Source organism: Dactylosporangium sp. NPDC006015 (genome assembly GCF_040614215.1).
Lineage (GTDB): Bacteria > Actinomycetota > Actinomycetes > Mycobacteriales > Micromonosporaceae > Dactylosporangium > Dactylosporangium maewongense.
Window position 1 is genome coordinate 1 of record NZ_JBEXUD010000064.1, and the last position, 55,348, is coordinate 55,348.

The window sequence follows — 55,348 nt, forward strand, 5'->3', positions numbered from 1 at the left end:
CTCGCTGCGCCAGCTCGCCACCGTGGTGAACCGGATGAACCGGTCGGTCCGGCGCAGCAGCGACTCGAGCTGGCTGAGGTACCGGGTGCCGTACCTCGGCGTGCCGGGCCGCCGCCGGCTGCTGGAGGCGCTCGGCGCCGCCGTCCGCGAGCACCGGCACGAGCTGGCGATGCTCGACGCGCTGGACGGCGGCAACCCGTTCCCGGCGATGCTGTCCGACGTCGAGCGCTGCCTGCACCAGTTCGTCACCTGGCCCGCCGTGGCCGGGATGACCGGCGGCGCCACGATCCCGATCGACCCGCGGGACCTGCACTTCACCGAATACGAGCCGTTCGGCGTGGTGGCCCGCATCGTCGCCTACAACCACCCGGCGTACTTCGCGATCAAGGCGATGCTGCCGCCGCTGGTGATGGGCAACTCCGTGGTGCTCAAGCCGGCCGAGCAGACCCCGCTGTCGGCGTTGCGGCTGGCCGAGATCGCCCAGGAGGTGCTGCCGCCGGGCGTGTTCACCGTCGTCACCGGCGGTGCCGAGGCCGGAGCCGCGCTGGTCGGCCACCCGTTGATCCGGCGGATCGGCTTCACCGGCAGCGTCGCCACGGGGCTGGCGATCCAGCGGGCCGCGGCGGCGAGCGCGGTCAAGCACGTGTCGCTGGAGCTCGGCGGCAAGAACGCGATGATCGTGTTCCCGGACGCGCCGGTGGAGGCCGTCGCCGACGCGGTCGTGGCCGGCATGAACCTCGACAGCTGCGCCGGGCAGTCGTGCGGCTCCACGTCGCGGGTCTTCGTCCATGAGGACGTCCACGACGCCGTGGTCGCCGCCGTGGAGCAGCGCATCGCCCGGTTCGTGCCGGGTGTGGCCTATGTCGACGGTACCGCCATGGGGCCGCTCGTCTCCGCCGCCCACCGCGACCGGGTGGCCGGTTACGTCGCTGCCGGTCGCGGTGAGGGCGCCCGGATCGTCGCCACGGGTGCGGATCCCGGCCTGTCCGGCGGGTTCTTCCAGCCGCCGGTGCTGTTCGACCGGGTCGAGCCGCACATGCGCATCGCCCGTGAGGAGATCTTCGGCCCGGTCGTCTCCGTCCTGCGCTGGTCCTCGGTGGACACCGTGCTGGCCCAGGCCAACGCGGTCGACTACGGGCTCACCGGCGCGGTGTGGACCAACGACCTGCGGCAGGCGATGCGGGTGGTCCGCGGCCTGCACACCGGCTACGTCTGGGTCAACGACGTGAGCCGGCACTACTGGGGGCAGCCGTTCGGCGGTGTCAAGGACAGCGGCCTGGGCCGCGAGGAGACCCTGGACGAGCTGCGCACGTACGCCGAGGTGAAGGCGGTCAACATGAGGACACGCTGGTGATCACACTGCTGCGCGGCCCGGTCGGGACGCTGCCACTGGTCGAACGCTGGATCTCCGTCGACGACCCGGCCGACGGCCTGGCCCTGGTCCCGCACGACCCCGTCGACGGCGGCCCGCTGTGCGAGGTGCGCGCCGACTCCGGTCCGGCGTCCGCCCCCGGTGCCTTCCTGCTGATGGTGAGTTTCGCGGTACCGCCGTCGGGGCTGGCCCAGTTCGACGACTGGTACGACACGGAGCACACCCCGCTGCTGCTGGCCGCTCCGTCGTGGCTGCGCGTCCGCCGCCTGCTCGCACCGGACGTCCCGGCGGGGGAGCGCAACTGTTTCGTGCTGCACGAGCTGGCCGACCTGCAGGTGCTCGACGGTCCTGAGCGCGCCGCCGCCGGCCGCGCCCCCAAGCGGGCGGAGGTGGCGGCGCTGCCCTGGTACGCCAGCTCCCGCCGCTGGACGTTCACCGCGCTGCGCTAACCAGACGCCAGAGAGCAGCGGCGGCACCGGGTGCGTCCCAGTGCCGCCGCCGCCGTTCGGGGTGGCCGCCGTTCGGGGTGGCCGGCGTTTGGGTGGCCGTCAGAAGTCGCGGAGGAGGAAGCCGGCGTCGGCGCGACGGTCGGTGATGCCCGACTCGCGCAGCGCGTGCCAGACCGTGGCGGCGTTCATGGCGACCGTGGGCAGGCCCAGCCAGTGCTCGGCCTCGGCGGCCAGCTTCACCGCGCTCAGGTTGGTGCCGACCACGACCAGCGCGTCGGGGCGGTGCGCCGCCAGGGCGCGCAGTCCGGCGATGACCTGACCGGGGGTGGTCTCGGCGATGTCGGTGGCGGAGGTGCGCCGCAGACCCTCGACATGGACCACGTCGAAGCCGCATTCCCGCATGTACTGGCTGGTCAGCCGGTCCGACTCGGGCTGGTACGGGGTCAGCACGGCGATGCGGGTCGCGCCGATGCGCCGCAGCGCGGCGATGACCGCGGCCGGGCCGGTGGTGACGGGCAGGCCGGCCTTCTGGGCGACGGCGTCGACGAACTCGGCGCCGCCCCGCACGCCGCGCCGCATCACCTCGGCCGACATGGCGATGACGATGCGGTCGGGGGTCAGGGTCAGCACGTCGCGCAGGGCCACGTCGAACGACGCGTCCATCTGGTCGAGCAGGGCCTTGGCGTCGGCGTCGGAAGCCATCGACGGTTTACTGATGTATGCGCGCCCGGCGTGGAAGGTCACGCCGGACGGGCAGAGCATGGCAAGGTCATGCTCGACCATGATGTTCGTCGACGGAATGATGACGCCCCATTTATTGCGGATGGCTGCCGGAGGTACCATGGCCATCAGCATAATGATCCTGGGTACTTATTCCTAGTGTGATACTTGAGGCTCAACCGGGCACGGTGAAGGGGAACGCACGTGAACGAGACCGAGATCGCGCTGGCTGCCTGGGTGCAGAACGGCCAGGACAAGGTCACCGATCAGAAGACGTACGTGCAGGCCGTCGCCACCGCCCGCTACGTGATCCGCAAGGTGATCCGCATCGTCGACGACGCCGCCCGCGACCACGGGTTCGACCCGCTGGCGCACCAGGCGCTGATCCAGATCTTCGGCGTGATGGACGAGCCGCTGACGGTCAGCCAGCTGGCGGAGCGCCTCGACGTGGTCCCGGCGTTCGCCTCGCGCCTGGTCCGCGACCTGGAGCGGCGCGGGCTGGTCGAGCGGCAGCGCACCGACCAGGACAAGCGGATGACCCGCGTGGTCGCCACCGCCGAGGTCGGCCCGGTGCTTGCCGAGATCAACGAGCAGGTCCAGGCGCACGCGGCGCTGTTCCACCGCCAGCTCACCGACGACCAGCGCCAGGCGGCACTGGTGGTGCTCGCGTTCTTCGTGGGGATCAAGGCCGGATCGCCGGTGGGGGAGAGCCTGCGGGCCAGCCTGCAGCTCGCGTCGGCCGACGAGGCCGCGGCGAAGCCCGGCCGCACCGCCAAGGCGGCGACGCCGGCCTGACGCGCCCGCCCGGGTGGCGCTGTGACCGACCCGTCCTGGACGTGCCGTCCCTAAGTAGTTAACCTCGCTTAAGCACTGTAGTTGAGTGTTAGGGGTGGGGCGTGCTCGCATCATCGTTCGCCGACCGCGTGTTGCGCACCTGCGCCGCGCCGGTCGACGCGTCCGCACTGGCCGCCGCGAAGGCGGCCCTCGCAGCGGCCGGCGCACCGCCCGCGCCGGCGCTGCACCGCATCGCCGCACAGACGCCGTACGGCCCGGACGCCACCGACCCGCTCACCACCGCCCTCCTGGCCGGGGCCCTGCCCGAGCACCGGCACCGCCAGGACGGGCCCGCGGGGCCGGCATGGGCGTGGCGCGTGTGCGCGGCTGCGGCCACCGCCGTCCCCGGACCCGCCGCCGACCGTGACCCGGCCCTGGCCGTCCTCATCGGCGCCGAACTGGCCGTGCGGCTCGCCACCGCGCTCGGACCCCGTCACGCGGCCGTCTGGGACCCGGCGGGCAGCGTCGGCGTGCTCGGGGCGGCCGTGACCGCCTGCCTCGCCGGCGGCGCCACGCAGGACCGGCTGACCACGGCCCTGTGCATCGCGGCCAGCCTCACCGGCGGCCACCGGGTGCACGACGGGACGCCGCTGGGCGACCTGACGCCGGGGTTCGCCGCCGCCGCGGGCGTGCTCGCCGCCGCACTGGCCGGCCACGGCGTCACGGCGTCACCGACCGCCCTCGAAGGGCCACGCGGTCTGCTGTTCGCCTACGGCGACCGCACCGCCGCGGCCACCCTCCTGGAGGGCTTCGGCACCGTCTGGACCGTCCTGGAACCCCAGGAGCAGGCGACGCCGGTGCCCGCCCGACCGGTGCCCGCCGGACCGGATCTCGCGGCGCGGCTGGCCGCCTTCTCCAGCGGTCTCGATCTCGACGCCGTGCCCGAGAGCGCCCGCCACGCCGGACGCCGGGCCCTGGCCAACGTCGTCGGCCTCGCCGTCGACGCCGCCGCCCACCCCGCCGTGCTGGGAGTCGCCGAGACCCTCCGCGACCTCGGGCTGCGCGGCGACGTGCCCGTAGCCGGGCGCGGCGGGACCGTGTCCGGATACGCGGCGGCGCTGCTCATGGGGTACGCCATGCACGTCGAGGACTTCGACGACACGCACCTGCGCACCGTGCTGCACCCCGGCGCCCCGGTCGTCGGCGCCGCCCTCGCCGCCGCGGCCCTCGTCGGCGCCGACGGCCGCGACGTGCTCGCCGGCGTGGTGGCCGGGATCGAGGTCGGCAGCCGGGTCGGCATCGCGCTCGGGCCCGGGCACTTCGACCGCGGCTGGCACGTGACCGGGACCGCCGGGCACGTCGGCGCTGCCGCTGCCGCCGCCCGGGTGCTGCGGCTGGACGCCGAGCAGACCCGGCACGCCCTGGCGATCGCCGGCTCGCTCGCCGCCGGCGTCACCGAGCAGCTCGGCTCGATGACGAAGGCGTTGCATGTCGGCCGGTCAGCCGCGGACGGGCTGCAGGCGGCGCTGCTGGCCCGCGCCGGGCTGACCGGCGCCGCCGACCCGTTCGGCGCGCCCACCGGTCTCGCCGCCGCGCTCGCACCCGCCTACGACCCGGACGCCGCGCTGGAGCGCCTCGGCGACGGCTGGGAGGTCGAGGAGAACGCCTTCAAGCCGTACAGCTGCGGCATCGTCTCCCATTCGGTGATCGACGCGGCGATCGCGGCGCGGGACGCCGGGCTGCCGGCCGCGGACATCGAACGGGTCGTGGCGACGGTCCGGCCGGTCGTGCTGGAGGTGATGGGCGTGCGCGAGCCCGTGGACGGGCTGCAGAGCAAGTTCTCGGTGTACCACTGCTTCGCCGTCGGGATGCTCGACGGTGGGGCCGGACCGGCGCAGTACACCGACGCGCGGGCGACGGACCCGCAGGTGGTCGGGCTGCGGCGCAAGGTCGAGGCGGTCACCGACCCGGCGATGCCGAAGGACGCGTGCCGGGTCCAGGTGTGGCTGCCGGGCGGCGTCACCCACACGTTCACCGTCCAGCACGCCACCGGCAGCGTCGCCGCACCGATGACCGACGCCCAGCTGGAGGCCAAGTTCCGGCTGCTGACGGTGCCGGTGCTCGGCGACGACGGCGCCGCGCGCCGCTGGCGGGCCGCGATGAACGTCGACGCCCCCGGCGGCGACCTGCGCGAGCTGGTCCGGGCATGACACCGCAGATCCTCGGCACCCTCGCGCAGAAAGTGCAGCCGGCGCACACCGCCCTCGTCCTCGTCGACATGTGCAACGACTTCCTCGACCCGCGCGGCAAGACCGCCACCCGCGGCGGCCGGTCCCTCGAGCACGGCCGGCGGGTGATCCCGGCGATGCGCCGGCTGCTGACCGCGGCGCGGGCGGCCGGGCTGCTCGTGGTGCACGCGCAGCACACCACGCTGCCCGAGCACGCCAGCGACTCCGGACCGTGGCTCGACGCGCGGTCCCGGGCCACGTTCTCCGTCACCGACCTGTGCGTGCAGGGCAGCTGGGGGCAGCGCATCATCGACGAGCTCACCCCCGAGGGCGACGACGTGGTCGTGCAGAAGTACCGCTACAGCGCCTTCGCCGGCACGAACCTGGACCTGCTGCTGCGCTCCGCCGGGACGCGCACCGTGATCTGCGCCGGCGTCTCCACCAACGTGTGCGTCGAGGCGACCGCCCGCGAGGCGTTCAGCGCCGACTACTACGTCGTGCTGCCCGAGGACGCCTGCGGCTCCTGGTCGGTGCCGCTGCACGAGGCCACGCTGGAAACGGCCCGGCACCGCTACGCCACCGTCTGCACCACCGATGACCTCACCGCGCTCTGGAGGGACGCCTGATGGACCTGCAGCTCGCCGGCCGGCTCGTCGCCGTCACCGGCGCGGGGGCCGGCATCGGCCGGGCCGCCGCCCTGCAACTGGCCGCCGAGGGCGCCCGGCTCCTCCTGGCCTCCCGCGACCCCGGCCGCCTCGAGGCGCTGGCCGCGCAGGCCCGCGAGGCCGGCGCGCCAGAGGTCACCGTCGTCGCCGCCGACCTGACCACGACCGACGGCGTGGCCGCGCTGTCGGCCGCCGCGGCCCGGCACGCGCCGCTGTGGGGGCTGCTCGCCTGCGTCGGATCGACCCCGATCGGCACGTTCGACGAGATCGACGACACCGCCTGGCAGACGGCGTTCACCACCAAGTTCCTGGGGTCGGTACGGGTGATGCGTGCGGCGGCGGCACTGATGCGCGGCGGCGACGGCGGGCGCATCGTGCTCGTCGCCGGCAACGCGGCCCGCGACGCGCCGCCCGGCATGGTCACCTCGACCGCCATCAACGCCGCCCTCGACGGCCTCGTCGCCAGCGCCGGCCGCTTCTTCGCGCCGCACGGCATCGGCGTCGCCGGGCTGCACCCCGGCCCGACCCGCACCGGCCGGTACACGGCGCTGCTGGCCCACCGCGCGGCGACCGCCGGCGTCGACGAGGCCACCGCGGCGGCGACCCTCGACGCGCAGATCCCCGCCGGCCACCCGGCCGAGCCCGCCGACGTCGCCGCGGCCGCCGCCTACCTGCTGTCGCCGCGGGCGGCGCACCTCGTGGCCACCAGCATCACCGTCGACGGCGGCCAGACCCGATAGGAGCACAGTCGCGATGACGTGGATACCGCACCAGCTGCCGGCCCAGCTGCCCCGGCTCACCGGCCCGGACGACGCCGACCTGGTGCTCATGCCGATCCTCAACGTGGAGTCGTGGCCCTTCGACCGGCCGATGCCACGCAAGCTGCTCACCGCCCCGCACGGCCGCGACAACGTGCCCGACGTGCCGAACTACAGCTGGGTGGACTACGGCCTGCGCGCCGGCATCGAGCGGCTCGTGGACGGCTTCGCCGGCCGCGGCCTGCCGGTCGGGCTGAGCGTCAACGCGGCCATCCACACCGACTACCCGGCGGTGTTCGAGCTGCTGCTGGACACCGGCTGGGAGTTCGTCGCCCACGGCGTGCGCCAGGAGGCGGTGACCGGCGCCCCCGACGAACGCGCCGCGATCCGGGAGTCGCTGGAGCTGCTCACCGCGAGCACCGGCCGGCGCCCGCGCGGCTGGATGGGCCCCGGCCTGGCCGAGACCGTCCACACCCCGCAGGTGCTGGCCGAGCTCGGCGTGGACTACGTGCTCGACTGGGCGGTCGCGGACCATCCACTGTGGATGAGCACCACGCCGCCGCTGCTGGCCCTGCCGTACAACCTGGAGCTCAACGACAGCGTGGTCGTCGCGGTCGAGCACCAGCCGATGCCGGAGTACGTGCGACGGGTCCGGGACACCGTCGCGGTCCTCAAGGCCGAGGCCCGGGCCGAGGGCGGCGCCCGGGTCCTGGCGCTGCCGATGCACCCGCACCTGCTGGGCGTGCCGCACCGCGTCGGCGGGTTCTTCGAGGTCGTCGAGGAGCTCGCCGCCGACCCGGCGGTGACCTTCGCCGACCCGGGCACCGTGGCCGACTGGTTCACCGCCCAGGTGCCGGCGGCGTCGCCGTCGCAGCCCGGACGCCGGCCGGTGACCGCATGACCGGTGCCGCCATCGCCGACCGGATCGCCCGAGCCGCGGGCGTGCTGTTCGTGCCCGGCGGCCGCCCTGAGCGCTTCGACCGCGCGGCCGGCACCGGCGCTCCCGTCGTCATCGACCTCGAGGACGCGGTCGCACCCCAGGACAAGGCCACGGCCCGGTCGGCGGCGCTCGCCTGGCTGGCCGCCGGCAACCCGGCCGCGGTGCGGATCAATGCCATCGGCACCGAGTGGCACGCGGACGACGTCGCCGCACTGTCCACCATGGACGCCGCCGTCATGCTGCCGAAGGCCGAGGACCCGTCGGCGATCGAGGATCTCACCGGCCGGCTGGGCAGTACACCCGCCGTGATCGCGCTCGTGGAGACGGCGGCCGGGGTGCTCGACGCGGCCCGCATCGCCCGTGTCCCCGGCGTCGCCCGGCTGGCGTTCGGCCACCTCGACCTCGCCGCCCAGCTCGGCGTCGATCCCGCCGACCGGTCGGCGCTGGCCACCTGCCGGCACACGCTGGTCCTGGCGAGCGCGGCGGCGGGCCTGCCGGGCCCGATCGACGGCGTCACCACCGACCTGTCCGACGACGCGCTGCTCGCCGACGATGTCACCTACGCCCGCGGCCTCGGCTTCACCGGCAAACTGTGCATCCACCCGCGGCAGGTCCCCCTCGTCCGTGCCGCGTTCCGCCCGTCGGCGGACGAGACGGCCTGGGCGACCCGGATCGTCGCCGCGGCGGCCGCCGGAGGGGCGGTCGTGACCGTCGACGGCCGAATGGTCGACCGCCCGGTCGTGGAACGGGCCCGCCGCGTGCTGGAGCGAGGAGAAGCCGGTGACTGAGGTACTGCTGCAGGCCGGCCCGGTGCAGGCGCTGGCCGCGCTGTTCGACACCGGGCTGCCCGCGCCCGGCCCCGGCGACCCGCTGCCGCCGCTGTGGCACTGGGCCGCGCTGCCGACGTGGCCGCCGGCCGGGGAGACCGGACCCGACGGCCACCCGCGCCACGTGACGCCGCCGCACCCGCCCGGGTTCCCGCGCCGCATGTTCGCCGGCGGCACCGTGCGCCTGCTCGCCGACCTCACCGTCGGCTCGACGGTCGACCGCACCGTCGAGGTCCTCTCCACCACCCCGAAGTCCGGCCGGCAGGGCGACTTCGTCCTGTCCACGGTGCAGACCCGCCTCACCCGCGCGGACGGGGTGCTGGCCGTGGTCGAGACCCAGGACATCGTGTACCGCCCGGCCTCACCCCCGACCTCAGCGGCACCCGTACTGCCGGAGGCGTCCTCGGTCGACGCGCTGCTGTCACCGGCCGACCGACCGGGGGAGTGGGTGCTGCGCACGGACCCGGTCCGGCTCATGCGGTTCAGCGCCGCGACCGCCAACGGCCACCGCATCCACTACGACCTGGCCTACGCCATGGGTGTGGAAGGCTACCCGGGCCTCGTCGTGCACGGACCGCTGATGACCCTGGCCCTGCTGGAAACCGTCCGCCTGCGCGACGCCGCCCCGGTGACCGAGGTGACCCACCGCAACATGCGGCCCCTGTTCTGCGGCCAGGAGGCCCGCATCACCGGCACCGACGAACTGTCACTGTCCACGGTGGACGGCGTCCACGTGACCGCCCGCGTCGCCGGCGGATCCCCGGGCGTCAGCGCGTAAGTTTCGCCGCGAGGACACGCCTGGACTGCGGAGCGTGCGTCAGGGGTGACGGTGACGGTAGTGAGCCTGGTACGGTCCTCGGCGAGCCCGATACTGCATGGAGCATCATCGATGCAACTGTGGTGGGTGGTGCTGCCGTCGCGATCCAGGGATGTGGATGCAGATGGGCTTCGACGCGGGGCGTGTGGTCGGGACGAAGCTGCCGCACCTGCTGGTCTGCGTCCTGCTGCTGGGCATTGCCGACTCCATGATCGGGCCGTATCTGGTGTTGTTCGGTGCGGACCGGGCGCGCCTGTCTCCGCTGCAGGTTGGTGTGTTCCTCTCCGTCATCGCCGTCAGCGGACTGTTCGTGACGTCCTGGCTCGGTCGCCGGTTCGACCGCGGTGCCGGCCGGTGGCCGGCGTTGGTCGCCGTGCTGGCGCCGGCCGTCGGGTACCTCGCGCTGAGCACGACCACCAGCTACGCCCTGCTGCTGGTCATCGGGGCGGGCCTGCTCGGCGCCGGCCTGGCGGGCTTCTCGCAGGTGTTCGCGCTGGCGCGTACCCACCTGGACCGGGCGTCCGGTGACGCGTCGGGACGCGGAACGCTGGCGCTGCGGTCGGTGTTCTCGTTGGCCTGGGCCATCGGCCCGATCCTCGGGTCAGCGGCGCTGGCGTGGCGGGGATACAGCGGCCTGCTGCTGCTGACATCCCTGGCGTTCGCGCTGATCGCGGCGCCGCTGCTGCTGCTGGGCCCGGCGCCGGTCACACCCCGGACCGCGCCGCAGTCGCGGGCGCCGTCCCGGTTGCGGCGGCCGGTGCTGCTGGTGGCGGCCAGTTTCATGCTGTTCAACACCGCGATGTGCGCCGGCTCGGTCGCGCTGCCGCTGTACGTCACGCGCACCCTGGGCCGGACCGACCAGGACGTGGGGCTGCTGGCCAGCACGGGCGCGCTGGCGGAGATACCGGCGGCGCTGAGCCTGATCCTGCTGCCGGCCAGGGTACCCCGGCAGCGGGTGATCCTGCTGGGCATGCTGCTGTTCGTCGTGTACTTCGTGCTCGTTTCGGCCGGCTCCAGCCTGCCGCTGCTGATCGTCGCCCAGGTGGTCCGCGGCTTGGCCATCGCCGCGGTCAACGCGCTGGGTATCACGTACATGCAGGACCTGATGCCCGAGGCCACCGGCCGCGCGACCGCGCTGTTCGGCAACGCGTTCATCACCGCTTCGCTGGTCTCCGGCCTCGTCGCGGGTGCGACCGCGCAGGCTCTCGGCTACCGGGCGGCGCTGCTGCTGTGCGGGCTGATCAGCGCCGCGGGCTGCCTGCTGCTCATCAGCGCCCGGCAGCCGCCACGTGACGAACTCTTGGTCGTCCTGCACGATGTAGGGAGCGCCCCGGGGCTCGGGGTCAAGCCAGACCGGGATCGATGAGCGCCCGGAGTGCCGCGCAGTGTGCCGTGTAGGCCTTGCGGCCCGTGCGGGTCATCGAGAATGTCGTGCTCGCGCCGCGGCCGTGGCCGTCCTTGGCGGACTTGACGTACTCGGCGGCTTCCAGTGCCGACATCTGCTTGGACAGGTCGGAGTCGGTGAGTTGCAGCTGTTCCTTGAGGAACCGGAACGACACCGACGGTGCGTTGGCCAGGATCGCCATCGCCGCGAGCCGCTTGGGGACGTGGATGACCGGGTCGAGGTCGCCGATCACGCCAGCCGGTCCCGGACTCTGCCCGCGGCGACGGCGTACTTGCGCTCGTAGATGACGAGGCCGGCGGTGACGAGCACGAAGGCGACCGCCGCGGCCGCCGGCACGCCGACGAACCACCAGGCCGGCGCGACCAGCGCCACGATGACCACGAGGCCGGCGAAGTAGCCGCGCCACACCGCGGCGATCTCCACGGGCGGCTTGCCGTGGCCGGGCATCGGGAGCGCCCCGTGCCGCCGGCGCATCCAGACCAGGAACAACACCTCGGCCGAGAGCAGGATCGCGAGCGAGGCGGCGAACAGTGCGCCGTTGTCCCGCCACCAGGTGAAGCATCCGATGAACGCGGCGGTCCACGCGCCGATGACCGGGGCATACCACCACGGGGTCGGCGGGTACTGGACGTAGGGCGCCGCCGCGGCGCGCTCCGCGAGGAGCAACTGGTCGCGTGCCTCAATACTTTCCATGTTGGAAACTATAGCGAGTACTTTCCAGTTTGGAAAGTTTGATGCCGGCTCCTCGAGTCGCCGCGGCCCGGATGCACCACTGAAGGTGACCTGTGTGTCACGCTGATGGATGGACGTGGCTGCAGAGGGGGTTGGCGGTGTTGCCGGAGTGGGTGCCTGATGGTGTCGACATCACCACGCCGAACGCGGCGCGGGTCTACGACTATGCGCTCGGCGGGTTCCACAACTTCGAGGTCGACCGGCGGTTCGCCGAGGACGCCGAGCGCGCCTGGCCGGGCGTCATCCAGCTGGCGCACGACAACCGCGCGTTTCTGGGCCGGGCGGTGCGGTGGCTGGCCGGCAACGGGATCCGGCAGTTCCTGGACATCGGCTCGGGCATCCCGACGCTGGGCAACGTTCACGAGGTGGCGCAGTACGCGGCCGCGGACGCGAGGATCGTGTATGTCGACATCGACCCGGTCGCTGTCGCGCACAGCCAGCGGATCCTGGCCGGCAACCGGTACGCCACCGCGGTCCAGGGCGATGTACGGCGGCCGCAGGACATCCTCGGGCACCCCACGGTGACCGACCTGCTCGACTTCTCCAGGCCCATCGGCGTGCTGATGGTCGCGGTGCTGCACTTCATCGGCGGCCCGGACGACCCCGCGCGGATCCTGCGGGAGTTCGCCGACGCCACCGTGGCGGGCAGCTACGTCGCCGTCTCGCATTCAGTACCGGCGGAAGACGCCGCCGGGCAGGAGAACGTGCGACGGCTCTACCAGCGCACGCCGACGTCACTGCACGTGCGTACCCCCGCCGAAGTGGTCGGCCTGCTCGCCGGGTGGCAGGTGCTGGACCCCGGCCTGGTCCCGATCAGCGACTGGCACCCGGACCCGGAGGACGCGGACGATCCCGCACAGCGGTCGGCGTTCGGCGGTGTGGCCCGCAAGCTCAGCACCGGTTAGGTCCAGAGGTCGTTCACCCGTTCGGGTGGACGGGGTGGTACGCGACCCCGGCCGCGGTTCACACTGTGCATCCAGAGAACTCCCGTCCGCCACGAATGGCAAGGGCAGGTGCATGCGGCAGCCGAGGGCGGTACCCGCGAAGACCAGGCCCTGCACGAGGCGTTGCCCATCGTCGGCGACGCGCGATGCCGGCGACCCGCGACCGGGGTTACGCCCGCGGTCGGGCGGGAGAAGTCGCGAGCTGTGACCGGCATTCAACCACGCCCTCAAGCCGACCCGCTGCGGGAGCCCGCCGGCGAGGTCACGCAGTTCGCGGCCGTCTGGGAGCGGAGCCTGCCCAGGACGAACTTCGTGCCCGGTGGGCGGGCCCGCCGCCTCCACGTGCTCCAGACCCTGACCCGTCGGATGCTCACCGCGGTGACCGGCCCCGCGGCCGACCCGCAGGCCGGCTTCCGGGTCGGTCGCGACCTCGTCGACAGCGGCATGTCCGACCCGCAGATCATGGCGGCGAGCGTGCGCGTCCTGCGGCTGCGGCTCCTGACCGACCTCCGGATCGCCGGACAGGACGCCGCGGACCGGCTCACCGTGCTGACCGACCAGTTGGCGCTCGGATTCGCCACCACGCTGCAGGACGTGATCCGCCGTGCGGCGGAGGACGTCGGCCGCGACGAACGCGTGGCGTGGCGCACCCACCAGCAGCACCTGCAGCAGCAGGTCCGGCACGCGTTGCTGCACGACCCGCTGACCGGTCTGCCGAACCGGGCGGCGTTCACCGCCTACCTCGAGGTCGTCATCGCCGGGAAACCGACCGCGCGGATCGGTGTGTGCCTGCTCAACATCCAGCGGTTCGGCGCCATCAACGACACGTTCGGCACCACCACGGCGGACCAGCTGCTGCAGCTCACCGGGCACCGGCTGCACGGCCTGGCCACCGGGCGCGACTACTACCTCGCCCACCTCGGCGCCGACACCTTCGCCCTGGCGGTCGAGGACACCACCGGCCCGGACGACGCCATCAAGGCCGCGGACGCCGCACTGCCGCTGCTGCGGCACCCGTGCCGGATCGACGGGCACGACCTGTCCGTCACCGCCATGGCCGGCATCGTGGAGCGCCCCGCCGCCCAGAGCAGCCCCGGCGACCTGCTCCGCGCCGCGGCGATGGCGTTGACCTGGGCGAGGCACGACAACCCGGCGGCGTCATGGACGCTGTTCGCGCCGGCCCGGGAAGCGCTCGACGTCCGGCGCCACCAGCTCACCCACGCACTGCCCGGCGCCGTGGGACGGGGCGAGCTCACCCTCACCTACCAGCCGATCATCCGGCTGCGCGACAACACCATCGTCGGCATGCACGCCACACCACGCTGGACCCATCCCGAGTTCGGGCCGGTGCCCGCGAGCGAGTTCCTCGACCTCGCCGAACGCGTCGGAGTCCTGATCCCGCTCGCCGCCCGGCTGCTGCGCGACGCCTGCGCCCGCGCCGCGACCTGGCAGAGCACCCCGGAGCCGCCGATGCTCAGCGTCGACTGCACCATCACCCAGCTCCGTGACCCCACCATCCTCACCACCGTCACCGCGGCACTGGACGCCAGCGGCCTGCCATCCGGCCGGCTCCAGCTCGCCATCGCCCAGGAGGCGCTGCACGACCTCAGCGACGACATCGCCTTCACGCTCGACGGACTGGCCCGTACCGGCATCCACGTCGCCGTCAACAACACCGGCGGCCCCGCCCACCTCGCCGAGTCCCCGGTCAGCACCGTCATCCTCGACCCGCGTCTCCTCGACGGCATCGACGCCTACCTGCCGACGTACCTGTCGAGCACGACGACGCTCGCCTGGCTCATCGCGATGTTCCACGACCTCGACCGCACCGTCACCGCCATCGACGTCGACCACCGCGACCAGCTCGAGGCCCTCAACGACGTCGGTTGCGACACCGCCCGCGGCGGCTACCTCGCACACCCCATGACGGGTACAGCGGCCGACCAGCTCTTCAACCCCAGCAACCGGCCACCGCCCACACCAAGGTGACGCCACGACACCCACCGACCCCGCCCGCCGCACCTCCGGATCCGCTGAGCGGTGCGGCGTGACACCCCTTGCCGGCGCGTAGCGGTCGCGGTGCCCCTTCATGACCGCCCGCCCCGGTTCATGTGGGTCGGCGGCAGTGGTAGACCAGCGCCGGTGGAAGGTTCGTCCACACCGTTCGGCTGGTGACGACCTCGTCGAACAGCGACTCGAGCGAGCGCAGCAGGTTGCGGGCCGCTCGGGTGTGGCGTGCGTGGACGTAGGCGAACGTGGTGAACGCGCCCTGCGGCGACAACGCCTCGACCACAGCGGACAGCAGGCCGCGCTGCCGGGCTTCGGTGAATGCCGCCCACGGCAGACCGCTGACCACGACGTCGCGCTCAGTTTGCCCCGCGGAGCCACCGTTCGATGCTGCTCAGGAGAACCTTGCCGGCGACCGCGATCACGGTGATCACGATCATCCCGGCGAGGACGCCGGTCGCGTCGAACGTCGCCTCCCCGTAGCGAACCAGCAGTCCCAGCCCCTGCCGGCCGCCGATGAACTCCGCCATGACCGCCCCGATCCAGGCGAGTTCGGCGGCCGAGCGCAGCCCGGCAACGATGCGCGTGGCGACGAGCGGCACGATCACCGTCGTGATCCGGGCGACGGCGCCCACCCCGAACAGCTCGGCTTCCTGGAGCATTCGCGCGTCGACGTCGCGGATGCCACTGAACGTGGCGAAGAACGTCGCGAAGAAGACCATGGCGATGACGGTCGCGACCTTCGAGGACGTGCCGAGCTCGAACCAGATGAACAGCAGGGTGACCAGGACGATGCTGGGAACGACGTTGGCGGCCCTGATCAACGGGCCGAAGAAGTCCGAGAGCGTGCGACTGGCGCCGACCAGGACGCCGCACGAGACCCCGGCGATCGCACCCACGCCGAAGCCGACGGCGGACTCCGACAGGGACGTCAAGATCTGCTTCCAGACGGAGCCGATCGGCGTGCCGACGGTGAACCACTCCACCAGGCGCTGCCAGACCGCAGCAGGTGTGCTGTAGAGGTAGGAGTCGAGCCAGTACATCCCGGCCAGCTGCCAGGCGGCGATCGCCATGGTCAAGGCGGCGAGTTGTGCCGATCGATTCACGACGCGACGACGTCGCGCCTGCCGGACAAGGTTTGCCCTGGCCGCCGCCACGCTTCCGGGTGCGACGGTCTGTCCTCGGCGCGCCGTCCGCATGCTGATGTTCATGAAGGCACTCCCTCAGCGCTCATCCGAGTCCCAGTTCTCGTAGCACCTTCGCGACACGGTCGTTCTCGCTCGCCACGAACGCGGCGAACTCGTCGCCGGCGATGAAGGCATCGGTCCAGCCCTTCGTGGCCAGCGCGACCTTCCACTCCGGCGAGTTGCGCATGTTCGTCACGAGGTCGACCAGCCGTTGCCGCTGCGCGGCGGTCAGACCGGACGTGGCAACGAGTCCTCGCCAGTTCGCGAAGACCAGGTCCACGCCCAGCTCCTTGAGCGTCGGTGCATCAAGGCCGCCGGTCCGCCGCGCCCCGGTCACCGCGAGGATCTTCACCTCACCGACCCTGGCCTGCTCGGCAACCTCACCGATGCCGGTGGCCGCGAAGGCGACCTTGTTGCCGAGCACCGCGGCCAGGAGTTCAGCGCCGCCGCCGAAGCTGACGAACTTGACGCTCTTCGGCGCCACGCCGACCGCCTGCGCCAGCAGCATGGGCATCAAGTGGTCCGGCCCGCCCGACGCCGACGCGCCACCGACGGGAACCCCTGCGGGATCCGCCTTCCAGGCCGTCACGAGATCCTGCAGGGTGTCGTACGGCGAATCCTTCGGCACCACCACCGCTTCCATCTCTTCGATGAGTCGCGCAACAGGCAGGGTGTCCATCAGGGTCACCTGTGACCTGTTGGTGTGGATGGCGCCGACGACGCCGAGCCCCATCTGCATGAGCAGGTTCTCGTCGCTCCCGTCGTCGACGACGCGCCGCAGCCCTGTCGTGCCGCCGGCGCCGGCGACGTTGAAGACCGTGACGTCCCGTGCCAGACCGGCGTCCTGCATGACTTTCGCCGCCGTGCGTGCCGTGGTGTCGTAGCCGCTGCCCGGGCTGTTCGGCACCAGAATCCTCAACCCGTCGACCGGCCGGCGGACAGCGCCGGAGGTGCCGTCGCCGACGCTTGCGTCACACGCCGATGTGATCACAGGGACAAGTGCCAGGACCGTGGCTGCCGCGACCCGGAGCCATCTCCGTTCGCCCAACTGAATTCCTTCCAGGTACAGCAATGGCGCAACGTGCGGTCGGGGTGGAGGCGGATTGCCGGGCACGGGTCGCGCGCGGGGCGTTCCGACGCGCATCGGAGTCTCACTGTGGTCGCGGGTGTGAGGTCATCACCGGCGGCATAATGTTTGGCTATGGGTTGACGTACCGCACCTGCGCACGATCAGACCCCCGACGTGGGGCGCCGGGTCGCCGAAGCCGTCACCGAGGTCGCCCAGTCGGTCGAATTGACCAGGACGGGCGTGGGCGAGGCGAGCCGAGCAGCGCAAGCCTCGCCGAGGGCTCAGACGGGTGCGTCCTACTGCTGCAGGATCGGGTGTGTCTGGGGGTTGGCCTTCCACCAGCGCTCGAAGGCCGGGTTGTTCGGCACGTGATCGAGGAACGCGTGGGTGACCGCGCGGTAGAGCTGTTCGCATTCGGTGTGGCTGAACGCGTCGCGGCGCCAGATGACGAGGAGACGGGCGATCTGCGGTTCGCCGCGCAGGGGTAGGACGGCGGTGCCGGGCGGCTGGGGCCAGGTGGGGTCGACCAGCCGGACGCCGTTGCCGGAGCGGACCAAGGGCTGGCCGGCGCCGCTGGGAGCGTCGTAGCGGATGTCGGGCTCGAACCCGGCCGCGCGGCACGCCCGCCGCAGCGACGTGAGCGAGCCGTCGTCCGGACCCGGCGGCCCGACCCACCGCTCGTCACGCAGATCGGCCAGATCGACGCTGTCCTGCCCGGCGAGACGGTGGGTCGCGGACAACGCGATGAAGATCGGATACCGGGGGATCAGGGTCCGGTTGGCCAACATCCCACCGAGCGGAATGTCGAACCCCTCCATGATCCCGATCAGGGCGGCGTCGAGCTGCCCATGCGTGACAGCGTCCACGAGCAGCCGCGACGACGGCTCGATCCGCAACGCGACCTCGGTGTCCGGAAACGCCTCCTTGACCCGGTCGACCAGGCTCGCGGCACACGCCAGGTGCACCGTGCCGAACCGGACGAACCCCGGCGCCCGGTGCGGCTCACGGAAGTCGTCGACAAACGCGTCGACCTCGTTCAGCACCACCCGGGCCCGACTCAGGACCCGCCGGCCGAGCTCGGTCGGCTCCACGCCCGCACGGCTCCGCACGAACAGCACCCCACCGAGCAACTCCTCGATCCGGTGCAACTGCGCGGTCAACGCCGGTTGGGACAGATTCAGCTGCGCCGCCGCGGCGGTCACACTACCCGCCTCGGCGATGACGCAGATCGCGCGCAGGTGCCGCACGTCAATGCCCATAGCGAAACATTATGCCGCCGACGATGACCCCGCACCGACAACCACTGTGAGACTCCGACACGCACCGCACCGGACACCCCGGCACACAAACCCGCCTCCACCCCCGACTGTAAAGGGCGCCGCGAATGGACCCGATCGTCGTGGCCGCCGAAGGACCGCACCCCGGTCCACCAACCGACCGGCCCAGCACCGCCACCACCGCGGCGGCGGGCCGGTCACCCACCCGGATGGCACTCGGCCGGCTCCGTCGCGACCGGGTCGCGATGGTATGCGTCGGAATCGTCGTGCTGTTCGTGGCCGTCGCCGTCTTCGCGCCGGTGCTGGCGGCGCTGGAAGGCCAGAGTCCCACCGCGCTGCATCAGGACCTCATCGATGACTACGGCTTCCCGACCGTCGGGCCGAGCGCCGAGCACTGGTTCGGCGTCGAACCCCGTCTGGGCCGGGACCTGTTCGCCCGTTGGGTTTACGGCGCCCGGCCCTCGCTGCTGGTCGCCGGGGCGGCAACGCTCGTGGCCACGGTTGTCGGTCTGATCGCGGGCATGCTCGCCGGCTTCGTCGGCGGCTGGCTGGATCGGATCGTGTCCTGGCTCATCGATCTTGTGCTGAGCCTGCCGTACCTTCTCTTCGCCATCGCCACCCCGGCGGTGCTGCTGTCCGTGACCGGTGGCGCGGAGGCGCCGCCACAACAGGTGGCGAGGGTTCGCTTCATCTCCCTGATCGTCGTGTTGTCGTTCTTCGGCTGGGCCGGGCTTGCGCGGCTGGTGCGCGGGCAGGTGCTGTCGATGCGCGAGCTCGACTTCGTCGCCGCCGCGGCGGTCCTCGGCCTGCCGACCCGCACCGTGCTGTTGCGGGAGCTGCTGCCCAATCTCGTGGCGCCGGTCGTGGTGTCGGCGTCGCTCTCGCTGCCCGGCTACATCGTCGCGGAGGCCGGTCTGACCTTTCTCGGGGTCGGGCTCACCGAGCCCACGCCGTCGTGGGGCGTCACCGTCGCGGCGGCCCAGAACTACTACCGCGCCGATCCGCTGTACCTCTGGCTGCCCGTGCTCGGCATCACCACGCTCGTGCTCACCCTGAGCCTGCTCGGCGACGCCGTCCGGGACGCCTTCGACCCGAAGACGCACCGCTGACCGCACGCAGAGCCCGAATGCGCACCGCTGACCGCACGCAGAACCGGCAGGCGCACCGCTGATCGCATACATCCCGCAGAACCCGCAGGCGCACCGCTGGCCGCACACATCCCGCAGAAATCGAGGCATTGCATGAAGCACGTCAGATCGGTCGTGGTGGTGGCCGCCGTGATGGCCGCCGCGGCCACCGGTTGCGGCAGTCCGTCGTCGAAGCGGACCTCCGCGGACGACGGCAGGTCGACCATCGCCACCGACAAGGTCATCATGGACCGCGACGCCAAGGGACCCGCGAAGGATGCCCCGGGGGCTCGCAAGGGCGGCACGATCACCGTGTACTCCCAGCCGACACCCAACACCTTCGACCCGACCGACACGTACTACGTCGACGCCAACGAGATCGACAAGCTGGTCTTCCGTACCCCCACCCAGTTCGACATCCGCCCGAACGGCGACGCGGTGCTCGTCTCCGATCTCACCGATCTCGGCACCGTGTCGGCCGACAAGCTCACCTGGACGTTCCGGTTCCAGCGCGGAATCAAGTACGCCGACGGCAGCGAGGTCAAGGTCGAGGACCTCGCGTACGCCATCAAGCGGTCCTTCGCGCACGACGTGTACCCCAACGGGCCGACGTACCAAATGACCTACTTCAAGGACGGCGACCCGGCGAAGCCCGGTGCGTACAAGGGCCCGTACACCAGCGGCGACACGTACGCCGGCGTCGAGACCCCCGACCCGGGCACGCTCGTCATCCATCTCGCGCAGCCGTTCCCGGACCTGCCGTTCTACATGAGCTACCCGCTGTTCACGCCGATTCCCAAGGCGAAGGACACCCGCCAGGACTACAAGAACAAGCCGATGGCGACCGGGCCGTACGAGTTCGACAGCTACACCCCCGGGGCGCAGCTCAAGCTCAAGCGCAACCCGAACTGGGACGCGAACACCGACCCGGCCCGGCACCAGTACGTCGACGGCTGGGACTTCAAGTTCGGCGAGCAGGACGTCAAGACCCAACAGCAGGTGCTCAACAGCAACGGCGCCGACGCCAACGCGCTGAACTACCAGAACATCGACGCCTCACTGGTGCCGCAGCTGACCGGTGCCAAGGCCGGCCAGCTGCTGCGGGGCGCCAGCCCCTGCCACCAGATGACCCAGCTGGACTCGCGCAAGATCCCGCTCGAGGTCCGCAAGGCGATCGCCGTCGCCTACCCGTACGACCAACTGTGGAAGGCCTCCGGGTTCAACGACTACGGTCAGCAGGCATCCAGCACCATCATGCCGCCGAGCGTCCCCGGCTACCGTGCCTACCAACCGCTGCCGGGCCTGTCCGGCAAGGGCGCCGGCGACCCCGCCGCGGCGAAGAAGATGCTCACCGACGCCGGCAAGCTCAACTTCGAGGTGAGCTGGTACTACGACAACACCAAGCCGCTGACCCAGCAGACCACGCAGATCCTGTCCGACGCGCTGACCGCTGCCGGGTTCACCGCCAAGCCGATCGGCGTCTCCACCGCCGAGCTGCGCGGCAAGGTCGGCGACTACAACGCCCCGACGAACCTCGGCGCCTCGCCGGCCGGCTGGTGCTCCGACTGGCCCTCCGGCAGCAGCTGGTTCCCGGTGCTGTTCCAGACGCACAGCATCGCCGACGGCCAGAGCCTCGGCATGCTCACCGACAAGGACCTCGACGCCCGGATCAACGCGATCGCCGCGCTCCCGCCGGACGAAGCGGTCGGCAAGTGGGCAGACCTGGACCGGGAGATCATGAGCCGCTACGTCCTGCTCCCGCGGTACTACTTCAAGGTCGCCGTCGTGATCGGCACCAACATCGGCGGTGCGCTCGTCGACTCCACCATGGGCATGCCGAACTACAAGAGCATGTTCCTCAAGGGCTGACCGCCACCCGATCCCGGGCCCGGTCAGGCGTTCAACTCGTCGGGCCGGGCCTGGCAGCCACCCAGGCAGGACACCGTGCTGTTGTACATCCTCAAACGGCTCGTCAGCGCCGTCTGTGTCATCGTGGCCACCCTCGTGGTGAGCTTCGCCCTGTTCTTCGTCGCGCCAACCGACCCGGCCGCCGCGATCTGCGGAAACCGCTGCACGCCGCAGCGGGTCGCCGAGATCACGCACAGTCTCAGTCTCGACAGACCGGTCGCGGTGCAGTTCCGTGACTACGTCGCGGGCATCGCCGCCGGCCGGGATTTCATGATCGGCGGTACCGTCGTGCACTGCTCGGCGCCGTGTCTGGGCTATTCGTACACGCTCGGGCAGCCCGTGACGACCCTGCTCGCCCAGGCCGTGCCCGTGACGCTGTCGATCGTCGTCGGTGCGGCCGTCGTGTACCTGAGCGTCGGCGTGCTCGCCGGGACGTATGCCGCGCGCCGGCGCGGCACATTCATCGATCGCGCCACCGTCGGAGTCACCCTCACGGTGAGCTCGGTGCCCTACTTCGTGGTCGCGTTGATCGTCGCCCTGTACGCGACCGCACTGCCGCGCTCGGCCTACCACGCGCTGCTGGACGATCCGCTCGCCTGGGCCGGCGGGCTCAGCGCCGCGTGGCTCACGCTCGGGCTCGCCAACGCCGCCGCGTACACCCGCTACTCCCGCGCCGCGATGGTCGACATTCTCAGCGAGGACTACCTGCGTACCGCCCGGGCCAAGGGCGCCTCGCCGCGCCGGGTCGTCTACCGGCACGGCCTGCGAGCCGCGCTGACACCGGTCGCCACGATCTTCGGCCTGGATCTGGCGCTGCAGCTGACCGGTGCGATCTTCACCGAGAGCATCTTCGGCCTGCCCGGGCTCGGCGTGCTCACGTTGCGCGCCTTCAATCAGTTCGACCTGCCCGTGCTCATGGGCGGTGTCCTGGTCGGCGCCGTGGTGCTGGTCGCCATGAACCTCCTGGTCGACCTGCTGTACACGGTGCTCGACCCGAGGGTGCGGCTGGCATGACTGATCCGTTCGTTCAAGTGCGGGACCTGACCGTGCGGTTCCCGGTTGCCGGCAGCATGGTCCGCGCCGTCCAAGGCCTCAGCTACGACGTGGAGCTCGGCCGCACGCTGGCCATCGTGGGCGAGTCCGGCTCCGGCAAGAGCGCCTCCAGCCTGGCCCTGCTCGGGCTGCATGACCGGCGGCGCAGCATCATCACCGGCTCAGTCAGGATCGGCGGTCGCGAGTTCATCGGCATGCCGGAAGAGCAGCTGCGCCACCACCGCGGCAACACCGCCGCGATGATCTTTCAGGATCCGCGGGCCAGCCTCCATCCGTACCTCACGGTCGGCTACCAGATCGCCGAGGCCTACCGGCTGCACCACCGCACGACCCGGCGGGCCGCCCGCGCGCACGCCGTCGACATGCTCGGCCGGGTCGGGATCGCCAACCCGGCCCGGCGCGCCGGCGACTTTCCTCATGAGTTCTCTGGTGGCATGTGCCAGCGCGTCATGATCGCCATGGCGCTGGTCAACGACCCGAAGCTCCTCATCGCCGATGAACCGACCACGGCGCTGGACGTCACCGTCCAGGCGCAGATCCTCGGGCTCATCGCGGGCCTGCGCGACGAGTTCGGTTCGGCGGTCATCCTCATCACCCACGACCTCGGTGTCGTCACCGATGTGTGTGACGACGTCCTGGTCATGTACGCGGGCCGCAGTGTCGAGCACGGACCTGTGCGCAGCGTCCTGGGCAGCCCGACCCATCCGTACACCTGGGGCCTGCTGGAGAGCCTGCCCTCGCTGTCCGGACCGGCGGGTGGCCGGCTGCACCCGATCCCGGGCGCGCCGCCTGACCCGCTGGAGGCGCTGCCCGGCTGCCCGTTCCATGCGCGGTGCGAGTATCACGCGCGGGTCGCCGGCGACCGTTGCCGCACGGTGCTGCCCGACCTCGCCGTTCGCGCCGGCGACGGCGCCCATCGTTCCCGATGCCATCTCACCGCTCCCGCCGCGGTCTTCGCCGGCGAGATCGCGCCCCGTCTGATCTGAGCGCCCGAAAGGTTGACACCGTGCCCGACGTACCGTTGCTCGAGGTTCGAGACCTCGTCAAACAGTTCAGTGCGCGACCCGGCGGCCGGCGCACGGTCACAGCGGTGGACGGTGTCGCGTTCGACCTGCGTCCCGGCGAGACGCTCGGCCTGGTCGGCGAGTCGGGCAGCGGCAAGTCGACCATCGGCAAGCTCGTGACCCGGCTGCTCCGCCCGGATCGTGGCGAGATCCGGCTCGCCGGGCGCGACATCTCGACGCTGTCCGGGCGGGCCATGCGCCCGTTCCGGCGCGACGTCCAGCTGGTCTTCCAGGATCCGTACTCCTCGCTCAATCCGCGCCACACGGTCGGCGACATCCTCGGCACGGCGCTGCGGGTCCACGACACGGTGCCCAGATCGCAGGTTGCGCATCGGATCCGGGAACTGCTCGGTCAGGTTGGCCTCGACCCGGCCCATGCCGGCCGCTACCCGCACGAGTTCTCCGGCGGGCAACGGCAGCGCATCGGCATCGCCCGCGCGCTCGCGGTCGGGCCGCGGCTCATCGTCGCCGACGAGCCGGTGTCGGCGCTCGACGTGTCGATCCAGGCGCAGGTGATGAACCTGCTGGAGGACCTGCGCGCCGAGCTCGGCCTGGCGTTCCTGTTCATCTCCCACGATCTCGCCGTGGTTCGGCACTTCTGCGACCGGGTCGCCGTGCTGTACATGGGCCGGATCGTGGAGATCGGCGCCCGCGAGCAGATCTACGCCGACCCGCGGCATCCGTACACGCAGACCCTCATGGCCGCGGTCCCGGACATCGCCTGGCTGCGCGGGGGGAGCCCGCGACGCATCCGTGTCCCGTCGGCGTCCCCGGTCGCCGCGGAGGCGGGCGCGCAGCGGTCGGGATGCCGGTTCCGGGCGCGCTGCCCGGTGGCCGCACCGGTGTGCGCCTCGTCGGAACCGGCGCTCACACTTCGTGCCGGCGGGCACCGGGCGGCCTGTCACATCCGGTGATGCTGGACCCCACGGTCGGCGGCGTGCAGTGACACGCCCTTGCCGCGGACCGTGTGCAGGTAGCGCACCGGCGCCGCCGGCTCACCGAGCTTGGCGCGCAGCCGGTGCACCAGCACGTCGATGCCGTTGATCGACGTCGTCCCGCCGCGGCCGAGCCGGGTCCGCAGGACGGTGCGGGACACCACGCGTCCGGGATGCTCGGCGAGGCACGCCAGGAGGTCGAACTCGCTGCGGGTGACGGCGACCGGCACGCCGTGCAGTGACACCCGGCGCTCAGCGACGTCGACCCGCAGGGCGCCGACGACACAGGGCGCCGGTGGCGGCGCGGCCGGCACCCGGCGCAGCAACGCACCGACCTTCGCGTCCACCACCGCCGGCTGAGCCGGCTTGGGCAGGTAGCCGTCCGCGCCACCGCGCAGGGCCTGGAGCACCTGCTCCTCGGGACACTCCGCCGTGTGCAGCATGACCGGCCGGCGGGATCCGAGGCACATCAACCGCAGCAGCAGCAATCCGTCCACCGTCGGCAGGAACGGGTCGATGAGCACCACGTCGGGCCGTTGGTGGGTGTGGCAGGTGAGGTCGGCCAGCACCCGGCCGGCCGCGTGCAGCGACACGTCCGACACGACGTGTCCGTACTGGGCCAGCTCACTGGCCAGGGCCCGCCGGTATGCGGAGTCCTCGTCGATGAGCAGGAGGTTCGCCACGTTAGCCATCCGAGGTCGGGGTCCGAACGTCCGCAGAATTTCACGTCGAAGGCCTCGATCCCCATAGCCGGCACCATAGCGTCCACTGATCGCAGCGGCCCGCCCCGCGGCTCGGCCGGCGCCGTAAAGGTTGCCGAAAGCTGGCGCCCCACCGAACCTGACTGTCCCATGTGGACCGGTTGTCGCCGATCTCCCGCGCTGGTTAGCGTCCAGCGCCGAGCAACACATCGAAGCATGTAATCACGTGACCTGTGGTCCGTGCTTCGGCTCGCCAAACCCCCAAGGAGATCGCATGACCACAAGCCAGCTCCGGCGAAGAATCGCCCGGCTGTCCGGCGCCGCACTGCTGCTCGCTCTCGCGGGCGGACTGACGGCGGTGCCGGCGGCCGCGGGCCCCGCCTCACCTTCCGGTGCGGCGGCCGCCTCGGCGAGCACGACCAAGGCACCGCCCGCCGCGGCCGACCTCGCCACCACCGACCGGCACCTCGACAGGCAGGCGCAGCCGGTGAACCGCCGGGCGCCGCAACCGGCCGCGAACACGGTCACCCGCACCGACTACGACCGGCCGGCCGCCACCGTCCGCCAGTCCCGCCCGTCGGACCGCGCTTCGCTCGCGGCGGCCGCCTGCAACACCTCCGACTTCACCAGCCGGACCGGATCCGCGCTGGTGAGCCAGATCAAGTCGTCGTCGGTGGACTGCATCAACAGCCTGTTCAGCCTCTCCGGCAGCGATGCGTACAACGCCTTCCGCGAGGCGCAGATGGCCAGCGTCGCGTACGCGGTGCGGGACGGCGCATCCAGCTACCCGGGCAACTCCAGCACGGGGATGCCACAGCTGGTGCTCTACCTGCGCGCCGGCTACTACGTGCAGTGGTACGACACCTCTGTCGGCACCTACGGCACATCACTGCAGACGGCGATCCGGTCCGGCCTGGACGCGTTCTTCGCCGGCTCGCGCGCCTGGGACGTCACCGACGCCAACGGCGAGACCCTCGCCGAGGCGGTCACGCTGATCGACAGCGCGCAGGAGAACGCACGGTACCTGTACGTCGTGAACCGGCTCCTGACCGGCTACAACTCGTCGTACAACGCGTCGTGGTACATGCTCAGCGCCGTCAACAACGTCTACACGGTGCTCTTCCGGGGCCACCAGGTGCCCGCGTTCGTCACCGCGGTGCAGTCCGACCGCACCGTGCTGAACAACCTGTACAACTTCGCGTCGGGCCACCTCGACCTGCTCGGCACCGACAACGCCTACCTCACCTCCAACGCGGGCCGGGAGCTCGGCCGGTTCCTGCAGGAGACCGCGCTGCAGCCCACCGTCCGGCCGCTGGCCGGCGGGCTGCTGTCCAGCAGCAGCATGACCGGCCGCACCGCGCCGCTGTGGGTCGGCGTGGCCGAGATGACGCAGTACTACGACGCGGCGAACTGCAGCTACTACAACACCTGCAACCTCTCCGCCCGGCTGTCCAGCTCGGTGCTGCCGATCAACTACACCTGCAGCGCGTCGATCAGGATCGTCGCGCAGAGCATGACCTCGTCCGAGCTCAGCCAGTCGTGCAGCAGCCTGTTGTCGCAGGACGCGTACTTCCACGGCGTGGTCGCCGACAGCGGGCCCGTCGCCGGCGACGTGAACTCGGACATCGAGGTCGTGGTGTTCGACTCCAGCACGGACTACCAGACGTACGCCGGCGCGATCTACGGCATCGACACCAACAACGGCGGCATGTACCTGGAGGGCACCCCGTCCGACCCCAACAACCAGGCGCGGTTCATCGCCTACGAGGCCGAGTGGGTCCGGCCCGTGTTCCAGATCTGGAACCTCAACCACGAGTACACGCACTTCCTCGACGGTCGCTTCGACATGTACGGCGACTTCAACGCCAACGTCACCACGCCGACCATCTGGTGGATCGAGGGCTTCGCCGAGTACATCTCGTACTCGTACCGCAACGTGGCCTACACCTCCGCGCAGACGCAGGCCGGCTACCACACCTACACGTTGCGTACGCTGTTCGACACCACCTACAGCAATGACCAGACCCGCATCTACAACTGGGGTTACCTGGCCGTCCGGTACATGCTCCAGTCGCACCGCGCCGAGATGATGACCCTCCTCGGCTACTACCGGACCGGTGCGTACACCACCGCCCGCAGCTACCTGACCAGCACCATCGGCAGCCGGTACGACGCCGACTTCGACGCGTGGCTGACCCGCTGTGCCGCCGGCGACTGCGGCGGCAGCACCACTCCGCCCACCAACCAGCCGCCCACGGCCTCGTTCACCGTCGCCACCAGCGGACTCACCGCCACCTTCACCGACCGCTCCACCGACAGCGACGGCAGCATCGCGTCGCGCCAGTGGACCTTCGGTGACGGCACCACCTCCACCGCCGCCAACCCGAGCAAGACCTACACCGCGGCCGGCACCTACACGGTCACCCTGAAGGTCACCGACAACCAGGGCGCCACCGCCACGACGACCCAGTCGGTCTCCGTGTCCACCGGCGGCGGCACCACGCTGCCGGAGTGCACCGGATCCGACACGCGCGTCCTCGACCGCAACTGCCAGCGCTCGGCGCGGTCGGCGACCGCCGGCAACTACAACTACCTGTACATGTACCTGCCGTCCGGCGTCACGACCCTCACCATCGCCGCCAGCGGCGGCACCGGCAACTGCGACCTGTACTACAGCCCGACCAGCTGGGCGACGACCACCAACTACTCCCGTTCCTCCACCGGCAGCACCAACGCCGAAACACTGACCATCACCAACCCGCCCGCCGGTTACAACTACATCAGCCTGTACGGCCGGACCGCCTGCTCCGGCGTCACGGTCAGCACCCGCTACTGACCGGCATCCGGTTCACGAGGCTCCCCGCGCCGCACCCGGCGCGGGGAGCCTCCCCGTGTGGCCGGTCAGGAAAGGTAGAGCGCGCACAGATCCGGCTGGCCGAACTGCGGGTGGATGAATCCGTTGCGGACGTTCGCGCCGGCCATCCGCAACGCCTTGATGTAGAACACCGGGATGGTGACGGCCCGGGCCTGGATCGCCTCGTCCAGGGCGCCCCACAACCGGTACTGCCGCTCCAGGTTCGACTCGGCCAGCGCCTCGTCGATCATGGCGTTGATCTGCGGGTCGTTGAAGTTGGCGTAGTCGGTGTTGCCGGCAGAGCCGTCCCTCGGCACGTTCCGGCCGTCGAACTGCGGCGGGATCACCGCCGAGCCGTTCGGCCAGTCCGGCACCCAGCCGGCCCACATCATGTCGTTGCCGTTGGCGGGGTCACCGATGCCGGTCGAGTAGTACGACTGGGACGGGTACGGCCTACGGACCACCTCGACACCGATGCGCTGATACGACTCCACCACCGTGCTGATCGCCCGCGCGACGTCGCTGGAGTTCGGATACGCCAGCCGGATGCGCGCCGGGCACGGCCGGCCGGTCGCCGCCGCCTGCTGGAGCAACCGCAGCGCACGCTCCGGGTCGCCGTCCGGATTCGCCGCTGAACCGTAGAGATCGAACGCCCGGTGCGACTTCAACTGCGGCGCCAGCATGGTCGTCGCGAACTCCCCGACGACGAAGCCGCCCAGCGAGGCCCGCAGCCGCCGCTTGTTCAACGCGTAGGTGAGCGCCTGCCGGCAGGCGAGGCCCGGCAAGGTGCGGGTGTTGAGCGCGAAGTACCGCACCCCGCCGGTGCTGCCGATGACCGCGCGGCCGGCCAGTACCGGATCGTTGATGATCTGCTGGACGAAGTTCGGTGCGGCGTCCCGGTCGATCGCGATCGTGTCCGCCCACGCGCCGTCGCTGTCGATGAGGTTCGCGGTCACCGCCGTGGTGTCGTTGCGCCAGGTGACCACCACGCGATCCAGGTGCGCGCCGCGAACGGTGTCGGTGCCGCGGTGCCAGAACGGATTGCGGGTCAGCACCAGCTCCTGCGCCGTCGCCGACTCGATCTTGTACGGTCCGTTGGAGTAGGGCCGCCGGTCGTAGGCCTCCCCGGTGTCCTTCGTGGCGGGCACCGGCGCGAACACCGACAGCGCGACGGCGTATCCGAAGTCGCCGACGGGCTGCTTGAGGTGGAAGCGGATGCTCTGCGACGTCAGGCATTCGACGGAGCGCAGGCCCGCGCTGTCGGCGCCGGTCGTGAACGGGCCGGTGTACGGCTTCGGATTCGGTTGCAGGTACTGGCCGGGATACTTCGCCCCGTCGTCGAACTGCGGCGCGAAGCTGCGCTGGATGCCGTACTTCACGTCGGCGCACGTCACCGGGGTGCCGTCCTCCCACCGCACGTCGTCCTTGAGCGTGAAGTCCCAGACCTGATTGCGCTCGCTCGGCCGGCCCGCGTCCGTGGCCAGGTCGCCGACGACCTCGCTCGCGGCCGCCCCCGGCACCGACCTGAACGTCGTCAGCGTCCGGGTGAGCAGCCGGCTCACGTTGGCCTCGGTGACGGCGTACACCCGTTGTGGGTCGAGATGCGCCAGCGCCCCACCGATCACCACGTGCAGGGTTCCGCCGTCGTGGGGCACGAGATCCCGCCCGCCGCCGTCGTCCTGGCACGCGCCGAGCGCGAGCGCTGCGACGAGCACGAACCCGATCCCGGGTCGGGTCGTGCCGCCGGTCGGCGGCCGGCCGGCCGGGAACGGCGTGCCCGGCGGCGGGTCGGTTCGTGCTCGGACCGGTGCTGGTAGGACCGGCGGGACGGTTGCCGACGGTTTCGGGTGCGGCAGCTGCATGGCGACCCCTCGATTGGACCGGGCCGATACGGCCCGCGTGGGTGTAGCCCCCGTGCAGCGTGCGATGTTATCTGTAACATATTACAGTGTCCATGCTCGGGGCCCGGCTCGGTGACACGTGGACGCGGCCGGAGGCCGAACCGGTGCGACCGCGCGCTGCCATAGCGAACTTCTATGCCTCGGCTGATGAGTCGCCCGGCACCGGCGGTGCGACTCTGGCTGCACGCCTGCCGCGTCAGCCGCGAGTCGGACCAGCGGAGCGCAGGCCGTCCAGCGCCACCGACCCCGTAGAAGGACCTCGTGACACAGCCGCCGCTGCGTACCGGCAGCCATGACCTAGCCGTCAGCCGAACATTGGCCGAGTTCATGCGAACCGGCTGGGCGGACACCGAGCGGGCCGACCTACCGGCCGACCCGGTCGCGCCGTTCACCCGAGCACGTCGGGAGCGGCTCCACGCCCAGTTCGCCGGCCATCGCCTCCTCGTGCCCGCCGGCGGTGACCTGCGCCGCAGCAACGACACCGACTTCCGGTTCCGCCCGCACTCCAACTACACCTGGCTCACCGGCGATCAGACCTCCGACGGGGTCCTGGTCATCTCGCCGGACGGGTCCGCGACGCTGTTCCTGCGCCCGTGCAGCGACCGTAAGGACGACGAGTTCTACCGCGACCGTCGCTACGGCGAGCTGTGGAACGGCCGGCGTCCCACGCTGCTGGAAACCGCGCGGCGCTGCGACATTCCCACCCGGCACATCACCGAGCTGGAGCACGAGCTGCGGTTGTCCGCGCCGACGCTCGTCCTGCGCGACGTCGATCCGCGCGTCGACCGGCTCGTTCCGGCGGACGGCAGCGGCGCCGACGCCGAGTTCGCCGCGGCGCTGGACGAGCTGCGCCTGATCAAGGACGACTGGGAGATCGCGCAGCTGGAGCACGCGGTCGCCGCGACCACCCGCGGGTTCGAGGACGTGGTCCGGGCCTTGCCGCAGGCACGTGACACGTCGGAGCGATACCTGGAAGGCGTCTTCTGGACGCGGGCGCGCGTGGAGGGCAACGACGTCGGATACCACTCGATCGTCGCGGCCGGCGCCCACGCGACGACGCTGCACTGGACCAGCAACGACGGCCCGGTTCGCGACGGCGACCTGCTGCTGCTCGACGCGGGCGTCGAGACCCGCACGCTGTACACCGCCGACATCACGCGGGTCCTGCCGATCTCGGGACGGTTCACCCCGCTGCAACGCGACCTGTACGAGCTGTGCCGGCGGGCCAACGATGTGGCCTTGTCCTGCCTGCGCCCCGGCGCACCGTTCCGCGCCTTCCACCGGGCGGGCATGGCGGTGCTGGCCCAGGGCCTGGAAGACCTCGGGGTCCTGCCGTGCACGGCCGCCGAGGCGCTCGAGGAGGAGTCCGGCGTCCACCGCCGGTGGACCCTGTGCGGATCCGGACACATGCTCGGCCTGGACGTCCACGACTGTGCGCTGGCACCCGCCGACCGGTACCTCGACGGGGTGCTCGAACCGGGGCACGTCCTGACCGTCGAACCGGGCCTGTACTTCCAGCCTGACGACGAGCTCATCCCGGTTGAACTGCGGGGCATGGGATTCCGCATCGAGGAGGACATCCTCATCACCTCCGACGGCCACCGGGTCCTGTCGGCCGACCTGCCGCGCACCGCGGCGGATGTCGAGTCGTGGATGCACCGCACAGCCGCCTGACGCACGGGCGTCCGCCGAGACCTTTCCGTGGGGTGGGGCCGTTGCCCCCTGTCCGGGATGCCTGGACAGGGGGCAACGGTTTGCGCTGACCGGCTTGCAGGCCCCACGGACGAACCGACCAGCCACCGACGACCCCGAACACCGTCACGACCGGACCAGCGCCGCGGAGGCCACCCGATGCGTTCCAGACACATGTTCCACGCCGTCGACTCGCACACCGAAGGCATGCCGACCCGGGTGATCACCGGGGGAGTCGGACTGATTCCCGGTAACAGCATGGCCGAGCGCCGCCGGTACGTGATCGAACACCTCGACCACGTGCGGACGCTGCTGATGTTCGAGCCACGCGGCCACGCCGCGATGAGCGGTGCGATCCTGCAACCGCCGATCCGCCCGGACGCGGACTGGGGCGTGGTGTACATCGAGGTGTCCGGCTGCCTGCCGATGTGCGGGCACGGCACGATCGGCGTCGCGACCGTCCTGGTCGAGACCGGCATGGTGCCGGTGGTGGAACCGGTCACCACGATCCGCCTCGACACCCCCGCCGGCCTCGTCGTCGTCGACGTGCACGTCCAGGACGGCGCCGCCACCGCCGTCACCCTCACCAACGTGCCGGCGTATCTGGACGCGGCGGACCTGACCGTCACCGTCGGCGGGTTCGGCGACGTCCGCTACGACATGGCGTACGGCGGCAACTTCTACGCGATCCTGCCGCTGGAGCGGTTGGGACTGCCCTTCGAACGCGGCGCCGCCGGCAGCATCATCGAGGCCGGACTGGCGGTCATGGCGGCGGTCAACGAGCAACGCAAACCCGTCCACCCCGAGGATCCGGGCATCGCCGGCTGCCGGCACGTCTACCTCGCCGCGCCGGATTCGGACGCCAAACGGTCGCGGCACGCGATGGTGATCCATCCAGGCTGGTTCGACCGGTCCCCGTGCGGCACCGGCACCAGCGCGCGCATGGCCCAGCTGCATGCCCGCGGCGAGCTGCCGCTGGACGCCGAGTTCCGCAACGAGTCGTTCATCGGCAGCGAGTTCACCGGACGGCTCGTCGCGGCGACGACCGTGGCCGGCCGGCCCGCGGTCGTCCCGGCGATCACCGGCCGCGCCTGGATCACCGCGACCGCGCAGTACCTGCTCGACCCGACCGATCCCTTCCCGAAGGGCTTCCTGCTGTGAGATCCGTGCAGAGCCGATCACCACAACAACCGGACGACATCGTCGTCACCGTTCCCGCCGCCGGAATGGGCGGCGTCGTCGCCGCCGTCGAGCGGGCCCGCCTGGCGCAGCGTGAATGGGGCGGATGCCGGGCCGGCGAACGCGCGGCCGCGCTCACCGAGGCGGCCGGACGGGTGTACGCGGCCCGTGACGAGCTCATCGCGCTCGCCGTCCGGGAGGTCGGCAAGCCGGTCACCGAGGCGACCGCCGAAGTGGACCGGACCGTGGCGATCCTGCGGTACTACGCGCAACAGGTCTACGACCCGGCGGGTGCCGTGCACGAGCCGACCGGGACGGGACTGCTGTACACCCGCCGCCGCCCGCTCGGGGTCGCCGGTCTCATCACGCCGTGGAACTTCCCGTTCGCCATCCCCCTGTGGAAGGCCGCGCCCGCGCTCGCCGCGGGCAACGCGGTGGTGCTGAAACCCGCGCCGCAGGCGACCGCGTGCGCCATGCGGCTGTTCGAACTGCTGGCCGGCCCCCTGCCGGACGGGCTCGTCGAGGTGGTCCCCGGGCATGCGAGCGAGGGCCAGGTGCTGACCTCCACCGCCGATGTGGTGTCGTTCACCGGCTCGGTGCAGGCCGGGACGGTGGTGGCGGCGCGTGCGGTCACCACCGGCGTCCCGGTGCAGGCGGAGATGGGCGGGCACAACCCGGCGATCGTCCTGCCGGACGCCGACCTCGACCGGGCGGCCCGGCACATCGTGGCCGCGGCCTACGGCTATGCGGGACAGAAGTGCACGGCCACGCGCCGGATCATCGGCGTCGGCGCGGCGAGCGAGCCACTGCGTGAGGCGCTGCTCATGGCGATCGACGAGCTGCCGTGCGGGGATCCCGGCGACCCCAAGACCATGTGCGGCCCGGTGATCGACGACGCGGCCCGCGGCCGCATGCTCGCCGCGGCCCGTGAGGCCCGCCAGTCGGGAGGCACCGTGCTGGCGGGAGGCACCGCATCGGACAACCTGGTCGCGCCGATCCTCGTCGGCGGCCTCTCCGAAGGCCATGCGTTGGCGCGGCACGAGACGTTCGGACCGTTCTGCCTGCTGCAGACCGCTGCGGATGTGCCGACCGCGGTGGCGATGGCCAACAGCGGTGCGTACGGGCTCGTGAGCGCGGTCTACACCGCCGACCTGGGACACGCGCTGCGATTCGTGGAGGAGCTGGGGACCGGGTTGGTGAAGGTGAACGCGCCGAGCACCGGCGTCGACTTCCATCTGCCGTTCGGAGGCGTCAAGGCCTCCAGCTACGGTCCGCCGGAACAGGGCAAGGCGGCGATGGACTTCTACACCACGGTGCGGACGGTGACGGTCCAGCCCGGCTGACCCGGTCCGCGTACGGATGTCATCGGTGCGCGCCGGGCAGCAGGGAACGCGTCAGGAGCAGGAGGTTGGCGGGCCGTTCCGCGAGGCGGCGCATGAAGTAGCCGTACCAGTCGTCGCCGTACGGCAGGTACACCCGCATCCGGTTGCCGGCCTGCGCGAGCCGCAGCTGCTCCTGTGAGCGGACGCCGTACAGCATCTGGAACTCGTACCCGTCTGACGGCACGGACAGCTCACCGGTCAGTGCCGAGGCGTGGGCGATCAGCGCCGGATCGTGCGTGGCGACCATCGGATAGGCACCGGCGCGCAGCAGCGTCTCCAGGCACGCACGGTACGCCGCATCGACCTCCCGTGCGTTACGGACGAGCACCGAGGCGGGTTCGGCGTACGCGCCCTTCACCAGGCGCACCCGGCTGCCCGGATACGCGAGATCCTTGCAGTCGGCCGCGGTGCGCCGCAGGTAGGTCTGCACCGCCACGCCGACCCAGGGGAACTGCAGGCGCAGCCGGCCGACCAGCGACAGAGTGGTGTCCACGGTGGTGTGGTCCTCCATGTCGAAGGTGACCGTCGTGCCGGCGGCGGCCGCGGCGGCGCAGACATCATGGGCGTACTCGTCCGCGTACCGGCTACCGTCGCCGGGGACCGCGGCGCCGAGCGCCGACAGCTTCACCGACACCTCCGCCGCCGCGGCGAGACCGGCACCGTGCAGCGCTGCCAGCAGCGCTGTGTAGGCGTCGCGGGTCGCACGTGCCTGCTGCGCCGTGCGGGTGTCCTCCCCGAGGTGGTCGACCGTCACGGTGAGGCCGGCCCGGACCAGGCGATCTGCCACCGGGACGACCTGCTGCTCGCCTTCGCCGGCGACGAACCGGTCGACCAGCCGCCGGGTGAGGCGGAAGCGCGACACCGCCGTGCGGGTGCGCGGGCTGCGGGACGCGGCGAGCAACAGCTGGTTCGGCATGAGCTCACCGTAGGTTCGTCCTGGCACGCGGGCTATCGCCGGCTGTCGAACGGTGCCGGGCAGGCTTTCGACAATTGTCGAACGACGGTCAGGCCATGCCGGCGAGCCGCGCCATGTGCAGGCTCGTGTGGATGGTGAGCCGATCGTCGCCGTCGCGAAGGGACAGCTGCGACAACTGTTCGATCTTGCGAAGCCGGTAGTAGACGGTCCCGCGGTGCACGTGCAGAGCGGCGCAGGTGCGACGGATGTCGCCGGCCTCGACGAGGTAGGTGCGCAGCGTCTCGACGAGGGTGGCGTCGGCGAGGACCGGCAGCAGCCGCGGTTCGATCGCCTGCTGGAGCGCTTGGACGGGCAGCAGTGTGAGCACCCGCAGCGCCCCCAGCCGTGGCCAGTCGGCGATCGGGCGGTGTTCGGACATCGACCGGGCCACCCGCAGCGCGCAGCGCGCCTGCCGGTAGCTGTCCGCCGCACCGGCGAGCGTCGGATGCACGCCGCCGACCCCGGCGACCCAGCCGGCGACGCCGCCCGCGGCGAGGACATCCAGTGCGCGTCCGGCCGTGCGGCGCGGGTCCTCCGCGGCCGCCGCGGGGGAGAGCAGCACGACAGCGTCGTCGTGGACGGCCCGCAGCACCTTCCGGTCCAGCCCCCGCGGCGCGTCCAACGCCTCGGTGACCGCCGTCTGGTCCATCGGCTGCGCCGCCGGATCGACAGCCGCGGCCACCGTCACCGCCACGCGCCGAGCGGACCAGCCCTGGTCCTCGAAGAAGCGGATCGACTCCTGGCGGCTCGGTTCGTGCTCGCCGACGAGGTCGCGCAGGCGGTCTGCGACGAGCTGCTGCCGGTGCGCGTCACGGTTGAGGAGGCGGCCGAGCCGCTCGGCGGCCGCGACGATCCGATCGAGGACGGCCGGGTGCGCGGCGGTGCCGTCGTCGAGGAACCACAGGAAGCCCACCGTGCGCCCGTTGCTGCGGACCGGCACGACCAGCCGGGCCATCGTGTCGCGGGACGGGTCGGCCGGGATGTGCACCGGTCCCATGGCGGTGCGCACGTTGAAGGTGTCCAGATACCGGCGGATCTCGGCCGACGTGGTCCGGGTCAGCAGTGTCTCGCGCCGGATCCAGTCGACTTCGCCGCGGTGCGGGCCGAAGGTGAGGGAGTTGAAGTTGGTGTCGGTGAGCTGCACGGCGAGCCCGGCCGCCGCCGCCAGGTCGTCGACCAGCTCGTCGATCTCGTCGTGCACAGCGCCCCTCGATGTCATCGCGGAGACGCCGCCGCCGAGGCCCGACACCACGGACCTGACGCTGCTACGGGCCCGTGCGAGCGGACCGGCGTCCCCGGCGCCCACTGTATCGGCGACCCGGCGCGGCGCCGCAGGACGGACGCTACATCGCCGCGGTCTGTGACAGCTCGTGACCCGCGTCTGACGCGGCCGCCGCGGCGGCGCTGCGCCGGGAGCGCTTGCGGCTGTACATCCGCTCGTCGGCATGGTGCATCAACGCGGAGGTGGTGGTGCCGTCGTCCGGGGCGATCGCGATGCCGATGCTCGCGCCGACACGTGCCTGCCGCTCGGCGACGACGACCGGTTCGGCGACGCGCCGACAGATGTCGTCGACGATGTCATCGATGGCCGCGGGGGAGACGACGTCACGCAGCAGCACGCAGAACTCGTCGCCGCCGAGCCGGGCGATCGTGTTCGGGGCCTGGACGATCTCGGCAAGGCGGGTGGCGGTCTCCTGCAGTAGGGTGTCGCCCACGTCGTGCCCCAGCGTGTCGTTGACCGCCTTGAACCCGTCCAGGTCCACGAAGAGGATCGCGACCGACTCGCCCTCCCGCCGTCGGGTCAAGGCGTCGTCGGCGCGCTCCAGGAAGAGTGCCCGGTTGGGCAGCTGCGTCAGCGCGTCATGCATGGCCCGCCAGCGCATGGTGGCGATGAGATCGATCGCCCGCAGCGCCGCGGACGAGGTCGCGGCGAGGGCGGCCAGCGCCTGCTCGTCCTCGGCGCGGAACCGTTCGTTGGTGGTGCGTGGTTCGGCGAGCAGCCGCAGCGGTGTGTCGTCCGGCTGGTGGACGACCGCGCAGATCTCGCCCTTGGCGGCCGGCCTGTCGGTGTACACGGTGTGCCTGGAGCGCAGCATGCGTGCCGCGTAGTCGAGCGTGGCGTGCTGGATCGCGGCCGGGTCCGTGCACCGTTGCAGGTGCAGCACGGCGTCTGAGAGCACCGTGCTGCGGATGTTGGCCAGCTGCGAGCGGACCAGCGCACGGGAGATCACCATCAGCATCCCGATCGGCACGATGAGCAGCGGCGTGGCGGCCGGTGCGTCGCGGAAGATCGCGACCGTCAGACACGCCAGCGCGCCCTGCGCGCACCCGACCAGGAACTCGACACCGACGCTCGCGGTGAACAGTGCCACCGCGTTGCGGCCGCGAGCGAAGTAGGCGGTCACGGCGACGACGGCGAGCGTGCCGGTCTCACCGAGCACGCCCAGCACCAGCGTGCTGGCAAGGAGCTGAGGAAAGCCGCTCAGCCACATCTCCACGAGCGGCTTGACCGCGATGACACCTGCCCACACCGCCGTCGCGGCGGTGAGGTGAGCCACCCTGACCATGGTGTTCATGGACAGCGTCCAGCACGCGACGATCATCCCGACGGCGACGCACTGCACGGCGACGCTGAACGGCACGATGTGCGCCACGACGACATACACCGTGGTGTCGAGCAGCATCGTCACCTCGGCGCGCAGGCCGGACATCACCAAGGGCGATCTGGCGAGCACGGCGATCGCGAGCGCGGTCAGTGCGACAGCGGCCGCATCCATCTGCAGCACGTGCGGCCGGCCGACCTTCTCGGCCCATTGCGTCCCGGACAGCGCCAGGACGGCGACACCGATGACGGCTGACACGGCGGTGAAGGCTCGAAACGCTGTTCGTTGCTCCGGGGGCTGCACCGCGCTCATCGGATCACCTCATCCGCTTCGTGGCCTTCCTGCCGCACCGGGAGCTCAGGGCTACACGGCGATCAGCTCATCGGCGGGGTCCGGCCGCACATGAGCGCCCACCTGATCCGATCCCCGGCCGGCGTCGCGTGTCGTGTGGCGACGTCAGCTCGGAGCGCCGGCGGCCGGATGGGTGGTTTCGGAGCGATCCGCCCAGATTCCGCGGACATGCCGCAGGTGGCCGCGGATGTGTTTCACGATCGCACGTTCGTTCTTGCCGCGCAGCAGCTCCACCAGCTGCAGATGTTCGTTCGCCGAGTCGATCAGCGTGCCTTCGTTCAGCAGCGTGCCGAGACCGTAGAGCCGGCTGCGGTTGCGCAGGTCCGCGACCAGCGTGGTGAGCCGCGCGTTGCCGGCGAAGCCGAGCAACGTCAGGTGGAACGCGGTGTCGGCCTCGATGTATCCGACGACGTCTGACCTTTGCGCGGCCGCGACGATGCTGCTTGCCAGCGACTGCAGGTTTCCGAGCTGCTCGTCGGTGAGCCGGCCGGCCAGTCCCGCGACGGTCGGCACCTCGAGCAGTTCGCGGATCTGGGTGATCTCGTCCAGCTCCTCGTCGGAGATGGAGTTGACCCGGAAGCCCTTGTTCTTGGCGATGGAGATCAGGTCTTCCTTCGCCAGGTCGAGGATCGCCTCGCGCACCGGTGTGGGGGACACGCCGAACTCGCTCGCCAGCGTGGGTGCGGAATACAGCACGTCCGGGCGCAGTCGCCCGGCGATGATGGCGGCCCGAAGCGCTTGCGCGATGTCCTCGCGGAGGCTGCGACGGTGACGCATGACCGGTAGGCCGAGGCCGGCGTGTCCGCCCGCCTCTGATGGATCTCCCGGACTCATCTGCTTGCCACCTTCCACCCTCGATGTGCCGGGCGCGGGCGCCCGCTCGGTGTCCTGGCATTTTCGCCTACTCCCGGCACGGCGGACATGCGGGGTGCGGCAGGCGGTCCGGTCCTGGTTTCGCGGGATGTTGTGGTCGTCAGTGGTGTGTGACATATTACTGCCGTGTCGGATGTGGCTCGTGGAGCCGATGTGGTGGTGATCGGTGCCGGGATCGTCGGCGCTGCCTGTGCCTTCGCCGCGGCACGTGCGGGCCTGCGGGTGGCGGTCCTCGATCGGGGCCCGGTCATCGGCGGCACGACGGGCGCGGGGGAGGGCAACATCCTCGTCTCGGACAAAGGCCCAGGAGCGGAGCTCGACCTCGCCGTGCTGTCCAGCACGCTGTGGCGGCAGTTCGGCGCCGAGCACGGCGACGCCATCGAGTACGAGCCGAAGGGTGGCCTGGTGGTCGCGGCCGGCGAGGCCGACATGCGGGCGTTGCGCCGGTTCGCCGCCGAGCAGCGAGCCGGCGGCGTGCAGACGCAGGTCGTCACGGCGGACGACCTGGCCGAACTCGAGCCGCACCTGGCCCCGGGACTCGCCGGCGGGGTCCGATACCCGCAGGACGCCCAGGTGCAGCCGATGCTTGCCGCTGCGTTGCTGCTGCGCCTCGCCCGTGAACGCGGAGCCACCATCCACCCCGACACTCCGGTGATCGCGATGCGTCGTGACGGGCACGGACGGGTGATCGGCGTCAGCACGCCGGGCGGCACGATCCCGGCGGGGTCCGTGGTCAACGCGGCGGGCGTCTGGGCAGGCCAGATGGCCGCGCTCGCCGGTGTACGGATGCCGGTGCTCCCGCGACGCGGATGCATCCTCGTCACGCAGCCGCTACCGACGATCGTCCGGCACAAGGTGTACGGCGCCGGCTACACGACCGACGTCATGAGCGACGCCACCGACCTGCAGGTGTCACCCGTCATCGAGGGCACCCGCGCCGGGACCGTCCTCATCGGTGCCAGCCGGGAGCGGGTGGGGTTCGACCGCGCCATGCCGATACCGGTGCTGGCACGGCTCGCCAGACACGCGACGGAGCTGTTCCCCGTGCTCGCCGACGTCTCGGTCATCAGGGCCTACCTGGGCTTCCGGCCGTACATGCCGGACCACCTGCCGGTGCTGGGAGCAGACCCCCGGGTGCCGGGACTGCTGCACGCGTGCGGCCACGAGGGCGCCGGGATCGGACTCGCCCTTGCCTCCGGCCACCTCATCGGCCAGGTGCTCACCGGCGCCGAGCCGACCCTCGACCTGTATCCGTTCCGGCCCGACCGGTTCAGCGACCCGGCGGACGGCGCGCGCACCGGTGCGCCCACCGAGGAGGCGATGTGAATCCACCACCCGAGCCCTGGCGGCTCGTCCATGCCGATCCTGATCCGCCATTCGAGATCATCGTGGACGACCAGCCGGTGCGCGCCGTCCCAGGGCAGACGATCGGTGCCGCGCTGTGGGCGGCCGGGGTGCGCATCACCCGGCACACGCGCGGCACCGGCCGCAGTCGAGGGATGTTCTGCGGCATCGGGATCTGCTTCGACTGCCTGATGACCGTCAACGACAGTCCGGCGCTTCGCGTATGCCAGATCGAGGCCCGCCCCGGCGACGTCGTGCGCACCGGGACCATGTGATGACGACCTACGACGCGGTCGTCATCGGCGCCGGTCCGGCCGGCATGTCCGGAGCCCACACCATCGGGCAGGCAGGTCTCCAGGTGGCACTCGTCGATGCCGGACCGCGCCTGGGTGGGCAGTACCACCGTCACCCGCCGGCCGCGTTCCACGCCACCCGGCCGCAGGCGCTGCATCACGGCTGGCGGCGCTTCTCCGCCTTACGCGATCGCCTCGCCGATCTCCCCGGAGTCACCCACCTGCCCGATCACCACGTCTGGTCGGTGGAACAGGCAGACGGCCTGATCACTGTGCGTGCCGTAACCGACCTGCGCCGGCCCGTGGGCGTCACGATCCGCGGGCGGGCGCTGCTGATCGCCACCGGTGGCTACGACCGGCAACTGCCGTTCCCCGGCTGGGATCTCCCCGGAGTGCTCACCGCCGGCGCAGCGCAGGCGCTGCTCAAGGGAAGTCTCGTGCTCGCGGGCCAGCGTGTGGTGGTCGCCGGGTCGGGACCGTTCCTGCTGCCGGTCGCCGCCGGGCTGGGCCGGGCCGGCGCCACCGTCGTCGGGGTCTACGAGGCTGCGCGTACCAGCCGGTTCCTGCGCCACGCGACGACCCTCGCGCAGAACGCCGGCAAGCTCGTCGAGGCCGCGAGACACCACGCGACACTGCTGCGCCATCGCATCCCGATGCACAGCGGCTGGGCGGTCGTCGCCGCGCACGGGGACACACATCTGGCCGCGGTGACGGTCGCGCGACTGGACCGTGCCGGCAATCCTGTGCCGGGCACCCGGCGCCGCGTGCCGTGTGACACCCTGGCGATCGGCTACGGGTTCACGCCTCAGACCGAGCTGCTGGTGCAGCTCGGTTGCGCCACGCGGGTCGGCGTCGACGGCAGCGTGGTCGCCGACGTCGACGCCGGGCAGCGCACGAATGTGCCGTCGGTCTACGCCGCCGGCGAGGTGACCGGTATCGGCGGTGCGGCACTGTCCGAGGTGGAAGGCGTCATCGCCGGCCTCGCGATCCGAGCCGGCGTCGGGAAACCTGGCAGGGTGCCCCGCCGGTTGCTGTCCCGCCGGACCGCACTGCGCCGCTTCGCCGCCGCCATGCATGACGTCTACCGGGTCCCTGCTGGTTGGGTCGACTGGCTCACGCCGGAGACGGTCGTCTGCCGCTGCGAGGAGGTCCCCGCCGAACGCGTGCGCGCGGCCGTCGAGCAGGACGGCGCCACCCGACCGCGGACCGGGAAACTGCTCACCCGAGCCGGCATGGGCTGGTGCCAGGGCCGGGTCTGTGCCCACGCGGTATCCACGCTCATCACCCACTTCGGAGGACGGCCGGCGTCGCCGGCCGATCTCGCGACCTGGGCCAACCGGCCCATCGCTCAGCCGGTGCCGCTGCGCCTGCTTGCAGACGCCGCACCAGATCTGTCCGCACCCCAACCCTAGGAGAACCCACCATGGCAACCACACCCTGGCGCGGTGTCGTCGTAGCGACCGCCCTGCCGTTCCGGGATGACCTGTCCGTCGACCTGGACGGCTACGCAGAGCACGTGCGCTGGCTCGCGCAATCTGGCTGCGACGGTGTCGTTCCCAACGGTTCCCTGGGCGAGTACCAGGTGCTCGACGAACGCGAACGCGCCGACGTGGTGCGCGCCGCGGTCGCCGCTGCCCCGGACGGATTCTCCGTCGTGCCTGGCGTCGCCGCCTACGGCGCTCGCGACGCGCGGCGCTGGGCCGAGCAGGCGGCAGAGGCTGGAGCGCATGCGGTGCTGCTGCTACCTCCCAACGCCTATCGCGCTGACGAGCGTGCCGTGCTCGCGCACTACGCCGAGGTGGCCAAGGTGGGCCTGCCGGTCGTGGCGTACAACAACCCTTACGACACCCGCGTCGACCTCACCCCGGAGCTGGTGGCGCGACTGCACGCCGAGGGCTCCATCGTCGCCGTCAAGGAGTTCAGCGGTGACGCGCGTCGCGGCTATCAGCTCGCCGAGCTGGCCCCCGACCTGGACGTGCTGATCGGCACCGACGATCTCGTCGTCGAGATGGCCCTGGCCGGAGCGACCGGCTGGATCGCCGGCTTCCCCAACGCGCTGCCGGAAGCCTGTGTGCGATTGTTCCGAGCCGCCGTCAGCGGTGACCAGCACACGGCACTGCCGCTCTACCGGACGCTGCACCCGCTGCTGCGCTGGGACGCGAAGACCGAGTTCGTCCAGGCGATCAAGCTCACCATGGACCTCACAGGACGCCACGGAGGCGCCTGCCGTCCTCCCCGCATGCCGCTGCTGCCGCAGCACGACGGGGAGGTCCGGACAGCCGTCGAACACGCGCTCGCGGCAGGCATGCGATGACAGCCGCCGAACCGGTCGTGGCTACCCGGCGGGGCGTGCGGAGCTCCACAGGTCGTCCCCGTCGTCGTCGCGCCACGGGTCGTCGTCCGGTGGTGTGGCGGCCGCCGGTTGCTCCGGTTCGGGCACCGTCTGCCGCTCCACCGAGATGAGCACGGCGAGCGCGGTGGTGATCGGCACGGCGGCGACGATGCCGATCGTGGCCACGACGCTGCGGACGACTTCCTGGGCGAGGAACTCGCTGGTGATCGTCTCCGCGAAGGGCTGGTTGCCGGCCGCGATGAGCAGCAGCACCGGCAGCGACGCGCCCGCGTAGGCGAGGACCAGCGTGTTCACCACGGCGGCGATGTGTGCCCGGCCGACGCGGGTCGCGGCGCGGTACACCTGCCGCCGGGTCATACCGGGGTTGGCGGCGGCCAGTTCGCTCACCGCCGCGGCCTGGGTGACGGTGACGTCGTCCAGCACGCCGAGCGAGCCGATGACGATGCCCGCGAGCAGGAGCCCGTGCAGGTCGACGGCCTGGAAGAACATGGCGAGGGTGGTCGCGTTCTCGCCGCCGTTGCCGGTGAGGTGGGTCAGGTCGACCGACCACACGCCCAGCACACCGGTGAGGACGAGGCTGGCGAGCGTGCCCAGGACCGCCACGGAGGTGCGCACCGAGATGCCGTGGGTGAGGTACAGCACGGCCAGCATGATGGCCGCCGAGCCGGCGACCGCGACGGCGAGCGGCGGCTGACCGGCGGCGATGGCGGGCACGACGAACAGCAGCAGCACGGCGAAGCTGACCCCGAGCCCGGCCAGCGCCGCGAGCCCGCGCCATCGGCCGAACACCACGATCACGAGGGCGCCGAGGAGGGCGAGCCAGATCAGGGGCTTGCCGCGCTGGTGGTCGATGATGGTGTACTGCTGGGCTTCCGGCCCTTCCGGCGTGTCGACGAGCAGCATGACGACCTCGTCGCCGACCGAGACGCGCGGCGCCTGCGGCCCGTCGGGCAGCGGGGTCCGGATGGTGCGGCGGGCGTCGGGTCCGTCCTCGACGCGGACCTCCACCGTGCCGCACCGGCTGGTGACGATGCCGGTCGGGGTCTGGACGATCTCGTCCGGGGTGCAGGCGCGCTGCTCGACCCGGGTGACGGTGCCGAGGTGGCGCCGGCCGGTGTCGCCGTCCACGCGGGCCGGCTCGGCGCGGGGCCAGAGCACGGCGATCGCCGCCAGGGTCGCGGCGATCACCGGCAGCATGACGGCGATGATGATGACGCGGATGCGCCGCGACGCCGCCGGTCCGGTGGCGTGGTCGTGCCCGGTTCCCATGCATGTTCTCCTGGGGCAGTTGCGTGATCTTGGTGCTGAGGCGTGTAGTGCCTCTCCGATCAGCGCAGCCACACCTGCAGCAGGGCGCGGTCGACCGCCGAGCGTGGCCCGGCCGATCCCGGCGGCCGTGTGCCGGCGGCCGGTGGCGTGAGTTCGTGGCATCGCGCGGTGCCGGCATCGACGGCCGGCGGCGCCACCGTCCGGGCCGAGGAGTGGTCGGCGATCGGGCGTTCGGAGGCCTGCGCGGCACCCGACGGGTTCGACGATGCGCAGTCGCCGGCGGTGGCGACCAGTTCGGTCACGGTGTGCGCGCGCTCCGGCAGCAGCACGACGGGGTGGACCGTGTAGCCCACGACGCTCAAGGCGAGCAACAGCCACAACAGCGGCTGCCAGCTGCCCTGTCGACGCATCGGATGCCTTCCTCGAGTACGGAGTGGCTGCCACCGTACCTGAAGGCCGCGGGCGCGGTGATCGTTTGCCCACCGCTCGACACCTGCGGATAGTTAGGTTAGCCTCACCAACTATGCCTCTGTTGGATCCCCGGCAGGTGCGCGCCACCTTCCTGGTGTCCGACACTGCCGGCGCGCATCACCCTGCCCTGATCGACCCCGCCGGATGCCTCGGCTACGGGGAGCTCGCCGATCGGGTGGCCGCGCTCGCCGCCGCCCTGCCATCAGCACAGGCCGGCCGGCGGCTCGTGCACGTGCCGCTGGCCCCGGACCGCGACCTGGTGCTCGGATATCTGGCGGTGCTGTCGGCCGGGCACGTCGCCCTGATCACCCCGCCCGAGCACCGGTCGATCACCGCGGTCTACCAGCCCGACCTGTGGCTCCACCCGGACGGCACCTTCGAGGCCGCGACGCCGGCCAGCGACACCGACGCGCCGCGGCACCTCCTGCACCCGGACCTGGCGGTGCTGCTCAGCACGTCGGGCAGCACCGGCTCACCCAAGCTGGTCCGGCTCAGCCACGACAACGTGCTCAGCAACGCCGAGGCGATCGCGTCCGCGCTGTCGATCACCCCGGCCGACCGCGCGGTCACCTCGCTGCCGCTGCACTACTGCTTCGGGCTGTCGGTGCTGCACGCCCAACTCCGCGCCGGCGCCACCACGGTGCTGCGGCCCGGGTCGGTCACCGACCCCGGCTTCGCCGACGACCTGCGCCGCGACCGGGTCACCCTGGTCGCCGCCACCCCGCACGTGGTGGACCTGCTCGACGTCCAAGGCGTGCTGGACCATCAGCCCTCGCTCCGGCTGCTCGCCCAGGCCGGCGGCGCGCTGCCGCCCGAGCGGGTGCGGGAACTCGCCGCCCGGGGCCGCGCGGCCGGCTGGGGCATGGCGGTCATGTACGGCCAGACCGAGGCCACCGCACGCATGGCGGTGCTGCCACCCGAGCTGGCGGAGCGATACCCCGACGCGGTGGGATGGCCGATCGCCGGATCGGCGTTCCGGCTCGACCCGGCCGGCGCCGACGAGCCGGTGGCCGCACCAGCCGCACCCGACGGCCCGGTCGGCGAGCTCGTGTTCACCGGACCGGGCGTCATGCTCGGATACGCCGAGCACCCCGACCACCTGGCCCTGGGGCGGACACACAGCGAGCTGCGGACCGGCGACCTCGCGCGGATCGACGCCGACGGACTGGTCCGGATCGTCGGCCGCCGGTCCGACTTCGTGAAGATCATGGGCATCCGCATCGACCTCGGCCAGGTCGAGCGCTCCCTGCGCGGCCACGGGCTGCGGTCCTGCGTCACCGGCCGCGACGACCAGCTGCAGGTCACCTACCGGCGCGGCGAGCAGTCGCCCGACCAGGTCCGCGACCTGGCCGCGCAGGTCTCCGGTCTCAGCCGGTCGGTGATCTCGGCCCGCGCCGTCGACGAGCTCCCGCTGCTGCCCAACGGCAAACCCGACCGCCGGCACAGCGCCGACCTGCACGTCATCGAGACCTCCGGCCAGCAGGCAGAAACGGCCGCCGCGGTGGTCGCGGTGCTGGAGCCGCTGGTGGGCAGCGACGGCGTCGACCTCGACCGGTCGTTCGTCGAGCTCGGCGGCGACTCCTTCAGCCACGTCGTCGCGTCCGTCGGCCTGACGCGCCTGCTCGGCGACCTCCCGCCCGACTGGCACCACCGGCCGGTCCGCGACCTGGTCGCGCTCGCCGACCGGCGGCCACCGTCGCGCTGGTGGAGTCCGCTGGTGCAGCGGGTCGACACGACCGTCGTGCTGCGCGGCGTGGCCGTGGTGACGATCTGCGGCAGTCACGTCGGCCTGTTCCGGCTGGCCGGCGGGGCGCACATCCTGCTCGCGGTCGCCGGTTTCCTCTTCGCCCGCTACGTGCTCACCTCGCCGGCGACCGAGGAGCGCGTGCGGCGAAGCGCCCGGATCGCCGTCGGGGTCGCCGTCCCGGCGGTGACCGTCGCCGCGGTGATGCTGTTCGGGTTCGGGACGGTCCACTGGTCGAACGTCGCGCTGGTCCACTGGCTCGTCCGACCGCAGGCCTCCAACAACTTCTGGTTCGTCGAGGCCTACCTGGTGATCGTGGCCGTCACCGTCGCGGCGCTGGCGGTGCCGCGGCTGCGGGCCGCATACGCCGCCGACGCCTGGCGCACCACCATGGTCGCCTTCGTGGTGCTGCTGGTGCCCCGCTACGTGGTGATCGCGCTGTACGACGGCCCGCTGCGTGGCCTGCCGGGCACGGTCGCGTGGCTGTTCGTGGCGGGTGTCGCGATGGCGGTGGCCGACAGCCGGAAGCGCCGGCTGGTCACGACCGCGGTCGCGGTGGCCGCCGCCGTCGGCTTCTTCCCCGGACAACCCGCACGCAACCTGGCGATCATGCTCGGGCTCACGCTGCTGGCGCTCGTGCCCGCCCTCCCGGTGCCGCGGCTGCTCGTCCGCCCGCTCGGCGCACTGGCGGCCGCCTCGCTGCACATCTACCTCGTGCAGTTCCAGGTGTTCGCGTTCTTCGGCGCGCCGATCCTCAAGTTCGCGGTCGCGATCGCCGCCGGCCTGGGGTTCTGCGCGGCCGGCAACCACGTCCTGCACCGGCGGCTGCCGCCGCTGCCGCCGGTCGAGGTCATCCGCCGTCGCATGGCGGCGAGGCAACTCGTGAGAGAGGACATGACATGCGTCGACGCACGTTCCTGACCGGCCTTGGGGCAGTCGGGGCGGTGAGCCTGGTGGGGTGCGGTTCGAAGTCCGAGGACGGCTACGTCGCCGACCCCGGTTCGTTGCAGGTCTACTCCGCCCAGCACGAGAACCTCACCAAGGCGTGGGCCGAGGCGTTCACCGCGGCGACCGGCATCAAGGTGCAGATCCGCAAGGGCTCCGACGCCTCGATGGGGCACCAGATCGTGGCCGAGGGCTCCGCGTCGCCCGCCGACGTGTTCCTCACCGAGAACAGCCCGGCGATGACGCTGGTCGAGCGCAACAAGCTGCTCGCCCCGCTCAACGAGGAGACCCGGCGGCAGGTGCCGGCCAACCTGACGCCGTCGTCGCAGGTGTGGACCTCGATCGCCGCCCGGTCCACGGTACTGGTTTACAACACCACCAAGCTCGACAAGGCCGACCTGCCGAAGTCGCTGATGGACCTCGCCGGGTCGCAGTGGAAGGACCGCTGGGCGTGCGCCCCCGGCGGCGCGGACTTCCAGGCCATCGTCGCGGGCATGCTCGCCGGCCAGGGCGAGCAGAAGACCACCGAATGGCTGGCCGGGCTGAAGTCCAACGCCCGGGCGCTGCAGAACAACATCGCCACGATGAAGTCGGTCAACGCCGGCGAGATCGAGTGCGGCGTGATCTACCACTACTACTGGTACCGGGACCAGGCCGGCACCAAGGAAGGCAGCGCCAACACGGCCCTGCACTACTTCCGCAACCAGGACCCCGGAGCGTTCGTGTCGCTGTCCGGCGGCGCCGTGCTCGCCGGGTCGAAGAAGCCGGCCGAGGCCCACAGGTTCCTGGCCTACATCACCAGCGAGGCCGGGCAGCGCGTGCTGGTCGACTCCAAGTCGATGGAGTACGCCGTGGGCAACGGCGTCGCCTCCGCGCCCGCGCTGCCGCCGCTGGACAGCCTGCAGGCGCCGCCGGTCGACCCCTTCACGCTCAACTCCGACAAGGTCAACAGGCTAATGACCGATGCCGGCATCCTCTGACCTGCGCGAGCCGCCCGCCGCGGCGCACGACGTGCCGGCGCCGACCCGGCCGGCCGTCCGCGCCCGCCGGTCCACCCGGATGCCGTGGCTCGTCGTGGCGGCCGCGGTCCTGGTCGCGGCCGTGATGATCCTGCCGGTCCTGGTCGTGATCGGTCAGGCGGCCACCAGCGGCGACGAGGTGTCGCGGCTGCTGCTGCGGCCGAGGACGGCCGAGCTGCTCGGCAACACGATGCTGCTGGTCCTGCTGACCGTCCCGATCACCGTGCTGCTCGGGTGCGGTGCGGCCTGGCTGGTGGAGCGGACCACCCTGCCGGGCGCCGGCGCGTGGCGCACGCTGCTCCTCGCGCCGCTGGCCATCCCGGCGTTCGTCAGCAGCTACGCCTGGACGTCGGTGCTGCCGTCGGTGCAGGGACTGGGCGGCGCGGTGTTCATCACCGTCCTGGCCTACTACCCGTTCGTCTTCCTGCCGGCCGCGGCCCTGCTGCGGGCCCTCGACCAGGGACACCTGGACGCCGCCCGGTCGCTCGGCGCGTCCGGTCCGGCGGCGGTACTGCGGGTGGCGCTGCCGCAGCTGCGTCCGGCCATCACCGGCGGCGCGCTGCTGGTCGCCCTGCACCTGCTCGCCGAGTTCGGCGTCCTGCAGATGATGCGGTTCCCCACCTTCACCACGGCGATCCTGCAGCAGTTCGCGGTCGGGTTCAGCAACGCCGCCGGCAGCATCCTCGCCGCCGCGCTGATCGTGCTCTGCGTCGGGCTGCTGGCCCTCGAGGTGCCGCTGCGCGGCCGCGCACGGATCGCCCGGGTGGGCTCCGGCACCCGGCAGCGTCCGGTCGCGTACCGCCTGGGCGCGTGGACCGTCCCCGCGTCCGCCGCCCTCGTCGGGCTGGTCGGGCTGGCCCTCGTCGTGCCGCTGGTGCTGGTGCTGCGCTGGCTGGTGCGGGCGATGACGTCCGGCGCGGTGGTCGCCGGTCCGCTGCTCGCGGCGACGGGATCGACCGTCGGCCTCGCGGCGCTGGCCGGCCTGGCGGCGGCGGTCATGGCGCTCCCCGCCGCGTGGCTGCTGCACCGGTACCCGTCTCGGCTGGCGACCGCGCTGGAGCGGGGCACGTACATCGCGAGCGCACTCCCCGGGGTGGTCATCGGGCTGGCGCTGGTGACGCTCGCGGTGCAGTGGGCCCGTCCCGTCTACCAGACCACCGCGCTCGCCGTGCTGGCCTACACGGTGCTCTTCCTGCCCCGCGCCATGGTCGCCTGGCGGTCCGGCCTGGCCGCGGCCCCGCCTGAGCTCCTCGAGGCGTCGCGGTCGCTCGGGGTGTCCGGTCTCGGGACCCTCATCCGGGTCGTCCTGCCGCTGGTGCTGCCGTCGGCGCTGACCGGATTCGTGCTGGTCTTCCTCGCGACGTCGACCGAGCTCACCGCGACCCTGCTCCTCGCCCCGACCGGCACCGAGACCCTCGCGACCGCGTTCTGGTCGGCGAGCGACGAGTTGGATTACGTCGCGAGCGCCCCGTACGCTGCGGCGATGATCGCCCTGTCCGCCCCCCTCACCATCCTGCTGCGCCGGCAGATCCTGGACCAGCGGTGAGCGGCGCGGGCATCTCCGTCACCGGGCTCACCGTCGGCTACGGCGGCCCGCCGGTGCTGGACCAGGTCGACCTGCGGGTGCGCGCGGGCGGCATCACCGCCGTGCTCGGCCCTTCCGGCAGCGGCAAGACCACGCTGCTGCGGGCGATCGCCGGGTTCATCCGGCCAGACCGGGGGCGGATCGAGGTACGCGGCGAGGTGCTCACCGACGGACCGGCCCTGGTCGCTCCGGAGCGGCGCGGCATCGGCTACGTCCGCCAGGACGGCGCGCTCTTCCCGCACCTCGACGTCACCGGCAACATCACCTTTGGGCTGCCGCGGGCCGAGCGGCGCCGGGCGGCCCAGGTCGAGCCGCTGCTCGAGCTCGTCGGGCTGTCACCGGACCTGGCCCGCCGCCGGCCGGACGAGCTGTCCGGCGGGCAGCAGCAGCGCGTCGCGCTCGCCCGCGCCCTGGCCCGCGAACCGTCGGTGGTGCTGCTCGACGAGCCGTTCTCCTCGCTCGACACCGCACTGCGCGCCGCGACCCGCGAGGCCACCCGCGCCGCGCTCGCCGAACGGGGCGCGACCACCGTCCTCGTGACCCACGACCAGGGCGAGGCCCTGTCCTTCGCCGACCAGGTGGCCGTCATGTTCGACGGCCGGTTCGCCCAGGTCGACAGCCCGGCCGGCGTGTACGCCGCACCGGCCACGCCCGAGGTCGGCCGGTTCCTCGGCGACGCGATGCTGCTGCGCGGCCAGGCCGACGGCCGGGCTGTCCACTGCTGTCTGGGCCGGCTCGACCTGGCCGAACCGGCCACCGGCGACGTCCTGGTGATGGTGCGACCCGAGCAGCTCGTTCTGCGCGAGCCGTCCGGCACCACGGCGTCGGTCGCGTCGGTGACCTACCACGGCGCCGACGCGATGGTCCGCCTGGACCTGGCCGGCCAGAGCACACACCTGGTCGCGCGTGTCCCCGGCGACCGGACACCTCGCCCGGGCGACGAGGTGGGCATCACGGTGCCCGCACCCGTCCGCTCGTTCCCCCGACGCTGACCCGTTCTAAGGTGGGCCGGTGCGCCTGGACCATCCCGACGACGACGAGCAGCGGGCGATCTTCGAGGAGCTGCTGACGTCGGTCTCCACCGGCGGCGGGATCTACTCCTGCAATGGGCTCGACATGGAGACCGAGGAAGCGCTCTGGGTCATCGCCCGCGCCTACCCGGCCGTCACCGACGACCTGGTCGTCGCGGCCCGGGTGGTGTTCGCCGGTCAGCTGGACGGCTCCAACGCGGCCGCCCGCCGGGCGGCACTGGCGAGGAAGTTCGACGAGCTGGCCCGGCGCCGTGCTGAGGAGGCCCGCGGGAGCCGGGAAGGCAATCCTCCCGGCTCCCTTGCGTCAGGACCGAGCTAGGCCCGGTTCCCGGTGGGGATCGTGATGAGGGTGGTCGTGCCGGAGGCGCCCTTGTTGAGGAAGAGCATCGCCAGCGCCCGGATGAACTGGTCGAACATGTAGAAGCTGGCGGGCGCGATCGGGATCAGCCCCTCCCGGAACGCGATGTAGGTGGGCCAGGCGGTGCGGACGAGGGTCGCCGCCGCGTAGTCGCGCGGCAGGCGCAGCCAGTCGCCGATCTCGTTGCTGAGCACGTACCGGACGAACTCGTTGAGGAAGCCGCGGGTGACGCCCAGGTCGATCTGCGCGGTCAGCCCGAGCAGGTCCTCGGCCAGCTCCTTGCCCTCCTGCGTCGGGGCGAGGATCGGGGTGAGCGCCGACGCCGACTGCGCGTATGCGGCGGCCCACGTCTGCGGGATGAACTCGTCGCGCACGCCGAGCAGGTGCATGGCGACCTGCCACTGGTGCAGGAAGGCGGTCTCCTCCGCGGCCGTCATCCGGACCTTCCACTCCTTCAGCTTCTTGTGCACGAAGGTGCCGAGGCTGTGGAAGGTGACCAGGATGTCGCCGTTGCTGATGGGGATCCCGCCCGGCTCGTTGGCGACCGCCCGCCACTGCGGCGACTGCGGCAGCAGATGCCGCACCGCCGCGTGCACCAGGCGCGTCTTGTTGGCGGTGACCACGAACTGGCCGTTGGGCTCGAACGCGGTCAGCTCGCTGAGGTCGTAGCCGAAGGTGAACGTCTTGGCCGCGCGGTCCTGCATGTTGGCGCCGCCCGCGGACCAGTACACCGACTTGGCCTCACGCGGGATCACCGTGCTCATGATGCCGCTGCCGAGGCCGTACAGCATGAACAGGTAGGTGTCCTTGCGCCGGTTGAAGTCGGCGGCGAGACGCAGCTTGCTGCGGTCGGCCCAGGAGGGCAGCGTGTTGACCTGCTGCAGGTAGGTGCGGAGGTTGGCGGGCAGGCCGCTGGGCAGTGCGTCGCTGTTGTTGACCCAGGACCGCATCGCGGTGTTGACCGCTGGGACCTGGCCGTTGTCGAGCAGCCCGGCGACCAGCTGGTCCACTTCGTCGTCCCAGGCCCACCACGGGTCGGTGCCCGCGGCGGCGGGCGCTGCCGCGGCCGGGACGGCGCCCACCGCGCTCACCAGGCCGAGCGCGACGCCGAGGGAGAGGACGCTCCGTCGGTTGAAGTTGAGATTGCTCATTTACTTACCCCGGTTCCGTGAAGGCATGGGCGCTGCTCATGCAGGGGCTAAGCAGTGGCGGACAGCGACAACCTTACGGAAGTCGATGTGTGATTCTCCGTTAACATACGAAACAATCCGCCGGTCGGCAAGGGCGTCCGCGCAGGGAATCTCCGCCGCGCCGGAGGGCGGCCGTCGCCGCCGGTACCGTGGCCGACGCCCGGTCATGTGTCAGGATCGGCGGCATGCCATGGGACATCGCCGTGCCGCTGCGGTGCGGACCCCTGACCGGCGCGTCCGGCGGGCTCCCGCACACGCCTGGTCGGTCGCCGCTGTGACCACCGAGTCGACCGCGGCCGTCCGGCCCCGCAACCGCAAGCAGCTCGTCATCGAAGCGGCCGGCCGGATGTTCAGCGAACGGGGCTACCACGCGGCGTCCATGGAGGAGATCGCCGCCAGCATGGGCATCACCGCGGCGGCCCTCTACCGGCACTTCCCGAACAAGTACGCGCTGTTCGCCGAGTGCGCGAACGTCATGGCCGACCGGCTCGTCGCCGCGCTCGACGACGTGCCCGCCGAAGCCTCCCTGGCCGACGTCCTCGCCGCCGCCGCCCGGGTCACCGTCGCCCATCGCGCGTCGGGCGGCGTGTACCGATGGGAGGCCAGGTACCTCGATCGCGGCGACCGGCAGGCGCTCAGGGCGAAGTTCGCGCACGTGGTCGCCCGGGTGGCGGACGCGGTACACCGCGAGCATCCGCTCCCGGACGAGCACCTGCGGGCCGTCGCGGCACTCGGCGCGATCGGGTCGATCACGATGCACCACACCGCGATCGCGCAGCGCCGCCTCGAAGAGGTGCTGGTCGGGTCCGCCCTGCGCGTGGCCGCGACCGACCCGGCGGCGGCCACCGGCATCGCGCGCCTCGTCGACCTGCCCGCCCAGCCCGTGGCACGCACCCGGCGCTCGGAGATCCTCGCGGCCGCCATCCCGCTGTTCGAGCGGGACGGCTTCGCCAACGTCACGAACGGCAGGATCGCGGAGGCCGTCGGGCTGGTCCCGTCCGCGATCTACCGGTACTTCCCCGGCAAGGCCGACATCCTGGCGGCGGCCTGCCTGCAGGCGGCGGGGCTGCTGGCCCAGGCGGTGGAGCAGAACCTCCGCGGGACGGCCGACCCGCACGACGCGGTGGTCGCGCTGACCGCGACCTACGTGGCGTACAGCTTCGAGCACACGGCACTCACCAGCGTCGCCAACGCCGAGCTCGCCGGCCTGCCGGCCGACCTGCAACGGCCGCTGGTCGTCGCGCAGCGGGAGCACATCGCCGTGTGGGAGCAGCAGCTGCGGTCGGCGCGTCCGGAGCTCGACTCGCGCCAGGCCCGGGTGCTGATCCACGCCGGCTTCGGCGTGGTGGTCGAGGCCGGACGCAGGCTGCGCTGGCGGGACAGCCCGGAGCACCGGGACGCCGTCGCCGCGCTGCTCATGAGCGCGCTGGGCATCCGATGAGCCGCCGGTCGCGGCGGTGCCGGTGGTGTTCTTGTACCGGCACCGCCACCGCCGCGATCGCCCTACGCTCAGCCCGTACGGAAGCGGCGGCGGGCGCCGACGAGCACTAGGCCCGCACCGGCGGCCAGCAGCAGCCCGCCGGACACGGCGAGCAGGCCGACGTTCGTCCCGGTCTTCGGCAGCGCCGGGACCGGTGAGACGCTCGCGGCCGGGGAGGTCGGGGCCGGCGTCGTCGCGGACGTGGTGCCGACGGTGAGCTTCACCTTGGTGTCCTTGTTGGTGTACCGGTTGGTCGGCGTGAGGACGAGCTCGACCTCCGACCGCTTCGCCGGCACGGACAGGCGGATCGTGAACGTGTCCTGCGCGCCGGCCGCGAACGGGCCGGTGCGGTGGATCTCGCAGCCCTGCTCGGCGGGGATCCGGCCGCTGCCGGTGCAGGCGGGCGACACGGCGCGCACGCCGCCCGCGGTGTAGGCGACGAGGTAGTACTGGCCGAACGTGAAGCTGCCGGCGTTCGTGACGCGGACGGCGACGTCGACGTGCCCGTCGCTGACCGGACCGGCCTGCGCGGACAGGCGAAGCGGCCCCTTGTCCGGCCACGCGACCACGAAGTCGTTGCGCCTCCCGAGCGTGCCGTCCGGCGCCATGCCCTGCAGGTAGCCCAGCGTCGACACCTGGAAGACGGGCTCGCCGGTCGTTGAACGGATCTTGATCCCGACCGTCTTCGGGTTGCCCACGTTCGGGGCGACGGTGCCGGCCGAGCAGATCCAGGTGCCCGCCTTCGTGCCGGTGTCGCACTGGCCGGGCTCGACGGTGACCGAGCCCGTCGGCAGCTCCAGGATGAACCGGCCCTCGAGCGCCGTCGCGCCGCTGTTGATGACGCCGATCTCGGCGACGGCCGACGGGGTGTACGGGTCGCCGGACAGGCCGACCTTGCCGGAGATGGCGTCGATCGGCCCTTCCGCCGGAGCGGCCGCGGCGGGCGAGACGAACAGGGCGGTGGCGGCGAGCGCGACAGCGGCGGTGCCGATGCGAAGCAGCACGGTGATCTCCTCATGACGATGTGTGGATGTCGGACACATCGATCACGCCTGGACTTGAGAGGCCGGTTGTCGAACCGCGTGTCGAGCAGCGGACACAACCAAAACGCCTTGTGGCTTCAACCGGACCGGCGGGAGGCGCCGTGGCGTTGCGCCGGTTTGGCACGCTGCCGCCGTGATCAAGGACCCGGACGATCTGGACGGGGTCGACTGGGCGGCGCTCGGCCACGCCTGGGGCGCCGCCGACGACGTGCCGGACCTGCTCCGCCGGCTGGTCGGGCCGGAACCGGAGGCGCGTGCGGACGCGCTGAACGGGCTGCGCGGGGCGGTGCACCTGCACGGTGACGTGTTCGACAGCACCGTCGCCGCGATCCCGTTCCTGCTCGGCCTCGCGGGCGACTCCCGGGTGCCGGACCGGGCCGGCGTGCTGGGGCTGCTGGCCCACATCGGCGGCGCGACCCGGCGCGAGGACCCGGGGCCGGACTTCGTCGCCGCCCGGGCGGCGGTCGCCGGCGC

General features: G+C 71.9%; 48 protein-coding genes and 1 pseudogene. 32 read left to right on the top strand and 17 right to left on the bottom strand.

Annotated elements, in window-relative coordinates:
• On the top strand, window positions 1-1,354 hold a 1,354-nt coding region (locus ABZ321_RS52880; RefSeq protein ID WP_354903994.1), incomplete at its 5' end, for an aldehyde dehydrogenase family protein.
• Window positions 1,351-1,821, top strand: a complete 471-nt coding sequence (locus ABZ321_RS52885) for a hypothetical protein (protein ID WP_344500411.1) — start codon at window positions 1,351-1,353, stop codon at window positions 1,819-1,821. The genes ABZ321_RS52880 and ABZ321_RS52885, both read left to right, overlap by 4 nt.
• Before the next feature lie 99 nt (window positions 1,822-1,920).
• Here ABZ321_RS52885 and ABZ321_RS52890 read toward each other — a convergent pair whose 3' ends face one another.
• The gene (locus ABZ321_RS52890) at window positions 1,921-2,664 is read right to left on the bottom strand and encodes an arylmalonate decarboxylase (protein ID WP_354903995.1); all 744 of its coding nucleotides are present in this window, start codon (window positions 2,662-2,664) and stop codon (window positions 1,921-1,923) included.
• Window positions 2,665-2,745: 81 nt separating this feature from the next.
• On the opposite strand from ABZ321_RS52890, the gene ABZ321_RS52895 reads away from it, so the two are divergent.
• From ABZ321_RS52895 to ABZ321_RS52930, 8 genes are all read left to right on the top strand, one after another.
• Complete coding sequence (locus tag ABZ321_RS52895) at window positions 2,746-3,336, top strand: MarR family transcriptional regulator (RefSeq protein ID WP_344500415.1); 591 nt, start codon at window positions 2,746-2,748, stop codon at window positions 3,334-3,336.
• Window positions 3,337-3,437: 101 nt separating this feature from the next.
• Window positions 3,438-5,525 carry an MmgE/PrpD family protein gene (locus ABZ321_RS52900; RefSeq protein WP_354903997.1) on the top strand — a complete coding sequence of 696 codons (2,088 nt, stop codon included), beginning with the start codon at window positions 3,438-3,440 and terminating at the stop codon, window positions 5,523-5,525.
• Window positions 5,522-6,169: an isochorismatase family cysteine hydrolase gene (locus ABZ321_RS52905; RefSeq protein ID WP_344500419.1), complete on the top strand. Its 648-nt coding sequence runs from the start codon at window positions 5,522-5,524 to the stop codon at window positions 6,167-6,169. Before ABZ321_RS52900 ends, ABZ321_RS52905 begins: the two co-directional genes overlap by 4 nt.
• Window positions 6,169-6,948, top strand: coding sequence for an SDR family NAD(P)-dependent oxidoreductase (locus ABZ321_RS52910; protein ID WP_354903998.1), 780 nt, complete (start codon window positions 6,169-6,171; stop codon window positions 6,946-6,948). Before ABZ321_RS52905 ends, ABZ321_RS52910 begins: the two co-directional genes overlap by 1 nt.
• 13 nt (window positions 6,949-6,961) lie before the next feature.
• Entirely contained in the window at window positions 6,962-7,867 is a 906-nt protein-coding gene (locus tag ABZ321_RS52915) for a hypothetical protein (RefSeq protein WP_354903999.1), read from the top strand.
• Entirely contained in the window at window positions 7,864-8,694 is an 831-nt protein-coding gene (locus ABZ321_RS52920) for a CoA ester lyase (protein WP_354904001.1), read from the top strand. The genes ABZ321_RS52915 and ABZ321_RS52920 overlap by 4 nt, the downstream gene beginning before the upstream one ends.
• Window positions 8,687-9,511, top strand: a complete 825-nt coding sequence (locus ABZ321_RS52925) for a hypothetical protein (protein ID WP_354904003.1) — start codon at window positions 8,687-8,689, stop codon at window positions 9,509-9,511. The genes ABZ321_RS52920 and ABZ321_RS52925 overlap by 8 nt, the downstream gene beginning before the upstream one ends.
• Before the next feature lie 151 nt (window positions 9,512-9,662).
• On the top strand, window positions 9,663-10,916 hold the full coding sequence (locus ABZ321_RS52930) for a sugar efflux transporter (protein WP_354904004.1): 1,254 nt from the start codon (window positions 9,663-9,665) through the stop codon (window positions 10,914-10,916).
• On the opposite strand, the gene ABZ321_RS52935 is transcribed toward ABZ321_RS52930, so the two are convergent.
• Together ABZ321_RS52935 and ABZ321_RS52940 are read right to left on the bottom strand one after the other, a co-directional pair.
• Window positions 10,894-11,187: a transcriptional regulator gene (locus ABZ321_RS52935; RefSeq protein ID WP_344500431.1), complete on the bottom strand. Its 294-nt coding sequence runs from the start codon at window positions 11,185-11,187 to the stop codon at window positions 10,894-10,896. The genes ABZ321_RS52930 and ABZ321_RS52935 overlap by 23 nt on opposite strands.
• A complete protein-coding gene (locus ABZ321_RS52940; protein WP_344500433.1) occupies window positions 11,184-11,648 on the bottom strand; it encodes a hypothetical protein in 465 nt (154 codons plus the stop codon). The genes ABZ321_RS52935 and ABZ321_RS52940 overlap by 4 nt, the downstream gene beginning before the upstream one ends.
• 137 nt (window positions 11,649-11,785) lie before the next feature.
• Here ABZ321_RS52940 and ABZ321_RS52945 point away from each other — a divergent pair, with 137 nt between their 5' ends.
• Window positions 11,786-12,592 carry an SAM-dependent methyltransferase gene (locus ABZ321_RS52945; protein WP_354904006.1) on the top strand — a complete coding sequence of 269 codons (807 nt, stop codon included), beginning with the start codon at window positions 11,786-11,788 and terminating at the stop codon, window positions 12,590-12,592.
• 243 nt (window positions 12,593-12,835) lie between these two features.
• Window positions 12,836-14,620, top strand: a complete 1,785-nt coding sequence (locus tag ABZ321_RS52950) for an EAL domain-containing protein (RefSeq protein WP_354904008.1) — start codon at window positions 12,836-12,838, stop codon at window positions 14,618-14,620.
• A gap of 118 nt (window positions 14,621-14,738) precedes the next feature.
• Here ABZ321_RS52950 and ABZ321_RS52955 read toward each other — a convergent pair whose 3' ends face one another.
• The 4 genes from ABZ321_RS52955 to ABZ321_RS52970 form a co-directional block, all read right to left on the bottom strand.
• Window positions 14,739-14,987, bottom strand: coding sequence for a hypothetical protein (locus ABZ321_RS52955; RefSeq protein WP_354904009.1), 249 nt, complete (start codon window positions 14,985-14,987; stop codon window positions 14,739-14,741).
• Between the two features lie 10 nt (window positions 14,988-14,997).
• Window positions 14,998-15,744, bottom strand: a complete 747-nt coding sequence (locus tag ABZ321_RS52960) for an ABC transporter permease subunit (protein ID WP_344500441.1) — start codon at window positions 15,742-15,744, stop codon at window positions 14,998-15,000.
• Window positions 15,745-15,868: 124 nt separating this feature from the next.
• The gene (locus ABZ321_RS52965; RefSeq protein WP_344500443.1) at window positions 15,869-16,897 is read right to left on the bottom strand and encodes a tripartite tricarboxylate transporter substrate binding protein; all 1,029 of its coding nucleotides are present in this window, start codon (window positions 16,895-16,897) and stop codon (window positions 15,869-15,871) included.
• A gap of 293 nt (window positions 16,898-17,190) precedes the next feature.
• Entirely contained in the window at window positions 17,191-18,153 is a 963-nt protein-coding gene (locus ABZ321_RS52970) for a LysR family transcriptional regulator (protein WP_354904010.1), read from the bottom strand.
• Window positions 18,154-18,278: 125 nt separating this feature from the next.
• Here ABZ321_RS52970 and ABZ321_RS52975 point away from each other — a divergent pair, with 125 nt between their 5' ends.
• From ABZ321_RS52975 to ABZ321_RS52995, 5 genes are all read left to right on the top strand, one after another.
• Window positions 18,279-19,280 (top strand): ABC transporter permease, encoded by a 1,002-nt coding sequence (locus ABZ321_RS52975; protein WP_344500447.1) that lies wholly within the window; start codon window positions 18,279-18,281, stop codon window positions 19,278-19,280.
• 132 nt (window positions 19,281-19,412) lie between these two features.
• Window positions 19,413-21,167 carry an ABC transporter substrate-binding protein gene (locus ABZ321_RS52980; RefSeq protein WP_354904012.1) on the top strand — a complete coding sequence of 585 codons (1,755 nt, stop codon included), beginning with the start codon at window positions 19,413-19,415 and terminating at the stop codon, window positions 21,165-21,167.
• 75 nt (window positions 21,168-21,242) lie between these two features.
• Window positions 21,243-22,220: an ABC transporter permease gene (locus ABZ321_RS52985; protein ID WP_354904013.1), complete on the top strand. Its 978-nt coding sequence runs from the start codon at window positions 21,243-21,245 to the stop codon at window positions 22,218-22,220.
• Window positions 22,217-23,245, top strand: coding sequence for an ABC transporter ATP-binding protein (locus ABZ321_RS52990; protein WP_344500453.1), 1,029 nt, complete (start codon window positions 22,217-22,219; stop codon window positions 23,243-23,245). The genes ABZ321_RS52985 and ABZ321_RS52990 overlap by 4 nt, the downstream gene beginning before the upstream one ends.
• Before the next feature lie 20 nt (window positions 23,246-23,265).
• Window positions 23,266-24,237 (top strand): oligopeptide/dipeptide ABC transporter ATP-binding protein, encoded by a 972-nt coding sequence (locus ABZ321_RS52995; protein WP_344500455.1) that lies wholly within the window; start codon window positions 23,266-23,268, stop codon window positions 24,235-24,237.
• On the opposite strand, the gene ABZ321_RS53000 is transcribed toward ABZ321_RS52995, so the two are convergent.
• Window positions 24,225-24,941, bottom strand: coding sequence for a response regulator transcription factor (locus ABZ321_RS53000; RefSeq protein WP_344500457.1), 717 nt, complete (start codon window positions 24,939-24,941; stop codon window positions 24,225-24,227). The two genes, ABZ321_RS52995 and ABZ321_RS53000, sit on opposite strands and share 13 nt — an antisense overlap.
• A gap of 292 nt (window positions 24,942-25,233) precedes the next feature.
• Here ABZ321_RS53000 and ABZ321_RS53005 point away from each other — a divergent pair, with 292 nt between their 5' ends.
• Window positions 25,234-27,795 carry a collagenase gene (locus ABZ321_RS53005; RefSeq protein ID WP_354904014.1) on the top strand — a complete coding sequence of 854 codons (2,562 nt, stop codon included), beginning with the start codon at window positions 25,234-25,236 and terminating at the stop codon, window positions 27,793-27,795.
• A 65-nt stretch (window positions 27,796-27,860) separates the two neighbouring features.
• Here ABZ321_RS53005 and ABZ321_RS53010 read toward each other — a convergent pair whose 3' ends face one another.
• Window positions 27,861-29,675 (bottom strand): ABC transporter substrate-binding protein, encoded by a 1,815-nt coding sequence (locus tag ABZ321_RS53010; protein WP_354904016.1) that lies wholly within the window; start codon window positions 29,673-29,675, stop codon window positions 27,861-27,863.
• A gap of 366 nt (window positions 29,676-30,041) precedes the next feature.
• Between ABZ321_RS53010 and ABZ321_RS53015 the strand changes: the two genes are divergently transcribed.
• The 3 genes from ABZ321_RS53015 to ABZ321_RS53025 all read left to right on the top strand — a co-directional run bounded on the left by ABZ321_RS53015 (window position 30,042) and on the right by ABZ321_RS53025 (window position 33,928).
• Entirely contained in the window at window positions 30,042-31,388 is a 1,347-nt protein-coding gene (locus ABZ321_RS53015) for an aminopeptidase P family protein (RefSeq protein ID WP_354904017.1), read from the top strand.
• Window positions 31,389-31,565: 177 nt separating this feature from the next.
• Window positions 31,566-32,567 (top strand): proline racemase family protein, encoded by a 1,002-nt coding sequence (locus ABZ321_RS53020; RefSeq protein WP_354904018.1) that lies wholly within the window; start codon window positions 31,566-31,568, stop codon window positions 32,565-32,567.
• Window positions 32,568-32,572: 5 nt separating this feature from the next.
• Complete coding sequence (locus tag ABZ321_RS53025) at window positions 32,573-33,928, top strand: aldehyde dehydrogenase family protein (RefSeq protein WP_354904019.1); 1,356 nt, start codon at window positions 32,573-32,575, stop codon at window positions 33,926-33,928.
• A 19-nt stretch (window positions 33,929-33,947) separates the two neighbouring features.
• Here the strand turns inward: ABZ321_RS53025 and ABZ321_RS53030 are convergent, their stop codons facing one another.
• The 4 genes from ABZ321_RS53030 to ABZ321_RS53045 form a co-directional block, all read right to left on the bottom strand.
• Entirely contained in the window at window positions 33,948-34,883 is a 936-nt protein-coding gene (locus ABZ321_RS53030; RefSeq protein WP_344500469.1) for a proline dehydrogenase family protein, read from the bottom strand.
• An 88-nt stretch (window positions 34,884-34,971) separates the two neighbouring features.
• Window positions 34,972-36,174 carry a helix-turn-helix domain-containing protein gene (locus ABZ321_RS53035; protein WP_354904021.1) on the bottom strand — a complete coding sequence of 401 codons (1,203 nt, stop codon included), beginning with the start codon at window positions 36,172-36,174 and terminating at the stop codon, window positions 34,972-34,974.
• Window positions 36,175-36,265: 91 nt separating this feature from the next.
• Window positions 36,266-37,783 carry a GGDEF domain-containing protein gene (locus ABZ321_RS53040; protein WP_354904023.1) on the bottom strand — a complete coding sequence of 506 codons (1,518 nt, stop codon included), beginning with the start codon at window positions 37,781-37,783 and terminating at the stop codon, window positions 36,266-36,268.
• A 198-nt stretch (window positions 37,784-37,981) separates the two neighbouring features.
• Window positions 37,982-38,710, bottom strand: a complete 729-nt coding sequence (locus tag ABZ321_RS53045) for a GntR family transcriptional regulator (protein WP_354904025.1) — start codon at window positions 38,708-38,710, stop codon at window positions 37,982-37,984.
• Window positions 38,711-38,902: 192 nt separating this feature from the next.
• Between ABZ321_RS53045 and ABZ321_RS53050 the strand changes: the two genes are divergently transcribed.
• Genes ABZ321_RS53050 through ABZ321_RS53065 form a run of 4 tightly spaced genes read left to right on the top strand, consistent with a single transcriptional unit; the run spans window position 38,903 to window position 42,700 of the window.
• Window positions 38,903-40,075, top strand: a complete 1,173-nt coding sequence (locus ABZ321_RS53050; protein WP_354904026.1) for an FAD-dependent oxidoreductase — start codon at window positions 38,903-38,905, stop codon at window positions 40,073-40,075.
• On the top strand, window positions 40,072-40,368 hold the full coding sequence (locus tag ABZ321_RS53055) for a (2Fe-2S)-binding protein (RefSeq protein WP_354904028.1): 297 nt from the start codon (window positions 40,072-40,074) through the stop codon (window positions 40,366-40,368). The genes ABZ321_RS53050 and ABZ321_RS53055 overlap by 4 nt, the downstream gene beginning before the upstream one ends.
• The gene (locus ABZ321_RS53060; protein WP_354904029.1) at window positions 40,368-41,798 is read left to right on the top strand and encodes an FAD-dependent oxidoreductase; all 1,431 of its coding nucleotides are present in this window, start codon (window positions 40,368-40,370) and stop codon (window positions 41,796-41,798) included. Before ABZ321_RS53055 ends, ABZ321_RS53060 begins: the two co-directional genes overlap by 1 nt.
• A gap of 11 nt (window positions 41,799-41,809) precedes the next feature.
• Window positions 41,810-42,700 (top strand): dihydrodipicolinate synthase family protein, encoded by an 891-nt coding sequence (locus ABZ321_RS53065; RefSeq protein WP_344500483.1) that lies wholly within the window; start codon window positions 41,810-41,812, stop codon window positions 42,698-42,700.
• 21 nt (window positions 42,701-42,721) lie between these two features.
• Here ABZ321_RS53065 and ABZ321_RS53070 read toward each other — a convergent pair whose 3' ends face one another.
• Entirely contained in the window at window positions 42,722-44,008 is a 1,287-nt protein-coding gene (locus tag ABZ321_RS53070) for a YibE/F family protein (RefSeq protein WP_344500485.1), read from the bottom strand.
• A 59-nt stretch (window positions 44,009-44,067) separates the two neighbouring features.
• Window positions 44,068-44,418 carry a hypothetical protein gene (locus ABZ321_RS53075; protein ID WP_354904031.1) on the bottom strand — a complete coding sequence of 117 codons (351 nt, stop codon included), beginning with the start codon at window positions 44,416-44,418 and terminating at the stop codon, window positions 44,068-44,070.
• A 113-nt stretch (window positions 44,419-44,531) separates the two neighbouring features.
• Here ABZ321_RS53075 and ABZ321_RS53080 point away from each other — a divergent pair, with 113 nt between their 5' ends.
• Genes ABZ321_RS53080 through ABZ321_RS53100 form a run of 5 tightly spaced genes read left to right on the top strand, consistent with a single transcriptional unit; the run spans window position 44,532 to window position 51,122 of the window.
• A complete protein-coding gene (locus tag ABZ321_RS53080) occupies window positions 44,532-47,144 on the top strand; it encodes an AMP-binding protein (protein WP_354904033.1) in 2,613 nt (870 codons plus the stop codon).
• On the top strand, window positions 47,123-48,148 hold the full coding sequence (locus ABZ321_RS53085; protein ID WP_354904034.1) for an iron ABC transporter substrate-binding protein: 1,026 nt from the start codon (window positions 47,123-47,125) through the stop codon (window positions 48,146-48,148). Before ABZ321_RS53080 ends, ABZ321_RS53085 begins: the two co-directional genes overlap by 22 nt.
• Window positions 48,132-49,733 carry an iron ABC transporter permease gene (locus tag ABZ321_RS53090; RefSeq protein WP_354904035.1) on the top strand — a complete coding sequence of 534 codons (1,602 nt, stop codon included), beginning with the start codon at window positions 48,132-48,134 and terminating at the stop codon, window positions 49,731-49,733. Before ABZ321_RS53085 ends, ABZ321_RS53090 begins: the two co-directional genes overlap by 17 nt.
• Entirely contained in the window at window positions 49,730-50,764 is a 1,035-nt protein-coding gene (locus ABZ321_RS53095; protein ID WP_344500495.1) for an ABC transporter ATP-binding protein, read from the top strand. The genes ABZ321_RS53090 and ABZ321_RS53095 overlap by 4 nt, the downstream gene beginning before the upstream one ends.
• A 19-nt stretch (window positions 50,765-50,783) precedes the next feature.
• Window positions 50,784-51,122, top strand: a complete 339-nt coding sequence (locus ABZ321_RS53100) for a hypothetical protein (RefSeq protein WP_354904037.1) — start codon at window positions 50,784-50,786, stop codon at window positions 51,120-51,122.
• Here ABZ321_RS53100 and ABZ321_RS53105 read toward each other — a convergent pair.
• Window positions 51,119-52,312 (bottom strand): oxygenase MpaB family protein, encoded by a 1,194-nt coding sequence (locus tag ABZ321_RS53105; protein ID WP_354904039.1) that lies wholly within the window; start codon window positions 52,310-52,312, stop codon window positions 51,119-51,121. The two genes, ABZ321_RS53100 and ABZ321_RS53105, sit on opposite strands and share 4 nt — an antisense overlap.
• 313 nt (window positions 52,313-52,625) lie before the next feature.
• Here ABZ321_RS53105 and ABZ321_RS53110 point away from each other — a divergent pair, with 313 nt between their 5' ends.
• The gene (locus ABZ321_RS53110; protein WP_344500501.1) at window positions 52,626-53,792 is read left to right on the top strand and encodes a helix-turn-helix domain-containing protein; all 1,167 of its coding nucleotides are present in this window, start codon (window positions 52,626-52,628) and stop codon (window positions 53,790-53,792) included.
• Between the two features lie 68 nt (window positions 53,793-53,860).
• On the opposite strand, the gene ABZ321_RS53115 is transcribed toward ABZ321_RS53110, so the two are convergent.
• The gene (locus ABZ321_RS53115) at window positions 53,861-54,835 is read right to left on the bottom strand and encodes an LPXTG cell wall anchor domain-containing protein (RefSeq protein ID WP_354904041.1); all 975 of its coding nucleotides are present in this window, start codon (window positions 54,833-54,835) and stop codon (window positions 53,861-53,863) included.
• A 172-nt stretch (window positions 54,836-55,007) separates the two neighbouring features.
• On the opposite strand from ABZ321_RS53115, the pseudogene ABZ321_RS53120 reads away from it, so the two are divergent.
• Window positions 55,008-55,348 (top strand): annotated as a pseudogene (locus ABZ321_RS53120) (hypothetical protein); the annotation flags it as partial.

Bases quoted from the DNA above. Each gene is read 5' to 3' on its own strand.
- ABZ321_RS53085 (WP_354904034.1), top strand. From the start codon at position 47,123: ATGCGTCGACGCACGTTCCTGACCGGCCTTGGGGCAGTCGGGGCGGTG.
- ABZ321_RS53070 (WP_344500485.1), bottom strand. From the start codon at position 44,008: ATGGGAACCGGGCACGACCACGCCACCGGACCGGCGGCGTCGCGGCGC.
- ABZ321_RS52930 (WP_354904004.1), top strand. From the start codon at position 9,663: ATGTGGATGCAGATGGGCTTCGACGCGGGGCGTGTGGTCGGGACGAAG.
- ABZ321_RS52905 (WP_344500419.1), top strand. From the start codon at position 5,522: ATGACACCGCAGATCCTCGGCACCCTCGCGCAGAAAGTGCAGCCGGCG.
- ABZ321_RS52980 (WP_354904012.1), top strand. From the start codon at position 19,413: ATGAAGCACGTCAGATCGGTCGTGGTGGTGGCCGCCGTGATGGCCGCC.
- ABZ321_RS53105 (WP_354904039.1), bottom strand. From the start codon at position 52,312: ATGAGCAATCTCAACTTCAACCGACGGAGCGTCCTCTCCCTCGGCGTC.
- ABZ321_RS52915 (WP_354903999.1), top strand. From the start codon at position 6,962: ATGACGTGGATACCGCACCAGCTGCCGGCCCAGCTGCCCCGGCTCACC.
- ABZ321_RS53020 (WP_354904018.1), top strand. From the start codon at position 31,566: ATGCGTTCCAGACACATGTTCCACGCCGTCGACTCGCACACCGAAGGC.
- ABZ321_RS53065 (WP_344500483.1), top strand. From the start codon at position 41,810: ATGGCAACCACACCCTGGCGCGGTGTCGTCGTAGCGACCGCCCTGCCG.
- ABZ321_RS53080 (WP_354904033.1), top strand. From the start codon at position 44,532: ATGCCTCTGTTGGATCCCCGGCAGGTGCGCGCCACCTTCCTGGTGTCC.
- ABZ321_RS52910 (WP_354903998.1), top strand. From the start codon at position 6,169: ATGGACCTGCAGCTCGCCGGCCGGCTCGTCGCCGTCACCGGCGCGGGG.
- ABZ321_RS53045 (WP_354904025.1), bottom strand. From the start codon at position 38,710: ATGAGTCCGGGAGATCCATCAGAGGCGGGCGGACACGCCGGCCTCGGC.
- ABZ321_RS52920 (WP_354904001.1), top strand. From the start codon at position 7,864: ATGACCGGTGCCGCCATCGCCGACCGGATCGCCCGAGCCGCGGGCGTG.
- ABZ321_RS52990 (WP_344500453.1), top strand. From the start codon at position 22,217: ATGACTGATCCGTTCGTTCAAGTGCGGGACCTGACCGTGCGGTTCCCG.
- ABZ321_RS53005 (WP_354904014.1), top strand. From the start codon at position 25,234: ATGACCACAAGCCAGCTCCGGCGAAGAATCGCCCGGCTGTCCGGCGCC.
- ABZ321_RS53010 (WP_354904016.1), bottom strand. From the start codon at position 29,675: ATGCAGCTGCCGCACCCGAAACCGTCGGCAACCGTCCCGCCGGTCCTA.
- ABZ321_RS52940 (WP_344500433.1), bottom strand. From the start codon at position 11,648: ATGGAAAGTATTGAGGCACGCGACCAGTTGCTCCTCGCGGAGCGCGCC.
- ABZ321_RS53015 (WP_354904017.1), top strand. From the start codon at position 30,042: ATGCGAACCGGCTGGGCGGACACCGAGCGGGCCGACCTACCGGCCGAC.
- ABZ321_RS52890 (WP_354903995.1), bottom strand. From the start codon at position 2,664: ATGGTACCTCCGGCAGCCATCCGCAATAAATGGGGCGTCATCATTCCG.
- ABZ321_RS52975 (WP_344500447.1), top strand. From the start codon at position 18,279: ATGGACCCGATCGTCGTGGCCGCCGAAGGACCGCACCCCGGTCCACCA.
- ABZ321_RS52970 (WP_354904010.1), bottom strand. From the start codon at position 18,153: ATGGGCATTGACGTGCGGCACCTGCGCGCGATCTGCGTCATCGCCGAG.
- ABZ321_RS53060 (WP_354904029.1), top strand. From the start codon at position 40,368: ATGACGACCTACGACGCGGTCGTCATCGGCGCCGGTCCGGCCGGCATG.
- ABZ321_RS53030 (WP_344500469.1), bottom strand. From the start codon at position 34,883: ATGCCGAACCAGCTGTTGCTCGCCGCGTCCCGCAGCCCGCGCACCCGC.
- ABZ321_RS53090 (WP_354904035.1), top strand. From the start codon at position 48,132: ATGCCGGCATCCTCTGACCTGCGCGAGCCGCCCGCCGCGGCGCACGAC.
- ABZ321_RS53075 (WP_354904031.1), bottom strand. From the start codon at position 44,418: ATGCGTCGACAGGGCAGCTGGCAGCCGCTGTTGTGGCTGTTGCTCGCC.